This window comes from Bacillus sp. IS1 (genome assembly GCF_032461585.1).
Classification (GTDB): Bacteria; Bacillota; Bacilli; order Bacillales; family Bacillaceae; genus Bacillus; species Bacillus velezensis.
This window is the reverse complement of sequence record NZ_JAWCWR010000005.1, coordinates 110,155-167,825: the sequence shown is the minus strand read 5'-3', so window position 1 is coordinate 167,825 and position 57,671 is coordinate 110,155. Positions and strand designations below refer to the sequence as shown.

The 57,671-nt window shown below is 48.2% G+C and carries 54 protein-coding genes, 1 riboswitch and 1 other annotated feature (2 of these 56 only partly in view); of the genes, 46 read left to right on the top strand and 8 right to left on the bottom strand.

All coding sequences use genetic code 11. The features are described 5' to 3' along the window. From RUW00_RS17700 to thrS, 9 genes are all read left to right on the top strand, one after another. Positions 1-52: the end of a winged helix-turn-helix transcriptional regulator gene (locus tag RUW00_RS17700; RefSeq protein WP_003152469.1), read on the top strand. The gene continues 335 nt to the left of window position 1, outside the view; only the last 52 of its 387 coding nucleotides appear in the window; the start codon falls outside the window, past its left edge; its stop codon occupies positions 50-52. A gap of 207 nt (positions 53-259) precedes the next feature. Then, positions 260-1,282: a glyceraldehyde-3-phosphate dehydrogenase gene (locus RUW00_RS17695; protein ID WP_014418609.1), complete on the top strand. Its 1,023-nt coding sequence runs from the start codon at positions 260-262 to the stop codon at positions 1,280-1,282. A gap of 238 nt (positions 1,283-1,520) precedes the next feature. Further along, complete coding sequence (gene speD / locus RUW00_RS17690) at positions 1,521-1,901, top strand: adenosylmethionine decarboxylase (RefSeq protein ID WP_003152471.1); 381 nt, start codon at positions 1,521-1,523, stop codon at positions 1,899-1,901. A 248-nt stretch (positions 1,902-2,149) separates the two neighbouring features. Further along, positions 2,150-2,608, top strand: coding sequence for a transcriptional regulator NrdR (nrdR, locus tag RUW00_RS17685; RefSeq protein ID WP_003152473.1), 459 nt, complete (start codon positions 2,150-2,152; stop codon positions 2,606-2,608). Positions 2,609-2,719: 111 nt separating this feature from the next. Next, positions 2,720-4,129 carry a replicative helicase loading/DNA remodeling protein DnaB gene (dnaB, locus tag RUW00_RS17680; protein WP_014418608.1) on the top strand — a complete coding sequence of 470 codons (1,410 nt, stop codon included), beginning with the start codon at positions 2,720-2,722 and terminating at the stop codon, positions 4,127-4,129. A 24-nt stretch (positions 4,130-4,153) separates the two neighbouring features. Then, a complete protein-coding gene (gene dnaI, locus RUW00_RS17675) occupies positions 4,154-5,089 on the top strand; it encodes a primosomal protein DnaI (protein ID WP_012118157.1) in 936 nt (311 codons plus the stop codon). Between the two features lie 31 nt (positions 5,090-5,120). After that, positions 5,121-5,762: a TVP38/TMEM64 family protein gene (locus RUW00_RS17670; RefSeq protein WP_158185911.1), complete on the top strand. Its 642-nt coding sequence runs from the start codon at positions 5,121-5,123 to the stop codon at positions 5,760-5,762. 65 nt (positions 5,763-5,827) lie between these two features. Beyond that, positions 5,828-6,658 (top strand): putative sporulation protein YtxC, encoded by an 831-nt coding sequence (ytxC, locus tag RUW00_RS17665; protein WP_014418606.1) that lies wholly within the window; start codon positions 5,828-5,830, stop codon positions 6,656-6,658. A gap of 409 nt (positions 6,659-7,067) precedes the next feature. Continuing rightward, positions 7,068-8,999: a threonine--tRNA ligase gene (gene thrS, locus RUW00_RS17660; RefSeq protein WP_007613029.1), complete on the top strand. Its 1,932-nt coding sequence runs from the start codon at positions 7,068-7,070 to the stop codon at positions 8,997-8,999. Between the two features lie 54 nt (positions 9,000-9,053). Here thrS and RUW00_RS17655 read toward each other — a convergent pair whose 3' ends face one another. Beyond that, positions 9,054-9,848, bottom strand: a complete 795-nt coding sequence (locus tag RUW00_RS17655) for an HAD family hydrolase (RefSeq protein WP_280145375.1) — start codon at positions 9,846-9,848, stop codon at positions 9,054-9,056. A gap of 186 nt (positions 9,849-10,034) precedes the next feature. Between RUW00_RS17655 and RUW00_RS17650 the strand changes: the two genes are divergently transcribed. The 8 genes from RUW00_RS17650 to RUW00_RS17615 all read left to right on the top strand — a co-directional run bounded on the left by RUW00_RS17650 (position 10,035) and on the right by RUW00_RS17615 (position 15,610). After that, a complete protein-coding gene (locus RUW00_RS17650; RefSeq protein ID WP_017418328.1) occupies positions 10,035-11,816 on the top strand; it encodes a sensor histidine kinase in 1,782 nt (593 codons plus the stop codon). Then, entirely contained in the window at positions 11,794-12,528 is a 735-nt protein-coding gene (locus tag RUW00_RS17645; protein WP_014418602.1) for a LytR/AlgR family response regulator transcription factor, read from the top strand. The genes RUW00_RS17650 and RUW00_RS17645 overlap by 23 nt, the downstream gene beginning before the upstream one ends. A 129-nt stretch (positions 12,529-12,657) precedes the next feature. Next, positions 12,658-13,095 carry an antiholin-like murein hydrolase modulator LrgA gene (gene lrgA, locus RUW00_RS17640; RefSeq protein ID WP_280145374.1) on the top strand — a complete coding sequence of 146 codons (438 nt, stop codon included), beginning with the start codon at positions 12,658-12,660 and terminating at the stop codon, positions 13,093-13,095. Between the two features lie 12 nt (positions 13,096-13,107). Continuing rightward, a complete protein-coding gene (lrgB, locus tag RUW00_RS17635) occupies positions 13,108-13,791 on the top strand; it encodes an antiholin-like protein LrgB (RefSeq protein WP_007408093.1) in 684 nt (227 codons plus the stop codon). 180 nt (positions 13,792-13,971) lie between these two features. After that, positions 13,972-14,102 (top strand) — a sequence feature (ribosomal protein L20 leader region). Between the two features lie 58 nt (positions 14,103-14,160). Continuing rightward, positions 14,161-14,682: a translation initiation factor IF-3 gene (gene infC / locus RUW00_RS17630; protein ID WP_071543361.1), complete on the top strand. Its 522-nt coding sequence runs from the start codon at positions 14,161-14,163 to the stop codon at positions 14,680-14,682. Between the two features lie 12 nt (positions 14,683-14,694). Then, a complete protein-coding gene (gene rpmI / locus RUW00_RS17625) occupies positions 14,695-14,895 on the top strand; it encodes a 50S ribosomal protein L35 (protein ID WP_003152493.1) in 201 nt (66 codons plus the stop codon). Positions 14,896-14,926: 31 nt separating this feature from the next. Next, on the top strand, positions 14,927-15,286 hold the full coding sequence (rplT, locus tag RUW00_RS17620; RefSeq protein WP_007613019.1) for a 50S ribosomal protein L20: 360 nt from the start codon (positions 14,927-14,929) through the stop codon (positions 15,284-15,286). 57 nt (positions 15,287-15,343) lie between these two features. After that, positions 15,344-15,610, top strand: coding sequence for a DUF1294 domain-containing protein (locus tag RUW00_RS17615; RefSeq protein ID WP_007613018.1), 267 nt, complete (start codon positions 15,344-15,346; stop codon positions 15,608-15,610). Positions 15,611-15,623: 13 nt separating this feature from the next. Here RUW00_RS17615 and RUW00_RS17610 read toward each other — a convergent pair whose 3' ends face one another. Continuing rightward, positions 15,624-16,016, bottom strand: a complete 393-nt coding sequence (locus tag RUW00_RS17610) for a hypothetical protein (protein ID WP_003152498.1) — start codon at positions 16,014-16,016, stop codon at positions 15,624-15,626. Between the two features lie 183 nt (positions 16,017-16,199). Between RUW00_RS17610 and RUW00_RS17605 the strand changes: the two genes are divergently transcribed. The 12 genes from RUW00_RS17605 (at position 16,200) to cstA (ending at position 30,988) form a co-directional block, all read left to right on the top strand. After that, positions 16,200-17,285: a M42 family metallopeptidase gene (locus tag RUW00_RS17605; RefSeq protein ID WP_007408096.1), complete on the top strand. Its 1,086-nt coding sequence runs from the start codon at positions 16,200-16,202 to the stop codon at positions 17,283-17,285. A gap of 142 nt (positions 17,286-17,427) precedes the next feature. Beyond that, complete coding sequence (gene abnA, locus RUW00_RS17600; RefSeq protein ID WP_280145373.1) at positions 17,428-18,393, top strand: arabinan endo-1,5-alpha-L-arabinosidase AbnA; 966 nt, start codon at positions 17,428-17,430, stop codon at positions 18,391-18,393. Positions 18,394-18,578: 185 nt separating this feature from the next. Next, the gene (gene araA, locus RUW00_RS17595; RefSeq protein ID WP_280145372.1) at positions 18,579-20,072 is read left to right on the top strand and encodes an L-arabinose isomerase; all 1,494 of its coding nucleotides are present in this window, start codon (positions 18,579-18,581) and stop codon (positions 20,070-20,072) included. Between the two features lies 1 nt (position 20,073). Continuing rightward, positions 20,074-21,759, top strand: coding sequence for a ribulokinase (gene araB, locus RUW00_RS17590; RefSeq protein WP_280145371.1), 1,686 nt, complete (start codon positions 20,074-20,076; stop codon positions 21,757-21,759). Next, on the top strand, positions 21,752-22,441 hold the full coding sequence (araD, locus tag RUW00_RS17585; protein ID WP_017418322.1) for an L-ribulose-5-phosphate 4-epimerase: 690 nt from the start codon (positions 21,752-21,754) through the stop codon (positions 22,439-22,441). The genes araB and araD overlap by 8 nt, the downstream gene beginning before the upstream one ends. Beyond that, a complete protein-coding gene (locus RUW00_RS17580) occupies positions 22,419-23,225 on the top strand; it encodes a sugar-phosphatase AraL (protein ID WP_396334723.1) in 807 nt (268 codons plus the stop codon). Before araD ends, RUW00_RS17580 begins: the two co-directional genes overlap by 23 nt. Then, complete coding sequence (locus RUW00_RS17575; protein WP_280145369.1) at positions 23,222-24,406, top strand: sn-glycerol-1-phosphate dehydrogenase; 1,185 nt, start codon at positions 23,222-23,224, stop codon at positions 24,404-24,406. The genes RUW00_RS17580 and RUW00_RS17575 overlap by 4 nt, the downstream gene beginning before the upstream one ends. A gap of 31 nt (positions 24,407-24,437) precedes the next feature. Further along, on the top strand, positions 24,438-25,733 hold the full coding sequence (araN, locus tag RUW00_RS17570; RefSeq protein WP_280145368.1) for an arabinooligosaccharides ABC transporter substrate-binding protein AraN: 1,296 nt from the start codon (positions 24,438-24,440) through the stop codon (positions 25,731-25,733). A 41-nt stretch (positions 25,734-25,774) separates the two neighbouring features. Beyond that, entirely contained in the window at positions 25,775-26,716 is a 942-nt protein-coding gene (gene araP, locus RUW00_RS17565) for an arabinooligosaccharides ABC transporter permease AraP (protein ID WP_007408105.1), read from the top strand. Positions 26,717-26,734: 18 nt separating this feature from the next. Beyond that, positions 26,735-27,562 carry an arabinooligosaccharides ABC transporter permease AraQ gene (gene araQ / locus RUW00_RS17560; protein ID WP_007612991.1) on the top strand — a complete coding sequence of 276 codons (828 nt, stop codon included), beginning with the start codon at positions 26,735-26,737 and terminating at the stop codon, positions 27,560-27,562. Positions 27,563-27,580: 18 nt separating this feature from the next. After that, entirely contained in the window at positions 27,581-29,080 is a 1,500-nt protein-coding gene (gene arfA / locus RUW00_RS17555) for an arabinosylfuranosidase ArfA (protein ID WP_280145367.1), read from the top strand. A gap of 111 nt (positions 29,081-29,191) precedes the next feature. Next, on the top strand, positions 29,192-30,988 hold the full coding sequence (gene cstA / locus RUW00_RS17550) for a carbon starvation protein CstA (protein WP_061862453.1): 1,797 nt from the start codon (positions 29,192-29,194) through the stop codon (positions 30,986-30,988). Between the two features lie 69 nt (positions 30,989-31,057). Here the strand turns inward: cstA and RUW00_RS17545 are convergent, their stop codons facing one another. The 4 genes from RUW00_RS17545 to sspI all read right to left on the bottom strand — a co-directional run bounded on the left by RUW00_RS17545 (position 31,058) and on the right by sspI (position 35,257). Next, positions 31,058-32,386 carry a (Fe-S)-binding protein gene (locus RUW00_RS17545; protein ID WP_061890762.1) on the bottom strand — a complete coding sequence of 443 codons (1,329 nt, stop codon included), beginning with the start codon at positions 32,384-32,386 and terminating at the stop codon, positions 31,058-31,060. After that, positions 32,383-33,795: a glycolate oxidase subunit GlcD gene (glcD, locus tag RUW00_RS17540; RefSeq protein ID WP_021494418.1), complete on the bottom strand. Its 1,413-nt coding sequence runs from the start codon at positions 33,793-33,795 to the stop codon at positions 32,383-32,385. The genes RUW00_RS17545 and glcD overlap by 4 nt, the downstream gene beginning before the upstream one ends. Before the next feature lie 99 nt (positions 33,796-33,894). Then, a complete protein-coding gene (locus RUW00_RS17535; RefSeq protein ID WP_280145366.1) occupies positions 33,895-34,980 on the bottom strand; it encodes a CdaR family transcriptional regulator in 1,086 nt (361 codons plus the stop codon). Positions 34,981-35,041: 61 nt separating this feature from the next. After that, the gene (gene sspI, locus RUW00_RS17530; protein WP_003152527.1) at positions 35,042-35,257 is read right to left on the bottom strand and encodes a small acid-soluble spore protein SspI; all 216 of its coding nucleotides are present in this window, start codon (positions 35,255-35,257) and stop codon (positions 35,042-35,044) included. 120 nt (positions 35,258-35,377) lie between these two features. On the opposite strand from sspI, the gene RUW00_RS17525 reads away from it, so the two are divergent. The 3 genes from RUW00_RS17525 (at position 35,378) to pheT (ending at position 39,948) form a co-directional block, all read left to right on the top strand. Beyond that, positions 35,378-36,124: a TrmH family RNA methyltransferase gene (locus RUW00_RS17525; protein WP_280145365.1), complete on the top strand. Its 747-nt coding sequence runs from the start codon at positions 35,378-35,380 to the stop codon at positions 36,122-36,124. A gap of 361 nt (positions 36,125-36,485) precedes the next feature. Beyond that, a complete protein-coding gene (pheS, locus tag RUW00_RS17520) occupies positions 36,486-37,520 on the top strand; it encodes a phenylalanine--tRNA ligase subunit alpha (protein WP_003152530.1) in 1,035 nt (344 codons plus the stop codon). Positions 37,521-37,533: 13 nt separating this feature from the next. Next, positions 37,534-39,948, top strand: coding sequence for a phenylalanine--tRNA ligase subunit beta (pheT, locus tag RUW00_RS17515; RefSeq protein ID WP_280145364.1), 2,415 nt, complete (start codon positions 37,534-37,536; stop codon positions 39,946-39,948). Positions 39,949-39,984: 36 nt separating this feature from the next. On the opposite strand, the gene rnhC is transcribed toward pheT, so the two are convergent. After that, positions 39,985-40,926 (bottom strand): ribonuclease HIII, encoded by a 942-nt coding sequence (gene rnhC, locus RUW00_RS17510; RefSeq protein ID WP_280145363.1) that lies wholly within the window; start codon positions 40,924-40,926, stop codon positions 39,985-39,987. Between the two features lie 133 nt (positions 40,927-41,059). On the opposite strand from rnhC, the gene zapA reads away from it, so the two are divergent. From zapA to RUW00_RS17485, 5 genes are all read left to right on the top strand, one after another. Next, a complete protein-coding gene (gene zapA / locus RUW00_RS17505; RefSeq protein ID WP_007408114.1) occupies positions 41,060-41,317 on the top strand; it encodes a cell division protein ZapA in 258 nt (85 codons plus the stop codon). Positions 41,318-41,324: 7 nt separating this feature from the next. Further along, on the top strand, positions 41,325-41,858 hold the full coding sequence (locus RUW00_RS17500) for a CvpA family protein (RefSeq protein ID WP_021494414.1): 534 nt from the start codon (positions 41,325-41,327) through the stop codon (positions 41,856-41,858). A 105-nt stretch (positions 41,859-41,963) separates the two neighbouring features. Further along, positions 41,964-43,676 (top strand): DNA polymerase/3'-5' exonuclease PolX, encoded by a 1,713-nt coding sequence (gene polX, locus RUW00_RS17495; RefSeq protein ID WP_280145362.1) that lies wholly within the window; start codon positions 41,964-41,966, stop codon positions 43,674-43,676. 20 nt (positions 43,677-43,696) lie between these two features. Further along, the gene (locus RUW00_RS17490) at positions 43,697-46,054 is read left to right on the top strand and encodes an endonuclease MutS2 (protein WP_015240335.1); all 2,358 of its coding nucleotides are present in this window, start codon (positions 43,697-43,699) and stop codon (positions 46,052-46,054) included. A 16-nt stretch (positions 46,055-46,070) separates the two neighbouring features. Beyond that, complete coding sequence (locus RUW00_RS17485; protein ID WP_003152541.1) at positions 46,071-46,475, top strand: DUF350 domain-containing protein; 405 nt, start codon at positions 46,071-46,073, stop codon at positions 46,473-46,475. Between the two features lie 138 nt (positions 46,476-46,613). On the opposite strand, the gene RUW00_RS17480 is transcribed toward RUW00_RS17485, so the two are convergent. After that, on the bottom strand, positions 46,614-47,288 hold the full coding sequence (locus RUW00_RS17480) for a DUF2711 family protein (protein ID WP_315956714.1): 675 nt from the start codon (positions 47,286-47,288) through the stop codon (positions 46,614-46,616). A 105-nt stretch (positions 47,289-47,393) separates the two neighbouring features. Between RUW00_RS17480 and RUW00_RS17475 the strand changes: the two genes are divergently transcribed. The 9 genes from RUW00_RS17475 to RUW00_RS17435 form a co-directional block, all read left to right on the top strand. Next, entirely contained in the window at positions 47,394-49,082 is a 1,689-nt protein-coding gene (locus RUW00_RS17475) for an AMP-binding protein (protein ID WP_280145360.1), read from the top strand. A gap of 88 nt (positions 49,083-49,170) precedes the next feature. Beyond that, positions 49,171-49,755, top strand: a complete 585-nt coding sequence (locus tag RUW00_RS17470; RefSeq protein ID WP_007408119.1) for a fatty acid metabolism transcriptional regulator FadR — start codon at positions 49,171-49,173, stop codon at positions 49,753-49,755. A gap of 13 nt (positions 49,756-49,768) precedes the next feature. Next, positions 49,769-50,548, top strand: a complete 780-nt coding sequence (locus tag RUW00_RS17465) for an enoyl-CoA hydratase (protein WP_015417952.1) — start codon at positions 49,769-49,771, stop codon at positions 50,546-50,548. A gap of 13 nt (positions 50,549-50,561) precedes the next feature. Beyond that, positions 50,562-51,335, top strand: a complete 774-nt coding sequence (locus RUW00_RS17460) for an electron transfer flavoprotein subunit beta/FixA family protein (protein ID WP_007408121.1) — start codon at positions 50,562-50,564, stop codon at positions 51,333-51,335. A gap of 31 nt (positions 51,336-51,366) precedes the next feature. Continuing rightward, positions 51,367-52,344 carry an electron transfer flavoprotein subunit alpha/FixB family protein gene (locus tag RUW00_RS17455; protein WP_021494410.1) on the top strand — a complete coding sequence of 326 codons (978 nt, stop codon included), beginning with the start codon at positions 51,367-51,369 and terminating at the stop codon, positions 52,342-52,344. A gap of 213 nt (positions 52,345-52,557) precedes the next feature. Beyond that, on the top strand, positions 52,558-54,048 hold the full coding sequence (locus RUW00_RS17450) for an alpha-N-arabinofuranosidase (RefSeq protein ID WP_280145359.1): 1,491 nt from the start codon (positions 52,558-52,560) through the stop codon (positions 54,046-54,048). Positions 54,049-54,201: 153 nt separating this feature from the next. Next, complete coding sequence (trxA, locus tag RUW00_RS17445; protein ID WP_003152560.1) at positions 54,202-54,516, top strand: thioredoxin; 315 nt, start codon at positions 54,202-54,204, stop codon at positions 54,514-54,516. Between the two features lie 142 nt (positions 54,517-54,658). Next, on the top strand, positions 54,659-56,431 hold the full coding sequence (uvrC, locus tag RUW00_RS17440) for an excinuclease ABC subunit UvrC (protein WP_280145358.1): 1,773 nt from the start codon (positions 54,659-54,661) through the stop codon (positions 56,429-56,431). Positions 56,432-56,492: 61 nt separating this feature from the next. Further along, positions 56,493-56,672: riboswitch (Lysine riboswitch) on the top strand. Between the two features lie 125 nt (positions 56,673-56,797). Beyond that, positions 56,798-57,671, top strand: partial view of an aspartate kinase gene (locus tag RUW00_RS17435; RefSeq protein WP_032873773.1) — the 5' portion only. It continues 356 nt past the right edge of the window; the window shows 874 of its 1,230 coding nt (coding positions 1-874); the start codon lies at positions 56,798-56,800; its stop codon lies beyond the right edge, outside the window.

The window sequence follows — 57,671 nt, the reverse complement described above, 5'->3', positions numbered from 1 at the left end:
TTTAGAGGACAGCATTTTAAATGACAAATTTAAAGAACCGGGACAAATATAAGAAAAAAGCAGGCAGCCTGAGACGCTGATCCTGCTTTTTTTATGGAAGAAAGATCATTTTATACGCAAAAAAACCGATTGAACAACATATTGATCGGTATAAGGGTGGATTTTTATCAAGTTGTACTGGCGGATTTCTTTTAATGTGTTATACTATATATAAATAAAGGTAAATTAGAGTGGCATATTAAAAAGGGGTGACCTGAGCATGAAGGTAAAAGTAGCAATCAACGGGTTTGGAAGAATCGGAAGAATGGTGTTCAGAAAAGCAATGGAAGATGATCAAATTCAAATAACAGCCATTAATGCAAGCTATCCCCCGGAAACGCTTGCTCATTTGATAAAGTATGACACAATTCACGGCAAATACGATCAAGAAGTTGAGACCTCCGACGACAGTCTGATCGTCAACGGAAAACATATTATGCTGTTCAATCGCCGGGACCCGAGAGAGCTTCCGTGGAAAGAATGCGGAATAGACATCGTCGTAGAGGCAACGGGGAAATTTAATTCAAAAGAAAAAGCAATGAGCCATATTGAAGCAGGGGCGAAAAAAGTTATTTTAACGGCTCCGGGCAAAAATGAAGACGTTACCATTGTCATGGGAGTAAATGAAGAGCAATTCAATCCCGATGAACATGTCATTATTTCAAATGCATCCTGCACGACAAACTGTCTTGCGCCGGTCGTCAAAGTGCTTGATCAGGAATTCGGGATTGAAAGCGGCCTGATGACGACTGTTCACGCTTACACGAATGATCAAAAAAATATCGACAATCCGCATAAAGATCTGCGGAGGGCGAGAGCGTGCGGAGAATCCATCATTCCGACTTCTACAGGCGCCGCCAAAGCGCTGTCGCTCGTGCTGCCTCATTTGAAAGGAAAACTTCACGGTCTCGCTTTGCGTGTTCCCGTTCCGAATGTGTCATTAGTGGACCTTGTCTGCGATCTGAAAACAGATGTGTCGGCCGAGCAAGTGAACGCCGCTTTCCAAAGAGCCGCAAAAACGTCGATGTACGGAATTCTTGATTATTCGGATGAGCCGCTCGTTTCTTCGGATTATAATACGAATTCACACTCTGCGATCATCGACGGACTGACAACGATAGTGATGGAAGACCGAAAAGTAAAGGTGCTCGCCTGGTATGACAATGAATGGGGATATTCCTGCCGGGTCGTTGATCTTATCCGTCACGTCGCCGCGCGAATGAAACACCCGTCAGCTGTGTAGACTAAAGATCATGGACATTTGTTAGAAAAAAACCCTTAACGGCATATTCGCAAAAAACACACCTTGCAAAATAAACTTAAACACAGTATACTATCTTTCGTGAACTTCTTGCTCGTGACTGCTTCGGAATTACTTAAAGGGTTAGGACCTCTCCGGACTAACTTTCCCCCGTGGTAAATGGCCGGGTCAGTTCTCGGAAATTCACTTTTTTAATTCTTGTTAAGGGGGGTCCATGATTATGGAAACAATGGGGCGTCACGTCATCTCCGAGCTGTGGGGATGCGATTTTGATAAGCTCAATGACATGGATTTTATTGAAAAAACGTTTGTAAATGCTGCTTTGAAATCAGGAGCTGAGGTGCGCGAGGTCGCATTTCACAAATTTGCACCGCAAGGCGTAAGCGGAGTCGTTATTATCTCTGAGTCACATTTAACGATTCACAGTTTTCCTGAACACGGATATGCAAGCATTGATGTTTATACTTGTGGAGACCTGGATCCTAATGTGGCTGCGGATTACATTGCGGACGCATTACATGCAGATACAAGAGAAAACATTGAAATACCGAGAGGAATGGGGCCTGTACAGATTAAACAGGCACAAGCGAAAGTACTGTAATTTTCAAAACGCAAACACAAGGGAGCTAAGCTGAAAAAGCCATTACGCGCTTTGAAGCTGATGCTCCTTTTCTAATGTAAAAAAACAGCATTGCTTTTTCTTTAAGCATTTTTTTTGTAAAATAGAAAAGATAAGGCCGGTCTATCGGCTCTCCCAACAAATAGGCTCATCCTAGAAACGTTGGCGGGCATTTACCGGAAGCTTGCGAACCGCATTACAGCAACGAAACAGATGGGAGCTGATCCAATTTGAAATGTCCTTCATGCCAGCATAACGGTTCCCGCGTACTTGATTCACGGCCTGCGGACGAAGGGAAATCAATCCGCAGAAGGCGGGAATGCGAAGCCTGCCATTACCGCTTCACTACATTTGAGAAGTTTGAAGAGATGCCTCTGATCGTCGTGAAAAAAGAAGGCGTCCGGGAAGAATTCAGCCGTGAAAAAATGCTGCGCGGGTTAATTAAAGCTTGTGAAAAAAGGCCCGTTCCTTTAAAAACATTGGAAGACATGTGCTTTGACATTGAAAAAGAGCTGAGAAACCAAGGTGTATCTGAAGTCAAAAGCGAACTTGTCGGAGAAATGGTAATGGACCGTCTGGCAAAAATCGATGAGGTGTCTTATGTCCGCTTTGCCTCCGTCTACCGGCAGTTTAAGGATATAAACGTGTTTATCGATGAATTGAAAGATTTAATAAAGAAAGAACGCTGAGAGAGCTAAGAGATTGTGTCTGGCTCTTTTCTCATGAGCAAAATTGGCATTTGATAGATCGCAGAAACGGTGTAAAATGAGAGTAGAAACATATCGGAAGGTTTGAGAATCATGGCTGACTATTGGAATGACGTATTGCCTGTAGATCCTTATACGGTCAAAAGCCGTTCGCTTCTTCAGGATGTCGACAGACAGGTTTTGACACATCTGTACCAGCCGCTGATCGGTTCTTTTGCATTCTCCCTTTATATGACCTTATGGGGGGAGCTTGAGCAGAACCGCTTGTGGGGAGCGGAATCCACGCACAGGCAGCTGATGGGCATGATGCAGTCAAATTTAAAAAAGATTCATCATGAACAGGGAAAGCTTGAAGGAATCGGGCTGCTGAAAGTGTATATCCGGGAGTCCGAGCAAAAAGAGCGGATGTTTATTTATGAGCTGCTGCCCCCGCTCAGACCGAATGATTTTTTTGAAGACGGCATGCTGAATGTCTTTCTTTATAACAGAGTCGGTAAAACGAAATACCAGCAGCTGAGACAATTTTACACGCATCCTTCCGTCGGCGCGGACGCAAGGGAAATTACCCGTCCTTTTAATCACGCTTTTGCCTCTTTTCAGCCGAGTGAATGGAAAATGACGCCTGATATGGAAGAGGCGATGAAGCTACCCGAGGACTATGAGACGGCGTCTGTCGGACAAGCGCCTTCCTATACGGTGACGGAGGAAGTGTTTGATTTTGAGCTTTTCATGGCGGGACTGTCAGAAACGATGATACCGCGCAAATCAATCACGCAGGACGTGCGTGAGAGCATTAAAAAGCTTTCATATTTATACGGAATAGATCCTATCTCCATGCAGCACGTCGTCATGACCGCAATTAATGAACAGGATACGATAACGGCCGAAGCGCTGAGGAAAGCGGCCAGCGACTGGTACCAAATTGAAAGAAGCGGGAAGCTTCCGGAACTGATTGATAAAACACAGCCTGTCACCTTGAGAGAAAACCGGACGGAAAAGGACGATTCATTGAACGGCGAACTCATCGCACAGCTTGAGACCATATCACCGAGAAAGCTTCTTCAGGACATTGCGGACGGGACCGAGCCGTCAAAAGCCGACTTGCAGATTATCGCCGATATTATGTTCGAACAAAAGCTTGAGCCCGGCGTCACCAATGTGCTGATTTATTATGTCATGCTGAAAACGGATATGAAGCTGTCCAAAAACTATATCCAAAAAATCGCCGCCCACTGGGCCAGAAAGAAAGTCAAAACGGTACGGGAAGCAATGAAGCTCGCAATAGAAGAGCACAGGCAATACCTTGATTGGGCGGACGGCAAAACAAACGGCGCGGCGCGCGGCAAAAAAACCGTCCGGGAAGAAAAGCGCCCTGATTGGATGAAAGAAGAAGAAACCGGGAAGAAACAAGAACAGCCGGCTCTTTCCGCGCAGGATCTTGAAGAACAGAAGAAAAAAATGATGGAAGAAATGAAAAAACTGAAAAAATACTCTGCCTATTGAGACAGAGAAGCGGGGTGATATTGAATGGAACCGATCAGCCGATCCTTAGAAGGCGTGACGAAAAGACCTGACTTTCAAAAACGCCTGGAACGAATGCAGCAGCAAGTCATGGCCGACGAAGACGTCCAGGCTTTTTTGAAGGAACAGAAAGATGTAATCAATCAAAGCATGATTGACAGAGGGTTAAATAAACTGTACGAATTCGTTCAGCAAAGCAAACAGTGCGCCTTCTGCTCGAAAGACAGCCGGACGAACAGCCTGCTTGAAGGCTATCATCCGAAGCTTGTGATCAACGGGCGTTCCATTGATATTGAATATTACGAATGTCCGGAAAAGAGAAAGCTCGACCGCCAGAAAAGGCAAAAGTCCCTGATGAAGAGCATGTATATCCAGCAGGATCTTCTCGGCGCGACGTTTCAGCAGATCGACATTACCGATCCGAGCAGAGTCGGCATCTTCCAGCATGTGACGGATTTTCTGAAGAGCTATAATGAAACGGGAAAAGGCAAAGGGCTGTATCTGTACGGAAAATTCGGAATCGGAAAGACATTTATTTTAGCCGCCATTGCCAACGAGCTGGCCGAAAAAGAGTATTCATCAATGATCGTATATGTTCCCGAATTTGTCAGAGAGCTGAAAAACTCGCTCCAGGATCAGTCGTTGGAGGCGAAACTGAATATGGTGAAAACGACGCCCGTACTGATGCTTGATGACATCGGGGCGGAGTCAATGACAAGCTGGGTCAGGGATGAGGTCATCGGCACCGTGCTTCAGCACAGAATGAGCCAGCAGCTTCCCACTTTCTTCTCGTCTAATTTTTCACCAGACGAGCTGAAGCATCATTTTACGTATTCACAGCGGGGAGAAAAGGAAGAAGTAAAAGCGGCAAGACTGATGGAGCGGATTTTATATTTGGCTTCGCCCGTCCGTCTTGACGGGGAAAACCGCCGCCGTTCATGATGCCGGCGTCCAATGGGAAGGATTTGAGGGAATGAGGAATAAGAAGGCTGTCACTTGGGCTGCGGCTGCGGCGGGAGCGGGCCTTTTGCTGTGGGCAAACCGCAAATATCTGAATCTGTCGCCTAAGGAGATCCGGCTGTGGGTGTTATCGTTCGGTGTTTTTGCGCCGCTTGTGTTTATCGGAATTTCCATCGTCAGGCCTTTTGTGCTGTTTCCCGTATCAATCGTTTCCGTCGCCGGAGGATTGGCGTTCGGGCCGTTTTTCGGCACCGTGTATACACTGGCGGGCTCAATGGGCGCTGCCGCCGCGTCTTTTTTTGCGGCGGGGCTGTTTGCCTTTAATGAGAAAAGCCGTCATGGAAAAATGGAAGCCATTCAAAAGCAGATGAAAACCAATGGCTTCTTTTATATTTTTATCCTGCGCATTCTGCCTGTTAACTTTGATGTGATCAGCTATGCCGCGGGCCTATCGAAAGTCAGGCCGGTGACGTATTTTTTGGCGACCGCAGCGGGCATTATTCCGGGGACGATCGTCCTGAATGTGCTCGGCGCGAGCTTTATGTCCGGAAATGTGCTGACCGTACTCGGCGTGATCTGTCTTTACATCGTATTTTTATCGCTTCCCGTTATATTTAAAAAGAAGGTGCGCCATTTGTTCGGCGGTGAAAGCTAACCTTTACGTCTATTTTAAAAACATCCCCCATATACTTGTAACAGATGCCGTAAGGGGGGACAAATATGCTTGAAGTGATCTTTGAAGATGACCACGATACCGCTGCTTTTTTACATCTCATTCAGCAATCGGACGACCGGAGACATTTTATTGTCCGTGAAGGCATAAAAAAAGTCGGAATCGCAAGGTCTGAAACGGCTTTTTGCGTTCAGCGCTTTATTGAGCCGATACTTGTCAGGTTTTTTTTGGAATGCAAAGAAGACGAGCATATGCTTTCGCTTATTGAGGACGCATACTGCTTCACCGATCAGGATGAACAGCAGCAAATCCTTCAGCTTGCACACAGCATTATGGAAGGAGAGCTTGAGGATCATCCGTTCGAGCCGAAGAAAGAGCCGCGCACACAGTTTATTTCAGATGCGCTCCGGACGATTTCACTTGATGCGGGTGTTTTTTCCGTGCGTTCGTTTCAGACGTTCCGGCTCGGCAGGTATTATGAGCGGCTCAGAGAATACGCGGAGGCTGCGATAGATGAATATCGGATGGAACAGGAATATCAAAACTTTATCCAGTCTCTGAGAGATTATGTGACATCCAATCCGCCGCGGATGAAGAAAGTCCGCATCGTACATGACCGGGCTTTTACGCTGTGGGAGCTGCGCTATTTGTCAGAACGGGAACAGAAAAAATACATAGACAGACGGTTTGTGCGGGAGCACCCGATGTATATAGATTCCCATCTCCTTGCGCCGCTGATCTCCATTGCGCCTGAGACGGTAGAACTGTATACGGACAAACCGGAGCATATGATGTCCAGAACGATTCAAAACGTGTTTCAGGAGAGGGTGCGCCTTTTTCCGCTGGGCGCGTTTGCAGCCGAGAAGACGGAAGGATAGCCGCACGGACGGCCTTGTGTAAGCGGCAGGGCTGTCTGTGCGAAATCAGACGGAAAACCGAGTTGCATTTTTCTCACAGACATTTTATAATACATAAAAGATTAATGATTGCTACACGTATTGATAAGGACATGAAGCATTGATACCGGCTTTATAAGAGAGGAGAGCCCAGGCTGAAAGCTTTCCAGCTATGGATCATTGACTTTACCGCCTTTGAACTTCAGCTGTGAACGCCGGAAGAAGCGCCAGTAATAGCTGACGGGAGCTCCCGTTACAGAGTTTAGAGCCGCAGGTGCCGAAACAATCGGCCGTGCGGAAAAAAGGGTGGAACCACGATTCCGTTTATTTAACCTCGTCCCTTTCATAGGGGGCGGGGTTTTTGATTTGCATAAAAAAAGGAGTGACGAAGATGTCAGATATGATCAACATCACATTTCCGGACGGAGCGGTAAAGGAATTTCCGAAAGGAACAACAACAGAAGATATCGCGGCATCCATCAGTCCGGGATTAAAGAAAAAGTCTTTAGCCGGAAAACTGAACGGACAGGAAATTGATTTAAGAACGCCGATTCAAGAGGATGGTGCCGTAGAAATCATTACAGAAGGCACAGAAGAAGGCTTGAACATCATGCGGCACAGCACGGCGCATTTATTGGCCCAGGCGATTAAACGCATTTATAAAGATGTGAAATTCGGTGTCGGCCCCGTCATTGAAAACGGGTTCTATTATGACGTTGAAATGGAGCAGGCGCTGACGCCGGATGACCTTCCGAAGATTGAAAAAGAAATGAAACGCATCGTCGGTGAAAATCTGCCGATTATCCGAAAAGAAGTGAGCCGTGATGAAGCAAAAGCCATGTTTGCGGAAATCGGCGATAATCTGAAGCTTGAACTGCTGGATGCCATCCCAGAAGACGAAACGGTCTCCATTTATGAGCAGGGCGAATTTTTTGACCTGTGCCGCGGCGTGCACGTGCCGTCTACAGGCAAAATTAAAGAATTTAAGCTGCTGAGCCTTGCGGGCGCATACTGGCGCGGCGACAGCAAAAACCAAATGCTTCAGCGCATTTACGGCACGGCCTTCTTTAAAAAGGATGACCTGAAAGAGCATTTGCGGATGCTTGAAGAAGCGAAAGAGCGCGACCACCGAAAACTGGGCAAAGAATTAAAATTGTTCGCCAACTCTCAAAAAGTCGGACAAGGCCTGCCGCTCTGGCTGCCGAAAGGCGCAACCATCCGCCGCGTGATCGAGCGCTACATTGTGGATAAAGAGCTGAGCCTCGGTTATGAGCACGTCTATACGCCTGTTCTCGGAAGCAAAGACCTGTACGAAACATCAGGGCACTGGGAACATTATCAGGAGGGCATGTTCCCGCCGATGGAAATGGACAATGAAACACTCGTGCTCCGTCCGATGAACTGTCCTCACCATATGATGATTTACAAACAGGACATTCACAGCTACCGCGAGCTTCCGATCCGCATCGCAGAGCTCGGAACGATGCATCGATATGAAATGTCCGGGGCGCTTTCAGGTCTTCAGCGCGTACGCGGCATGACGTTAAATGACGCGCACATTTTCGTCCGCCCTGACCAGATTAAAGAAGAATTCATCCGCACGGTCCGTTTGATTCAAGACGTATACGAAGACTTCGGCCTGAGTGATTACACATTCCGCCTGTCTTACCGCGATCCTGAAGACACGGAAAAATATTTTGATGATGATGAGATGTGGAACAAAGCGCAATCCATGCTGAAGGCGGCAATGGACGAAATCGGCCATGACTATTATGAAGCGGAAGGCGAAGCGGCGTTTTACGGCCCTAAGCTTGACGTGCAGGTGAAAACGGCGATCGGCAAAGAAGAGACATTGTCAACTGTACAGCTTGACTTCCTTCTTCCGGAACGCTTTGATCTCACTTACGTCGGAGAAGACGGCAAACAGCACCGTCCTGTCGTTATTCACCGCGGCGTCGTGTCAACGATGGAGCGTTTCGTTGCTTTCTTAATCGAAGAGCACAAAGGCGCCCTTCCGACATGGCTTGCGCCTGTGCAATTCCAAGTCATTCCTGTATCACCGTCCGTGCATCTTGACTATGCGAAAAAAGTGCAGGAGCGCCTGCAGCGTGAAGGCCTGCGTGTCGAGCTTGACAGCCGGGACGAGAAAATCGGCTATAAAATCCGTGAAGCGCAAATGCAAAAAATCCCGTACATGCTTGTGGTCGGTGACCAAGAAGCGGAAAACGGCGCGGTAAACGTCCGGAAATACGGCGAGCAGAAATCAGAAACCGTCTCATTGGACGATTTTGTGAAAAAGGCTGTAGCCGAAGCGAAAAAATAACCGGAAATACAAAAAACCCCGTTCATTCAGAATGGGGTTTTTTTGCGTATAACATTATCTTTCTTTTTGTTTCTCTATAATCGCAAACAGCTCGTGAAGATCGCTGATCACGTAATCAGGGGCAATGTCCGTATCATTTTTCTTTTGCGTCCGGTTTACCCAGACTGTCGTAATGCCTGCCCGTTTCGCTCCCAATATATCAGTATTGAGGTTATCTCCGACCATAATGGCGTCTTCTTTTTTCAGGTTCAGGAGGCCGAGGCAATGTTCGAATATGGAGGCATCGGGTTTCCCTTTTCCGAAAGCGCCTGAGATGACGATTTCATTAAAATAAGGCGCGAGCTCAGGAACGCCGGCGAGTTTTTCTTTCTGCAGGCTGGGGTCGCCGTTTGTCAGCAGAAGCAATTCATAAACACCTTTCAGCTTATCAAGCACTGCAAACGTTTCATCATACACGTACGGACGCTGTCTGCGTTCCGCCGCGAAAAACCCCGCCAAATATTCGCCGTAAGCCGCATCGTCTATACCGACGCTTTTTAAGCCGTTCGTCCAGGCGTTTCGTCTGTATTCCGGCGCAATCCGATTCAGCTGTTTAAATCCTTCGCTGACCGGCTCGGAAAAATTCGCCCACAATCCTTCAAACGGATTAATGCCGATCATGACCGTATAAGGATAGGTTTCGTATGACATATACAATTCCCGTGCCGCTTTCCGAACCGCCTCTTCAAATGTATGCGGGTCAAGGCCATATTTTTTTTCCGCTTGTAAACATGTTTCCCTGAATGTTGTTCTGACGCTTTTTTCATCCCATAACAGTGTATCGTCCAAATCAAAAAATACGGCTTTCATGATCTTCTCCTCTTTGTTATATTCTGAAACTCTCTGCCGCAAGGCTCCCGTTTATTCTACAATAGATATATAGACTGTGAAAGATTTGTTTTCAGATGATTTGAAAAAAACAGGCAGGTTTGTGTCAGATTCTGTCTCAGGCTCTAAAACGTGATAAAATAAAATTTGAAAGAACAGGTGAAAAGTATGCTGCATTTGATCATCATGATGCTGGAAAGAGTCGGAATTATCGTCATATTGGGATTTGTTCTGGCTCATACCAGATTGTTCAGACAGGCGCTCCAGCAGCCTGAGAGCTATAAAGGCAAAGCGGTGCTGATTTCAATTTTCTCGCTGTTCAGTATCATCAGCAACTATACGGGAATAGAAATTCAGCGGAATACAATCATGAATAATGACTGGGTGTTTCAAATTAATCCGTCCGGTTCAATTGCCAATACAAGAATTATGGGCGTTGAAATCGGCGGACTCTTAGGCGGCCCGTATGTGGGAATCGGCGTCGGCATACTGGCCGGCCTGCATCGTTTATCACTCGGCGGCGCGACCGCAGTCAGCTGTGCCGTCTCATCCGTTTTAGCGGGCATTTTGTCCGGCTGGATCGGACGGTATTTCAGAAAACGCTATGCGATGCCGACACCGCGGGTGGCCGCGCTTGTCGGACTCGGGATGGAATCGCTGCAAATGCTGCTCATTCTCTTGATGGCCAAGCCGTTTTCTGATGCTTGGACGCTTGTGAGCATCATCGGCATCCCGATGATATTGGTAAACGGGTCAGGGACTTTTATTTTTCTTTCGATCATTCAGTCGATTATCCGGAAGGAAGAACGGGCGAGAGCCCTTGAAACCCACAGGGTGCTGATGATTGCCGATCAGACGCTTCCGTTTTTCCGCCAGGGGCTGAATGAAAGCTCATGCAAAAGCGTCGCCGCCATCATTCACAGGCAAACAGGAACGGACGCGGTATCGCTTACGGATAACGAAAAGATTTTGGCGCACGTCGGCGCGGGTGCCGACCATCATATTCCGTCTGAAAGCCTGATCACCGGGTTGTCAAAACGCGTCATTAAAACGGGTCATATTATGAAAGCGACATCAAAGGCAGAAATTGAATGCACGCACGATCCCTGTCCGCTGCATGCGGCGATCGTATTGCCGCTGACGTCAAACGGCAAAACGATCGGGACGCTGAAAATGTACTTTAAAAGCCCGTCAGGTTTAAGCCGGGTTGAAGAAGAGCTTGCAGAAGGACTAGCCATGCTGTTTTCCACCCAGCTTGAACTCGGCGAGGCGGAACTGCAGAGCAAATTGCTGAAAGACGCAGAAATAAAGGCGCTTCAAGCACAGGTCAATCCGCATTTTCTGTTTAATGCGATCAATACGATTTCTGCTCTTTGCCGTACGGATGTGGAAAAAACCCGAAAGCTTCTGCTGCAGCTCAGCGTCTATTTCCGTTCCAATCTGCAGGGGGCAAGGCAGCTGCTCATCCCGCTTTCTAAAGAACTGAACCATCTGCAGGCATATTTATCATTGGAGCAGGCCCGTTTTCCCGGGAAATATAAAATCAGCCTTGAGATCGAACGCGGTTTGGAGGACATCGAAATTCCTCCTTTTGTGCTGCAGATCCTCGTCGAAAATGCGCTCCGCCATGCATTTTCAAGAAAGCAGGACAGCTGTGCCGTCAATGTCAGCGTGGTATCCGCCGGTCAGTCGGTTTTAATGCGGGTTGGAGATAACGGGCGGGGAATTGATCCGGAATTGCTGTCCGTGCTCGGAAACCGTCCGCTCCCGTCTAAAGAAGGGACGGGAACCGCGCTTTACAATTTAAATCAGCGGCTGATCGGGCTGTTCGGCCCCAAAGCAGCCCTGCGATTGGAAAGTGAGGCCGGCAAAGGTACGGACGTATCATTTGAGCTGCCTTTGAAACTGATGACTAAAGGAGAAGAACATGCTGAAGGTGTTAATCGTTGATGATGAAATGCTGGCAAGAGATGAATTAGCTTATTTGCTGAAACGGACGAATGAAGTAAGTGACATAAACGAAGCAGAAAATATTGAATCCGCTTTTGACAGTATGATGGATCAAAAACCGGATCTGCTGTTTTTGGACGTTGATTTGTCAGGAGAAAACGGATTTGACATTGCCAAACGGCTGAAAAACATGAAAAATCCGCCGGCCGTCGTTTTTGCGACGGCGTATGACCAATTTGCTTTAAAAGCCTTTGAAGTCGACGCACTCGATTATTTAACGAAGCCTTTTGATGAAGAAAGAGTGCGCCAGACGATCAGAAAGTTTAAAAGAGTGAAGCAGGACAGGGCAGGAGCCGTCTCAGAGCAGCCGTCCGCAGCCGGAGCGCATAAACTGGCTGTATCAGCCGGTGAATCTATTGTCATTTTAGATACGAAGGACATTATTTTCGCCGGCATGGAGGACGGACACGTTTCTGTCAAAACGTTTGCCGCGTCTTATTCCGTTCATGAAACTTTGGCGGTCATTGAGAAAAAACTGCCTGATACGGGTTTCTTGAGAGTGCACCGCGCGTTCATCGTGAATACGGAGCATATTACGGAAATTCATCCGTGGTTTAATTCGACGTACAATCTTATCTTAAAAGACGGCTCTAAAATTCCCGTCAGCCGTACATACGCCAAGGACTTAAAAAAGCTGCTTCATATTATATGAGGCGGCTTTTGCATTTCAGCAGCCGTTTTTTGCATTTCAGAATGAATATTCAGCCGTTTGTTATGAAAGCGCTTTAAAAGGCGATTTCTCTTTTATAATGGACCTAACAAAGAGAAAGAGGTGAAGAAAATGAGTGCGAAAAAAGTGTACGGATTTCTGACACAAGCATTTATTTTTGCCGTAATTATGCTCATATCTAATGGGATTGCAGCGATTGTCCCCATTCCTATACCCGCTTCCGTAGTAGGTTTGGTGTTATTATTTGTCCTCTTATGCCTGAAAGTGATTAAGCTTGAACAAGTAGAAACGCTGGGAACATCATTAACGTCACTGATCGGATTTTTATTTGTCCCGTCGGGCATCTCCGTGATGAATTCACTTGGCGTCATGCAGCAGTACGGCGTGCAGATCGCACTCGTCATCTTACTCGCCACCATCATTCTGTTAGGGGCCACGGGCCTTTTTTCTCAGCTGATCTTGTCTGCCAGCCAAAAACGTCAGAAGACTGCTCCTGAAAAACAAACGGTGCGCCGTTCCAATCAGGAAAAAGAACTTGTGCATCATTAGGAGGGAAATCGGATGAGTCCATATTTCGGTATTGTCGTTTCACTTGCGGCCTTTGGCATCGGCACGTATTTATTTAAAAAAACGAGAGGCTTTTTCCTCTTCACCCCGCTGTTTGTCGCGATGGTGCTTGGAATCCTTTTTCTGAAGCTCGGCGGTTTTTCATATGAAGATTATAAAAGCGGGGGGGACATTATTAAATTCTTCCTGGAGCCCGCGACGATCGCTTTTGCCATCCCTTTATACAAACAGCGTGACAAACTGAAAAAATACTGGTGGCAGATCATGTCTTCTATCATTGTCGGCTCTATCTGCTCAGTGACGATTGTCTATTTGATCGCAAAAGGCATTCATCTTGACGCGGCCGTTATGAAAAGCATGCTTCCGCAGGCGGCGACAACGGCAATTGCCCTTCCGCTGTCAAAAGGAATCGGCGGCATCACCGATATCACCGCTTTCGCCGTCATTTTCAACGCCGTTATCGTCTATGCTCTGGGCGCTCTATTCTTAAAACTGTTTAAAGTAAAGCACCCAATCTCAAAAGGACTGGCTCTGGGCACATCAGGACACGCACTCGGTGTTGCGGTCGGTATTGAGATGGGGGAAGTAGAAGCGGCAATGGCAAGTATCGCGGTTGTCGTCGTGGGAGTGGTGACGGTGCTGGTCATTCCGGTATTCGTTCAGCTCATCGGAGGATAAACCCGGTTCATAGACCCGGGTTTTTTATTGTGTGGCGCGTCCGCGGGCGGCAAAGAACGAAATTTCACATTTTTCCTTGCGCTCGCCCCGGCATCGTGTTAAAATGAAAAAGTTGATCCGGAGAAGTCATTCTTGACTAATGATCCGGTATTGTGTAGAATAGTTATTGAATTGAATATAAATCACAAGCAGAGGCACCCGCTTCTCACCTGATTGACACATTCATGTAGTTGGCAGGTTGACCGTACATTTTTATTTATGCAGATGTTCGTAGTGTGGGTGTGTTGTCATGCCCGCACTTTTTGTTTGCCTGCAGAATGCAGTCAAAAAGCGTTGTGAATCAATTCGAAGAAACTATGGAGGTGGCTCATTATTAGCAAAGATCAATTGGTTAATGAGGGTATCCGTGCACGTGAAGTTCGTCTGATCGGACAAAATGGCGATCAGCTCGGCATCAAGTCCCGTCAGGAAGCACTTGAAATCGCCGGCCGCGCAAATCTTGACCTTGTGTTAGTTGCAGCAAATGCAAAACCGCCTGTCTGCCGCATCATGGACTACGGTAAGTTCAGATTCGAGCAGCAGAAAAAGGACAAAGAAGCACGCAAAAATCAAAAAATCATTAACTTAAAAGAAGTTAGATTAAGTCCGACGATCGATGAGCATGACTTTAACACGAAATTGCGCAATGCGATTAAATTCCTTGAAAAAGGCGATAAAGTGAAAGCTTCTATCCGCTTTAAAGGGCGCGCAATCACTCATAAAGAAATCGGCCAGCGCGTATTGGACCGTTTCTCTGAAGCATGTGCGGAAGTTGCGACAGTCGAAACAAAACCAAAAATGGACGGCCGCAGCATGTTCTTAATGCTCGCGCCGAAAAACGAAAAGCAATAAGGAGGAAATCCCATGCCAAAAATGAAAACTCACCGCGGATCTGCTAAACGTTTTAAAAAGACAGGTTCTGGGAAGTTAAAACGTTCTCATGCATACACAAGTCACTTATTCGCCAACAAATCCCAAAAGCAAAAGCGTAAGCTTCGCAAGGGTGCTATTGTAAGCGCAGGAGACTTCAAACGCATCAAACAACAGCTTGCTAACATCAAGTAATCGGACAAGGAACAATTAGGAGGGAAATATAATGCCAAGAGTAAAAGGCGGAACTGTGTCGCGTCAGCGTCGTAAAAAGGTTCTTAAATTAGCAAAAGGTTATTTCGGTTCAAAACATAGATTATACAAAGTAGCAAACCAGCAGGTCATGAAATCAGGAAACTATGCATTCCGTGACCGCCGTCAGAAAAAACGTGATTTCCGTAAGCTTTGGATCACTCGTATCAACGCTGCTGCACGTATGAACGGTCTTTCTTACAGCCGTTTAATGCACGGTCTTAAGCTTTCAGGCATCGAAGTAAACCGCAAAATGCTTGCTGATCTTGCTGTAAACGATCTTACTGCTTTCAATCAGCTTGCTGATGCTGCTAAAGCTCAGTTAGACAAGTAAGTTGAAAAAGCCGCTCTCTTTCCGGGAGCGGTTTTTTTACGTAAAGGGTGACAATCAATGGCTCTCTTCATTTACGCCGTATTGATAAACGGATACGGCTTTTGGATCATGGGCGCTGATAAAAGAAGAGCAAAGGCACACCGGTGGAGAATATCAGAGAAACGAATATGGCTCACAGCCGCCATGTTCGGCTCACTCGGCGTATGGATCGGCATGCGCACCTTCAGGCATAAGACGAAACACAAATCCTTTTTATACGGGGTGCCGCTGCTTTTTCTCACTGAAGCCGCCCTTGTGCTGATGTATTTGATGTATAAAACATAAAAAGCAGGAGAGCTTATCGCTCGCCTGCTTTTTTCGCTTTTTTGATGGGCTGGTCCCAATCAATCTTGCAATTCGGGTACCGCTCCAATACCTTTTTTTCGACTTCTTCAAAATCACCTGCAGAAAAGCGGTTCAGCTTTTCCGGATTTTCGGTCCATACAAATATCGTATGAATAAACAGCGGATGATCTTTGGAAGGGATATGCTTTTCTCCTTCAAAGAGCACTCCTTTATAAGTAAGCTGGAGATTTTTTCGCGTGTTTTTCTGTTCGTCAATAAAATAAAAATTCTCTTTTGATTGCGCCAGTCTGAGCCTTCTTTTCGGGTTTGCGTAAAATTTGACGCACATGTAAATAAAATAAATAAGAAGTGCAAGCAAGACAATCCTCAATACTGTAATGGCCATATGTGTGAAGGCACCTCCTCACCTTTGTCATGATCTGATGTAATACGAAAAACAAAACAAAAGGTTTCATTTTTTTAAAAGAAATAGATAAAAACATTTACCCGTTTTTCAGGCGAATTAATCGTATGCTTCAGCATTGGTTTTGTATAATAAGAAGGGTAGTGAAAAAAAGGAGGTTTATTGATGACAAAATTAGATGAAACGCTCACCATGCTGAAAGCGTTAACGGATGCAAAAGGGATACCGGGAAATGAGAGAGAAGTAAGACAAGTGATGAAATCATACATAGAACCATTTGCCGATGACGTCACAACAGACCGGCTGGGAAGCTTAATCGCCAAAAAAACCGGCAAAGAAAACGGTCCGAAAATCATGATCTCAGGGCATTTAGACGAAGTCGGTTTTATGGTGACGCAAATCACTGATAAAGGCTTTCTCCGCTTTCAAACCGTCGGCGGCTGGTGGTCTCAGGTCATGCTGGCCCAGCGCGTCACCGTCGTGACAAAAAAAGGGGACATCACGGGGATCATCGGTTCGAAACCGCCTCACATTCTGCCTCCTGACGCAAGAAAAAAAGCCGCCGATATTAAAGAGATGTTCATCGATATCGGGGCGTCCAGCCGTGAAGAAGCAATGGAATGGGGCGTTCTTCCGGGTGACCAGATTGTGCCGTATTTTGAATTTACAGTGATGAACAATGAAAAGCATTTATTGGCGAAAGCATGGGACAACCGTATCGGCTGTGCGATTGCCATCGATGTATTAAAAAATCTGAAAAACAGTGATCACCCCAATGAAGTATACGGGGTCGGAACGGTTCAAGAAGAAGTCGGGCTGCGCGGGGCGAAAACAGCGGCACATACGATCCAGCCTGATATCGCGTTCGGTGTGGATGTCGGAATTGCCGGAGATACACCGGGAATTTCTGAAAAAGAGGCGCAAAGCAAAATCGGCGAAGGGCCGCAAATTATTCTGTATGACGCGTCAATGGTATCTCACAAAGGGCTGCGCGACCTTGTCGTGAACACGGCGGAAGAAGCGGGAATTCCTTATCAATTCGATTCCATTGCCGGAGGGGGCACGGATTCAGGTTCCATTCATTTAACCGCAAACGGAGTGCCGGCGCTGTCCATTACGATCGCGACGCGCTACATTCACACTCATGCCGCTATTTTGCATCGGGATGATTATGAGAATACGGTAAAATTGATCACAGAAGTGATTAAAAAATTAGACCGGGAAACAGTTGACCGTATTACTTACCAATAAAGATACGGAAGAATCTGCTTTTTTAAGCAGATTCTTTTTTTTGTCTGTACAAATATGAGCCTTGCGTCTACAATAAGAGAAGACATAGAAAAATCTGACAACATGTTTTTGAAAGCGCTTTAAAAAAGGGGAGGGTTTACAAATGAAAAACAGATTCAGACGCATGATCCGCTTCTCGTGCGCAGCCGTTACAGCCGGGCTGCTGCTGATGTCTTCATCTCCGGCATCTGCCGCGTTTTGGGGGGCATCAAATGAATTGCTTCACGATCCGACAATGGCGAAGGAAGGAAACACGTGGTACGCTTTCGGAACCGGTTTGGAAGGGGAGAGGGGGCTTCGCGTCTTAAAGGCGGGCAGCGGCGGCGTATGGACCGTTCAGAAATCAATCTTTACTTCCCCGCTGTCATGGTGGGGCAATTATGTGCCGAATTACGGGCTGAATCAATGGGCCCCCGATGTTCAATATTATAACGGAAAGTATTGGCTGTATTATGCCGTTTCTTCATTCGGCAAAAATACCTCCGCGATCGGTCTTGCATCATCTACAAGCCTCAGTTCGGGAAACTGGAAGGACGAAGGGCTCGTCATCCGTTCAACAAGCGCCAATAACTACAATGCAATTGATCCGGAGCTGACAATTGATAAAGACGGAAACCCTTGGCTTGCCTTCGGTTCTTTTTGGAGCGGCATTAAGCTGACAAAGCTTGATAAAAATACAATGAAACCGACGGGATCACTTTATTCCATCGCTGCCAGACCGAATAACGGCGGAGCTTTGGAAGCGCCGGCCATCACCTACCAGAACGGCTACTATTACTTAATGGTGTCGTTTGATAAATGCTGTTCAGGCGTGAATAGTACGTACAAAATCGCTTATGGAAGATCCAAAAGCATCACCGGCCCATATCTCGATAAAAGCGGGAAAAGCATGTCAGAAGGCGGAGGGACGATTCTTGACTCCGGCAATGACCGCTGGAAAGGCCCGGGCGGTCAAGACATTGTGAACGGGAATATTTTAGTGCGTCATGCGTATGATGCCGAAAACAGCGGAATTCCGAAGATGCTCATCAATGATATCGATTGGAGTTCAGGCTGGCCTTCCTATTAATTGATCAGCCGGGCATGTGTGTCCGGCTTTTTTACTTGCAATAAAAGATTGACAGTTTGATTCCTCCTTAACTATAATAAAATTGTTCGTACAAATAAAAGGATGAAAGTTTTGTAGTTTATATTCGTACGTATATTTTTTTAAAAAATGCAAGCGCTTTATTTTGATGGGAAGGGGAAATGAATGTGCTTCAGAACAAAGAATATGAATTTTGGTTTGTAACGGGAAGCCAGCACTTATACGGAGAGGAAACGCTGCAGCTTGTCGATAAACACGCAAAGGGGATATGTGACGGCCTCAGCGGGGTGTCATCAAGATACAAGATCAGGCATAAACCGGTTGTCACGTCATCTGAAACGATCAGAGAGGTTTTGCGGGAAGCGCAGTATCAAGAAAACTGTGCCGGGGTCGTGACGTGGATGCATACATTTTCCCCTGCGAAAATGTGGATTGAAGGTCTTTCCGCTTTTCAAAAGCCGATGCTTCATCTGCATACCCAGTATCATCGCGACATCCCGTGGGAAACGATTGATATGGACTTTATGAACAGCAACCAATCCGCTCACGGAGACCGGGAATACGGATATATCCAGTCAAGAATGGGGCAGACGAGAAAAGTCATCGCAGGCTATTGGAATGATGAGGAAGTCAAACATGACATTTCGCAATGGATGAACACGGCTGCCGCTTGGAATGAAAGCAGGAATATTAAAGTAGCCCGGTTCGGCGACAATATGCGGAATGTGGCGGTTACTGACGGAGACAAAGTCGGCGCCCACATCCAATTCGGCTGGCAGGTTGACGGGTACGGAATCGGCGATCTTACCGAGGTGATGAACAACGTCACCGACGCAGAAATTGAGGCACTTTATGAGGAATACGACAAATTGTATGTCATCAGCGACGAAACAAAACGGGATGAAGCAAAAGTTTCTTCCATTAAAGAACAGGCGAAAATTGAACTTGGATTAACGGCCTTTCTCGAACGGGGCGGATATACAGCGTTTTCGACCTCCTTTGAAGTTTTGCACGGAATGAAGCAGCTTCCGGGTCTTGCCGTTCAGCGTCTCATGGAAAAAGGGTACGGATTTGCCGGCGAAGGCGATTGGAAAACGGCTGCCCTTGTGCGAATGATGAAAATAATGGCGGACGGAGAACAAACCTCCTTCATGGAAGATTATACGTACCATTTTGAACCGGGGCGTGCGATGATTCTCGGATCACATATGCTTGAAGTATGTCCGACGATCGCCCTTGATCAGCCGAAAATCGAAGTTCATCCTCTCTCAATCGGAGGGAAGGAAGATCCGGCCCGGTTGGTCTTTAACGGAATCGGCGGTTCAGCCATCATCGCCAGCATCATTGATATCGGCGGGCGATTCCGTCTCATTCTGAATGAAGCGGAAGGCAGGGAAATTGATCATGATATGCCGAATCTCCCTGTGGCGCGGGTGCTGTGGAAGCCGGAGCCATCGCTGAAAACAGCTGCGGAAGCATGGATTTTGGCGGGAGGCGCCCACCATACCTGTATGTCCTTCCGGCTTACGGCTGAACAGATGCTTGACTGGGCTGAGATGGCAGGCATTGAAAGCATCTATATTTCCCGCAATACCGAAATACATGAGCTGAAAAAAGAGCTGAAATGGAATGACGTATTATACCGGCTGGGAGGGAATTGATATGGCGTATACGATTGGTGTTGATTTCGGCACATTGTCCGGCCGGGCGGTGCTTGTCAATGTCCGCACGGGCGAAGAAATCGCGTCTGCGGTAAAAGAATACACTCATGCCGTCATCGACCGCACGCTGCCGAAGACGGGTGAAAAACTCCCTCGGGACTGGGCGCTTCAGCATCCTGCCGATTATATCGAAGTTCTGGAAACGGCGATTCCGAACCTGCTTGAGCAGGCGGGCGCTGATCCAAAAGACGTGATCGGCATAGGAATTGATTTTACCGCCTGCACGATTTTGCCGATAGACGGCGCGGGGCAGCCGCTTTGTATGCTGCCGGAATTTGAACGGGAGCCCCACAGTTATGTGAAGCTGTGGAAGCATCATGCGGCTCAAAAACATGCAGACCGTTTGAACACGATTGCCGAAGACACAAAAGAAACATTCCTTAAAAGATACGGCGGTAAAATTTCTTCTGAATGGATGATCCCGAAAATCATGCAAATCGCGGAAGAAGCGCCGCATATATACGAGGCGGCAGATCGGATTGTGGAAGCGGCAGACTGGATCGTCTATCAATTATGCGGTTCATTGAAGCGAAGCAACTGCACGGCCGGCTACAAAGCAATCTGGAATGAGGAGACGGGGTATCCGCCGGATCATTTTTTCGAAAAGCTCAACCCGTTAATGAAAACGATTACAAAGGATAAATTAAGCGGCACCATTTATTCAGTCGGGGAAAAAGCAGGAGGTTTGACCGAAAAAATGGCGGAGCTGACCGGGCTTCTGCCGGGGACGGCCGTTGCCGTCGCCAATGTCGACGCTCACGTGTCAGTGCCCGCGGTCGGTATTACAGAGCCGGGGAAAATGCTGATGATCATGGGAACGTCTACCTGCCATGTGCTGCTCGGCGAGGAAGAACATATCGTTCCCGGTATGTGCGGGGTCGTCAATAACGGCATCTTGCCCGGATATGCGGGATATGAAGCGGGGCAGTCCTGTGTCGGCGACCACTTTGAATGGTTCGTCAAAACGTGTGTTCCGAGAGACTATGAGAAGGAAGCTGAGGATAAACACATAGACATTCACGAGCTGCTCAGCAAAAAAGCAGCTGAACTTGTTCCGGGGGAAAGCGGCCTTCTCGCGCTTGACTGGTGGAACGGAAACCGGTCAACCTTGGTGGACGCCGATTTGACGGGCATGATGCTTGGCATGACGCTGCACACGAAGCCGGAAGAAATCTACAGGGCATTGATTGAAGCGACGGCGTTCGGAACGAGGATGATTATCGAAACGTTCCGGGAAAACGGCGTTCCGGTCGAAGAGCTTTACGCAGCCGGAGGAATCGCCGAAAAAAATCCGTTTGTCATGCAGATTTATGCAGACGTCACAAATATGGATATTAAATTATCCGGGTCTCCGCAGGCGCCTGCACTGGGCTCCGCGATTTTCGGAGCGCTCGCCGCGGGACGGGAAAACGGGGGATTCTCCAATATTGCTGAAGCATGCGCGCATATGGGGAAATTAAAAGACGGCTTTTATGCCCCGAACCGGGAAAGAGCTGAGATTTATGACAATTTATATGCGGAATATAAAGAGCTCGTACACTACTTCGGCAAAGAAAACAATGTCATGAAACGCCTGAAAGCCATTAAAAACCGTGATTTTGCGAAAGGAGGGAGCCGCCATGCTTGAATCGTTAAAAGAAGAAGTGCTCGCCGCCAACCTGAAGCTTGAGGAACATAACCTTGTCACGTTTACATGGGGGAATGTCAGCGGCATTGACAGAGAGAGCGGGAGAATCGTCATTAAACCGAGCGGTGTCGATTACAGTGAGCTGACCGCTGACAAACTGGTCGTCCTGAATGAGGACGGAGACATTCTCGAAGGCTCGCTGAAACCGTCTTCTGACACGCCGACCCATCTTTATCTGTATAAAGCGTTTCCGGCTATCGGCGGAATCGTTCATACTCATTCCCGCTGGGCGACGAGCTGGGCACAGTCCGGAAGAGACATACCCGCTCTCGGAACGACTCACGCGGATTACTTTGAAAGCGCTATACCCTGTACGAGGGAAATGTATGAAGAAGAAATTGTGAAAGATTACGAATATCATACAGGCAAAGTCATAGCCGAAACCTTTCAAAACGAACCGTATGAACAAAATCCGGGTGTTCTCGTCCACAGCCACGGCCCGTTCTGCTGGGGAACGGACGCGCTGAATGCCCTGCATAACGCCGTTGTGCTCGAAACGGTAGCGGAAATGGCCTACCATTCGCTTATGCTGAACAAACAGCTCAGTCCGATCGACAGAGTGCTGCATGATAAGCATTTTTACAGAAAACACGGGGCGAATGCTTATTATGGCCAAACTTGACGCAGCCGGGTTTCTGATTGATTTAGACGGAACCGTATTCAGGGGGCGGGAGCTGATTGACGGCGCAAAAGAAGCCGTTCATACCCTTCAGTCACTTGGCAAAGCCGTTGTCTTTTTAAGCAACCGCGGCAATCTATCAAGAGCAATGTGCCGAAAGAAACTGCTGGGTGCCGGTATCCGCACGGATGAACGGAGCATCGTGCTGTCCTCCAGTGTGACGGCATCATTTTTAAAGAAGCATTATCCTTTGTCAAAGGTGTGGGTGTTAGGAGAGAAAGGGCTGACTGATGAACTCGCTTTAGCGGGTGTCGCCTTGGCGCAAAACCCGCAGGCGGCAGACTGGCTTGTCATCTCCCTGCATGAAACCGTCACCTATGAGGATCTGAATCTCGCTTTTAAGACGGCTTCCTCCGGTGCGCGCATCATCGCCACGAACCGGGACCGCTCATTTCCGAATGAAGGCGGCCATGCCATGGACGTCGCGGGAATGATCGGGGCCATTGAAGCATCCGCCGGAGCAAAAACGGAGCTTGTCATCGGCAAACCGTCTTGGCTGATGGCTGAGGCGGCATGTGAAGCGCTCGGACTTCCCCCTGAGGAATGCGCCATTATCGGAGACAGCCTCGAATCTGATATCGCAATGGGCAGGCTGTACGGAATGAAAAGCGTATTGGTTCTGACGGGGTCGGCCAAACTTGGGGAGCCCCGTCTATATGAACCTGACATCGTCCTTGATTCTATTAAAGACCTGACAGAATTAGCGAAGGAGGGAATCCTTTTATGAAACGTTCTCCTGAGGACATTCAATCCGAGTTTGACAAGGAAGGGGCCAGCCGCTCACCGATTCAAATAGAAGATATCGTGATCGGGGCGAATGCAAGAGAAGAGCTTCTCAGATTTCTGCAAAAAAAATGCTGGAATCATCCGGTCATCGTCTGTGACCGGAACACGTACGAGGCGGCGGGGCGTCTGCTTGCGGAAGAATTGAGGGCAGGCGGGATCAAAGCGTCAAAAGTCATCATTCCGGAGCATGAAGCCGGGGCCGCCGCGGCTGATGAGAGGACATTGGTCTATACGCTGATCAATCTCGCGGAAGAGACGGAAGTCATCATTGCGGCCGGTGCAGGAACGATTCACGACATTACACGGTTTGCCGCCTGCCAGCGCGGATTGCCGTTTATCTCATTCCCCACCGCTCCGTCAGTCGACGGTTTTACATCGGCGGGAGCGCCGCTCATATTAAACGGAATCAAAACGACGATTCAAACGAAAGCGCCGATCGCCTTATTTGCGGATACGAATGTATTAAAAGAAGCGCCCCGTTCAATGACAGCCGCGGGCTTCGGAGACATGCTCGGAAAAATAACATCGCTGGCAGATTGGGAGATTTCCCGCAGGCTAGCGGGTGAGCCGTACTCAGAAGCCGGGGCGAAGCTTGTGAAAGACGCGCTTTGGCAGTGCATTGATCACCGCGCTGACATTGCCATGGGAACGGAGGCCGGCATTCAGATACTGATGGAAGCGCTGATCGTTTCGGGTCTTGTCATGCTTGCGCTTGACCACTCCCGCCCCGCCTCAGGAGGAGAACATCACATCTCGCATTGGATTGAGATGGAAATGCTGAAGGCAAAACAGCCTCCGATTCTCCACGGTGCGAAGGTCGGCTGTGCGTGCGCGGTGCTGAGTGATATTTACAAAGAACTGGCTTGTCACGAAAAGCTTGCTGAACTGCCGCCGCACTTTCGCGAGGCGATTCAATCTGCATATGAAGGGCTTCCCGACGGCAAAACAATTGCCGGGTGGCTCGCATCTGCGGGAGGTCCCGCCTGTTTCGATGAGATCGGTGTAAAACAGGACCTTGTCAGCGATGCGCTTAAGCATGCGCACACACTGAGAGACCGTTATACCGGTTTAACCATCATAAATGAAAATGCAGCGCTCTTTGCACATCATTTGCATCAATAGCCGCACGGCCTAAAGTGGAAGGGGTAATGACATGAAAAAAACGACCGCTGTATGTTTGGTGCTGATGATGCTCTTCTTGTTTACCGCCGGCTGTTCACAAGAACGGACTGCCGGCCGGACGGGAGAAACGGAGCTGACGTTTTGGACGTTTAACGGTCTGCACGAACAGTTTTATCAGGAAATGGTCAAAGAATGGAATCAGAAATATCCGGAGCGCAAAATCAAGCTGAATACCGTTGTTTATCCTTATGGACAAATGCATGATAATTTATCGGTTTCGCTGATCGCGGGTGAGGGGCTTCCCGATATAGCCGACGTGGAATTAAGCCGGTTCTCGAACTTTCTGAAGGGGAAGGATATCCCGCTTGCCGATCTGACGCCGCTGATTGAAAAAGACCGCGATAAGTTTGTGGAAGCGCGTCTGGCCTTATACAGCAAAAACGGAAAATTGTACGGCCTTGATACACATGTGGGGACGACCGTCATGTTTTACAACATGGATATTATGCAAAAAGCGGGCGTTGATCCCGCCTCCATTAAGACATGGGAAGATTATCGGCGGGCAGGGAAAAAAGTGCGTGAAGCATCTGGGAAACCGATGGGAACGGTTGAAACAAACGACTCCGCCACATTCCTATCCATGATTTCGCAGCAAGGGTCAGGCTACTACAGCAAAAACGGAAAATTGATTCTGAACAGCAAGACGAATACAGACACACTGAATTATGTAAAGGACATGGTAAATGATAAAACCCTTCTGCCGGCTCCCGGCGGCGGCCATCACAGCGAAGAATACTACGGTTTTATGAATCAGGGCGGGGCAGCCTCAGTGCTGATGCCCATTTGGTACATGGGACGGTTTATCGATTATATGCCTGATTTAAAAGGGAAAATGGCGATTTACCCTATGCCGGCCTGGAAAGAAGGCGGTGACAGATCAGCGGGTTTAGGCGGAACAGCCACCGTCGTGCCGAAGCAGGCTGAACATCTGAAGCTCGCGAAAGAATTTCTCGGTTTTGCGAAAGGTTCGAAGGAAGGGAACATAAAGCTTTGGACGGTGCTCGGCTTTGACCCGCTCCGCTGGGACGTGTGGGATTCAAAAGAATTGAAGGAGAAAAACAAGTACACGGATTTCTTCCGGAACGGTACGTCAATTTTTTCCTCGCTCCTTGAAATAAAAGATGAGATCAATCCGATTTATCTGCATGAAGACTTCTCTAAAGCGGCTGATCTCGTTGTCAGACAAGTGCTGTTCGATGCGCTGAAGACGCAGGAAAAAACACCTAAGGAAGCCTTGGACGAGGCGGCAGAGCAATTAGAGAAATAGGAGAAGCCGTCCTATTTAACAGTGAAAGCGGGGGAGCTTTTATGAGACCTGTAAAGACAGAGACAGCGCAAACCGTTTCTGCAGTCCGGAAGAAGCCGCGCCGGCGCAATGTGCTGTATTCAAAAAAAGCGGCGCCTTATCTTTTTACGGCGCCATTTATCATTTCGTTTCTCGTTTTCTTTTTGTATCCGATCATCAGCGTGTTTATCATGAGCTTTCAGCGGATACTGCCGGGAGAAATTACATTTGTCGGGTTTTCCAATTATACCGCTCTTCTTAATCCAACCTTTTATACGGCATTATTTAACACATTGGAATATACCTTCTGGACGCTGATCGTGCTGATTCCGGTGCCGCTTCTTTTGGCGGTGATTCTGAATTCGAAGCTCGTCAGGTTCAGAAATGTGTTTAAATCGGCTCTGTTTGTACCGGCTTTAACATCGACGATCGTAGCGGGGATTATTTTCCGTCTGATGTTCGGAGAAATGAATACGTCGCTTGCAAACGAGCTGATGATGAAGCTTGGCGCATCACCCCAAAACTGGCTCAACAACAAAGGTACCGGCATGTTTTTAATGGTGCTGCTTGCGTCATGGAGGTGGATGGGCATTAACATTCTTTACTTTCTGGCCGGATTGCAAAACGTGCCGAAAGAATTGTATGAAGCGGCTGAAATTGACGGGGCGAGTACGTGGAAAAAGTTCCGGCATATTACCCTTCCATTTTTAAAGCCGGTGTCCGTTTATGTGTTAACGATCAGTATTATCGGCGGTTTCAGAATGTTTGAGGAAAGCTATGTGCTTTGGCAGAATAATTCCCCGGGCAATATCGGCCTCACACTTGTCGGTTATTTATATCAGCAGGGGCTTGCATACAACGAAATGGGGTACGGGGCCGCAATCGGAATTGTCCTTTTGCTTGTCATCTTACTAGTCAGCCTTGTTTCACTGAAACTGTCCGGTTCGTTTAAAGGGGAGGGATAAGCGTTGCGTAACAATTACATGTTTTCCGTGTACAGAGTCGCGTTTACCTTGTTTTTTATCATGCTGAGCCTGTTGTATATCTTTCCGATGATCTGCCTATTGCTCGGTTCATTAAAGCCGTCATCTGAGCTGATGCGCATCGGGCTGAATCTGCGTCTTGATCCGGATGTAATGAGCCTTGATAACTACACCTATTTGTTCAACGGGGGGAGCATTTATTTCAAATGGTTTTTTAACAGCCTGCTGCTCGGCGTTCTCACCACGGTTCTCACGCTGTTTTTTTCCTCTTTGATCGGCTACGGACTCGGTGTCTACGAATTTAAAGGCAGAAATATTATTTTCGTTCTTGTGCTGATCATTATGATGGTGCCTCTTGAAGTGATGATGCTTCCGTTGTTCAAATTGACGGTGGGTCTTCATTTGATCGATTCTTATACGGGGGTGATTCTGCCGTTTATTGTGTCGCCTGTCGCCGTGTTCTTTTTCCGGCAATATGCGCTCGGACTTCCGAAGGATCTGCTTGATTCAGCGAGAATGGACGGCTGCACCGAATTCGGCATTTTTTTCAGAATTATGGCGCCGCTCATGAAACCGGCATTCGGGGCAATGATCATTCTTCAATCTTTAAACAGCTGGAATAACTTTTTATGGCCGCTGATCGTGCTTCGGTCGAAAGAAATGTTTACGCTTCCAATCGGACTTTCAGGGCTGCTGAGTCCGTACGGCAACAACTATGACATGCTGATTTCCGGGTCCGTTTTTGCGATACTGCCGGTGATCATCATATTCTTGTTTTTCCAAAAATACTTCATTTCCGGCCTCACAGTAGGCGGAGTGAAGGGATAGAGAGAGGGAGGAAATATAATGAAAAAAGCGGGGATTACAGCAGATAAAGAATATATCATCGGTGAAGTGGACAAACGGATGTACGGATCATTTATAGAACATATGGGCCGGGCGGTGTATGAAGGCATTTATGAGCCCGGACACCCGAAAGCCGACAAGGACGGCTTCAGAACAGACGTGCAGGAGTTAATCAAGGAATTGCAAGTGCCGTTCATCCGCTATCCGGGAGGGAATTTTCTCTCGGGCTACAATTGGGAAGACGGCGTCGGGCCGGTGAAGGACCGCCCGCGGAGGCTTGATTTGGCATGGCAGACGACAGAAACGAACGAAGTGGGGACGAATGAATTTTTAACGTGGGCGAAAAAAGTGAACGCCGAAGTGAATATGGCGGTCAATCTCGGGACGAGAGGGATCGATGCCGCCCGGAATCTCGTCGAATACTGCAACCATCCTGAAGGGTCATACTGGAGCGACTTACGAAAATCGCACGGATATGAAAAACCTTACGGCATCAAAACATGGTGCTTAGGAAATGAGATGGACGGCCCTTGGCAGATCGGTCATAAAACGGCGCATGAATACGGACGGCTCGCCGCTGAAACGGCAAAGGTGATGAAATGGACGGACCCGGCGATCGAATTGGTGGCTTGCGGAAGCTCAAACAGCGGCATGCCGTCCTTCATTGAGTGGGAGGCCGAGGTGCTTGAGCATACGTACGAGCATGTGGATTACATCTCACTGCATACGTATTACGGCAACCATGAAAATGATCTTGAGAACTATTTGGCGAAGTCGATGGATTTAGACCATTTTATTAAATCCGTCACAGCCGTATGTGATTATATGAAAGCGAAAAAACGCAGCAAAAAAACGATTCACCTTTCTTTAGATGAATGGAATGTGTGGTATCACTCAAATGAAGCGGATAAAAAAGTGGAGCCATGGATTACGGCCCGGCCGATTCTTGAAGACATCTACAATTTTGAAGATGCGCTGTTGATCGGTTCACTGCTGATTACGATGCTGCAGCATGCGGACAGACTGAAGATCGCCTGTCTCGCCCAGCTTGTCAACGTAATTGCGCCTATCATGAGTGAAAAGGGCGGAGAAGCATGGAGACAGCCGATCTTTTATCCTTACATGCACGCCTCTGTCTACGGGAGAGGGACTTCAATGAAGCTGCTGATCACCTCCCCGAAATACGACTCAGCGGATTTTACGGATGTACCGTATGTTGATGCCGCGGCCGTTTACCATGAAGAGGATGAAGCACTGACCATTTTTGCCGTCAACAAAAGCAAGGAACTGATGGAAACGGAGATAAGGCTGAGGGGGTTTGAAGATTACCGCATCATTGAGCATATCGTGCTGGAGCATCAGGATATGAAAGCGACCAATCAAAAAAACAGAAAAGAAGTCATTCCGCACTCCAACGGAACGTCTTCGGCACATGCTGAAGGGATAACGGCTCATTTTACTCCGCTGTCCTGGAATGTCATCCGTTTATCAGGAAAATAATGTTCCGAAAAGCCGGGCTGCGCTGCCGGCTTTTTTTTTACGCAAAAATCATCTTCTGTTATCTGATAATTGTGATAATATTTAGAAAAAGAGAAAAGGGGCTGGGATTAAATGAATGCGATTACAATCGTCATAGCGTCTATATGTATTCTGGCGATCGCCTATCGGCTTTACGGTACCTTTATGATGGTCAAAGTATTAAAAATCAATGATCAGACACCGACTCCGGCCCATGTGCTTGAGGATGGGAAAGATTATGTGCCGACGAATAAGTGGGTGTCATTCGGCCACCACTTCGCGGCAATCGCCGCTGCCGGCCCGCTTGTCGGACCGATTCTGGCAGCTCAGTTCGGCTATCTGCCCGGGCTGTTATGGCTGTTAATCGGGGCGGTGATCGGAGGAGCCGTGCACGATATTGTCGTATTGTTTGCATCAATGCGGAAAAATGGGAAAACGCTTTCTGAAGTTGCCAAAGAAGAGCTCGGCCCGGTGGCGGGTTTTTGCACGGGTCTCTCGATGCTGTTTATCATTACGATCACGATGGCGGGGCTGTCCATGGTTGTGCTGCACGCGCTTGAAAAAAACCCGTGGGGAACGTTTGCGGTGGGGATTACGATTCCGATCGCGATGGGGGTCGGCCTCTACTATAAAAAAACAGGCAATCTCAAACTCGCATCAACTGTCGGGTTTCTTTTGTTAATGGCCGGTGTTGTCATCGGGCCGCGGCTGCAGACAACGGCTCTCGGGGACATGCTGACACTGGATGCGAAAACGCTTGCAGTGGCGCTTCCCGTCTATGCGTTTTTCGCCGCGGCGCTTCCGGTTTGGCTTTTGCTGGCTCCGCGTGACTATTTAAGCAGTTTTATGAAAATCGGGGTTTTTGCCGCTTTGATCGCGGGCGTCTTTTTCGTCAATCCCGCCATTAAATTCCCGGCCGTAACGGAGTTTATTCACGGCGGAGGGCCGGTGATCGCGGGTCCTGTCTGGCCGTTTATTTCAATAACGATTGCCTGCGGCGCCATTTCAGGCTTTCATGCATTTGTCGGTTCCGGCACAACGCCGAAAATGCTGGATAAATGGAGTGATATAAAGCCGGTTGCTTTCGGAGCGATGCTTGTGGAATGTCTCGTCGGAATTATGGCGCTCATTGCAGCTGCCGCTCTTGAGCCCGCCGACTATTTTGCCATTAACAGCACGCCTGAAATATTCCGCACCCTCGGGATGAATGTCGTCCATCTGCCTGAATTGAGCAAAGAAATCGGGCTCAGTCTGGAAGGAAGAACGGGCGGAGCTGTTACGCTTGCCGTCGGAATGACGTATATCTTTACGGAGATGCCGTTTTTCAGTCATTTGGCTTCATACTTTTTTCAATTCGTCATTATGTTTGAAGCGGTGTTTATTTTAACGGCGATTGATGCGGGAACCCGTGTTGCCCGGTACTTGATTCAAGAGTTTTTCGGGGAGGTCTATAAGCCGCTGAAAAAAACAGACTGGCTGCCGGGCTCGATTTTCTCAAGCGCGCTCGCCTGCCTGCTGTGGGGCTATCTTCTGTATTCGGGCGATATCAGCTCCATTTGGGCGCTGTTCGGCGTATCCAATCAGCTTATGGCGTCTGTCGGCTTAATTATCGGTGCGACCGTCGTATTAAAAATAGCGGATAAGCGGCGCTATATGCTGACATGCCTGATTCCTCTCGCTTATTTGTACGTGACCGTCAACTATGCGGGTTATTGGATGGTGCGGTATGTGTATTTGAACCCCGAAGCGGCGGGATACAACGTGCTGAATGGCGTTTTATCCATTATCATGCTCATTCTCGGGCTTGTGATTATCATTGCGGCTGTGAAAAAATGGGCGAATGCATGGCGTGATCCGAGTGCCAGACTGGAAGCTTCAATACCCGGATAAATCCGCGGCCGTCCGAACATTGCAGCATCATAAAAAAGCAGAGAGCCGATCGGTCTCTCTGCTTTCATCTTATGACAAATCCGCCGCTTCCAAAAGGTAATCCGCCAAATGAACCGCGCGGACACGGCCTGTTAATCCTTCGCGCAAAATGCCGAGCTGCATTTGCAAAAGGCATCCGGGATTGGCTGTCACGATGACGGCCGCCTCCGTTTTTCCGGCGGCTTTCATCTTGCTGTCTAATATTTTCATAGACATTTCTGACTCTGTTATATTATAAATTCCCGCCGACCCGCAGCAGCTGTCGGCCTTTTCCATTTCTCTGTACTCAGCCCCTTTAATGCTTTTCAAAAGCGTGCGCGGTTCCTCTGACGTATGCATCACATTGCGGAGATGGCAGGAGTCCTGATATGTGACGATATGAGGAGACTGTGCCCGCAGGTTTTTTTGATGGAACTTCAGATCAACCAGTACGGATGAAAAGTCTTTGAGCTTCCGGACGAATTGTTCGGCACGTTCCGCCCATCCAGGTTCATCTTTCAGTAAATGCGGATATTCCTGAAGAAAGGCGCCGCATCCGCCGGCGTTTGTAATGATATAATCAGCGTCAAGCGCTTCAAAAGCCGCGATATTCCGCTTGGCCAGTTCTTTTCCCATCTCTTTTTCTCCGCTGTGCCCGTGAAGCGCGCCGCAGCACGCCTGGCCGTCCGGAACCGCGATTTCACACCCGGCCGCCTGTAAAAGCGCCGTTGTCGCATGATTTGTCGCTAAAAACATCGTATCCATTAAGCAGCCCGAGAAAAAAGCGGCCCGTTTTTGGACGGGACCCGCGGCAGGAAGAAAACGCGGCCTTTCCTTCATGTCTTTCCGTTTCGGGGCGGGCGGGAGCACTTGTTCCATTGTGCGCAGATGTTCAGGCAAAACGCGCAGCATACCGGTTTTTCTGACGGCGGTCTGCAGTCCCGATCTTTGGTATATTCCGAGAAGATTCACGGCTGTCTGCATGCGGTTTTGATGAGGGAAAAGCCCGGTGAAGGCGGCTTTCCGCAAGAGGCGCACGCCCGGCTTATGTTTTTTATTTTGATGAATGATATCCCTCGCTTCTTCAAGCAGCTGTCCGTAATTGACCCCTGCCGGACAAACGGGCTCGCATGCCCGGCACCCGAGACACAGCGAAAGTGAGCGCTCGACATCTTCATCCGGCTCGATCAGTCCGTCAGTGACGGCTTTCATCAGGGCGATCCGGCCGCGCGGCGAATGGGATTCTTGAAATCCCGATTCGATATAGGTCGGACAGGAAGGAAGGCAGAAGCCGCAGCGCATACAGTTCAGCAATTCACCTTCATCCATGCGGTTTTTGAATTCTGTTTGAATTTGTTGCTGCTCTTTAGCCGTTGTCATTTCATCACCACCACGCGTTTCCTTGATGAATTGGCGAATATTTTTCCCGGATTCAGCAGATTTTGGGGATCAAGCGCTTGTTTGATCGCTTTCATGGCGGTGATGCCTTCTGTTTTCAGTTTCATTTCTAAATACGGCGCTTTTACGATGCCGACCCCGTGTTCACCCGTTATCGTCCCGCCCAGCTCAATCGCTTTTTCAAAAATGGCGGCAAAAGCTTTTTCGACACGTTCCATCTCCTCTGTATTTCGGATATCGGTGGTGCACGTCGGATGGAGGTTGCCGTCTCCGGCATGGCCGAATGTGCAGATGGACAGGCCGTATGTTTCTGCAATCTCGTTAATGGCTTTGACCATGCTGGCAATTTGTGATCTCGGCACGGTCGCATCTTCCAGAATCGTTGTCGGTTTCAGCCGGGCAAGGGCTGATAATGCGGACCGTCTGGCCTCTGTAAGCGCGAATGCCTCTTCCTCGGTTTCAGCCGTTTGGACGGATACGGCTGCTCCGTTTTTACAGATGGCTTCGATTTTTTCCATATCTCGTCTGACCGTTTCGATGTCACCGTCCTGTTCGATCAGCAGCACCGCTTTTGCGTCGGTCGGAAGCCCGATCTTGGCGTAATCTTCAATGACCTGCAGTGTCGGCTGATCCAGAAATTCGAGTGTCGCCGGAATGATTTTTTCAGCGATGATGGCAGAAACCGATTCCGCAGCCGCTTCAATATGTTCATAGAGTGCAAGCAGCGTTTTTTTCGTTTCCGGCTTCGGAACCAGCTTTAAAGTCGCTTCCGTCACAACGCCGAGCGTCCCTTCTGATCCGACGAAAAGCCGGGTCAGATCATAACCGGCGACATCCTTTGTCAGCTTTCCTCCTGTGCGGATGATATCGCCTGAAGCCAAGACGGCTTCAAGGCCGAGGACATAATCCCGGGTGACGCCGTACTTCAGTCCGCGCAGCCCGCCGGAATTTTCATTAATATTCCCGCCGATCGTCGATATTTTCATGCTGCTCGGATCCGGCGGATAAAATAAACCTTTTTGCTCAACCGCACGGATCATATCTTGCGTAATCACGCCCGGCTGGACGGTTGCCGTCAAATTTTCTTCATCGATTTCAAGAATGCGGTTCATATGTTTGAATAAAAGCACAAGCCCGCCTTCAGACGGACATGTGCCGCCGCATAAGTTTGTGCCTGAACCCCTCGGCACGATCGGAATGTCATGCCTGCTGCAAATCGTTAGTATACGCGACACGTCATCCGCGCTGCGGGGGGCGATTACCGCATCCGGCATGGCTTGCAGCTGAGGAGCCGCATCATAAGAATACACAAGACGGCCCGCCGCCGAATCATCATAATTCTCCTTCCCGACCGTCCGGATGAACGCTTCTTTTGCCTCTCGTGAAATCATGTTCTCCCAACCTCCCTGATAAGAAAAGCGTTTTCATTTAATTGTAAAGAAAAACGATTCCGCACACTATGGAGAAACATATGAAAAATGATGATATGATTACGTGATTTTTGTATGTTGATCTAAAAAGCGCAGCGCCAAATAAAAAGCCGTTATGTCTTTGGGGCGGTCAAGTTTCATATTTGTCAGTGATTCCAGTTTGGAAAGACGGTAGCGCAATGTATTGATATGAATATGCATGTCGTCGGCGGTGCGCTTTAACGATAATTGCCGGTCGAAAAAGGCGCGCAGCGTATCCAGAAGTTCTTCCCGGCCGAGTACATGCTCGAAAACCCGCCGTGAAAATTCCGACCTCGTGCCGGGTGCGATATCGGCAAGACACATATCCAGTTTTAAATCTTCTTCAAAGACGGCCTGCTTGTCACCGATACCGGCTGAAAGTGCTTTATCCGCCTGTTCGTATGATTCCGTGAGGCGCTCTCCCGGAACGATCCGTCCGATGCCGGCGGTGACAGGCTGCCCGAAAACGGCGCCGATCTTTTTAATGAGCTGTGTTTTGGAAGCCGAATTTGCTTCATGATTAATGAGAATGCGTTCATTTCCCCAGCGGACAAACAGGTCTTCAGGGCATTCGTACTGCCAGAGCCGCCCGAGCTCCTCCGCTTTATATTGCTCATAACGGCCTTGAATGAGTATGATCCGGCGGTATGCGTGAAGGTCTGCGCCGATGAGCTTTGCTTTTTCTAAAAAGCCCGGAGACCATTCTTTCAGCTGCAGCCAATCAACCATAAAGGATTCAAGCATTCTCGCACGCCACTGCGCTTCTTCCATATGGCGCGTTTCTTTAATAAACAGCTCCGTCATTTTTCTGAGCAATTCTCCGAAAGGCAGGATATCGTCAGGGTCTCCTGTCAGACCGAATACTCCGATCACTTCATGGCCTGAAAAAACGGGGAGGTTCAGTCCTGCTTTTACGCCCTCGAGCCGTTTTTCATCTTCTTTCGTAATGATGACATTCCGTTTTTCGCGCGCGCAGATCAGTGCGCCTTCATGAAACCATCCGGCGCGCGCCTCGTTGGTGCCCGCGATGATCATTCCTTTTGTATCGGCAATAATCACTTCGCGGCTGTACATATGTTTGACTTCGGCAATCAATTTCTTTGCCAGTTCCGGCTGTAACTGCATGGCGATCCCCCTCGCCATTATTATACAAAAAAAACCGGGTGTCTCATCACCCGGTTCAAGCTTATTGCGCAGGTTTTAATCCGCCTTCAAGTGTTTTGAGCATTTCATTTTTTTCTGAGTCCGACGCATGCTGCCAAAGAACTTCGAATAAGACGCCGAGGCCCGGAAGCATTTTTTCTTCACCGCTTTGGATGGCGTCAACGATAGTATGCTCCAGCTGATCCTGGTTATTGCCGGTTACATTGGCAATAACGGCGTTGCGTAAATTAAGATCCATTACAACCGCTCCTTTTTCCTGAATGTGATACGCATATTCTTACCGCGCACGCGGTTTATTATGTGCTGTTCTTAAGATATAATAACAACATGCATGAAAAAAGGAGAGCACAGACATAAAGTGAAACGAATCGACTCTGCAAAAAACCAAAAAGTGAAGGACTGGAAAAAACTTCACACAAAAAAAGAGAGACTCAAAACGAATACATTTCTGATAGAAGGAGAGCATCTGGCAGAAGAAGCGCTCAAATCAAAGGGAACGGTAAAAGAAATTCTCGTAAACGATGAGAGCGCCATCCCGGCCGATCTGGACATGAGCATCCCGTGCTACGTGCTGAGCGAAGACGCGTTTTCAGCCGTGACGGAAACAGAAACGCCGCAGCGGATCGCCGCGGTCTGCCATATGCCGGATAAGCAGCCTGATCAGCTGAAGCGGCTGCTTCTGATTGATGCCGTGCAGGACCCGGGGAATTTAGGAACAATGATCAGAACGGCAGATGCGGCGGGGATCGACGCCGTTGTCCTTGGTGAGGGAACAGCAGACCCGTACAACGGAAAAACGCTGCGTTCAGCACAAGGATCTCATTTTCATATTCCCATTTTGAAACGTCCGCTTGATGAGTTTACCGCTGAGCTGAAATCACAAGGCGTCGCGATCTACGGCACGGCGCTTGAAAACGGTGTAGCTTATCAAAGCGTGAAGCCTGAAGAATCGTTCGCGTTAATCGTCGGGAACGAGGGGGCGGGAGTGGACGCCGGCCTTCTGCAAAAAACGGATCTCAACTTGTACGTTCCGCTGTACGGACAGGCGGAATCGCTGAATGTGGCGGTAGCGGCCGCCATCCTCGTTTATCATCTCAGAGGATAGGTTGCGAAAAGCCTTGGATTTCACTATAATAGATAGCAATAATGTAAAAACCGTGACAGAGGACGTCAATTTTTGCACACACTGCCTTCCAGGGAGAAAATGCCGCTGACTGAGAGCATTTTTATCGCAGCACAAAAATTGATTTTCACCTCTCGAGTTGTCACCGGGACCGCGCCAAACGCGCGTAAAGGTGAACCGGAACGATCGTTTCCGTTATGTCAATGAAGCTGTCGGCAGATGAAGTCTGCCTTAAAAAGGGTGGTACCGCGGCCACAACTCGTCCCTTCTCTCAAGGGGCGGGTTTTTTTGTTTTCTGAAAAAGGCATAGAACGGTTTGGTTTACATAAAAGGAGGATGCATGATGGAAGAGAAGCTTAAACAGCTCGAACTGGAAGCTGCAGAAAAAGTAGAAGCGGCGGGTTCATTAAAAGAAGTTAACGACATTCGGGTGCAATATCTCGGAAAAAAAGGGCCGATTACAGAAGTTCTCCGCGGCATGGGCAAACTGTCCGCCGAAGAGCGCCCGAAAATGGGAGCGCTCGCCAATGAAGTGAGAGAGCGCATTGCAGCAGCCATTACGGCGAAAAATGAACAGCTTGAACAAGAAGAGATGAATAAAAAACTCAGCAGCCAGACGATTGACGTCACATTGCCGGGCAGTCAGGTAAACATCGGCGGACGCCATCCGCTGACGGTCGTTATTGAAGAAATTGAAGATTTATTTATCGGAATGGGATATACCGTCGAAGAAGGCCCTGAAGTGGAAACGGATTATTACAACTTTGAGGCGCTGAACCTGCCGAAGGAACATCCGGCCCGCGACATGCAGGACAGCTTTTACATTACAGAAGAAATGCTGATGAGAACGCAGACGTCACCGGTGCAGACGCGCACGATGGAAAAGCATAAAGGAAAAGGCCCCGTCAAAATCATTTGTCCCGGTAAAGTGTATCGCCGCGACAACGATGACGCGACACATTCCCATCAGTTCATGCAGATTGAGGGTCTCGTCGTCGACCGCAAAATCAGCATGAGCGACCTGAAAGGCACGCTTGAATTGGTCGCCAAAAAAATGTTCGGCCAAGATCGTGAAATCAGGCTCCGTCCGAGCTTTTTCCCATTCACAGAGCCTTCTGTCGAGGTGGATGTGACCTGCTTTAAGTGCGGCGGACAAGGCTGCTCCGTCTGCAAAAAAACAGGCTGGATTGAAATTCTCGGCGCCGGCATGGTTCACCCGAACGTGCTGAAGATGGCCGGATTCAATCCTGAGGAATACCAGGGTTTTGCTTTCGGAATGGGTGTGGAACGTATCGCGATGCTGAAATACGGCATTGAAGATATCCGCCATTTCTATACCAATGATGTCAGATTCATTTCGCAGTTTAAACAGGCGTAAGAGGAGGATACACATGTTTGTTTCTTATAAATGGTTAGAAGATTACGTTGACTTGCAGGGAATCGACCCGGCCGTGCTTGCAGAAAAAATTACGAGAGCCGGTATTGAAGTTGAGGGTATCGAGTATAAAGGGGAGGGCGTAAAAGGCGTTGTCATCGGACACGTGCTTGAGCGCGAACAGCACCCGAATGCCGACAAACTCAACAAATGCCTTGTTGATATCGGTGCGGAGGAACCCGTGCAGATTATCTGCGGCGCCCCGAATGTTGATAAAGGACAGAAGGTTGCCGTTGCAACGGTCGGAGCCGTACTTCCCGGCAATTTCAAAATTAAAAAAGCCAAGCTGCGCGGCGAAGCGTCTCACGGCATGATCTGTTCCCTTCAGGAGCTCGGCATTGAAAGCAAGCTCGTGGCGAAAGAATATGCGGAAGGCATTTTCGTTTTTCCGAATGATGCTGAAACGGGAGCTGACGCAATGGCGGCCCTTCAGCTTGATGATGCGATTTTAGAATTGGGCTTAACGCCGAACCGCGCCGACGCGATGAACATGCTTGGCGTGGCTTATGAAGTTGCGGCTATCCTCGGCGCAGAGGTAAAACTTCCGGAGGCTTCATATGAAAAAGCGGCAGAAAAAGCGGCGGATGCTGTTTCCGTTAAGGTTGAAGATACGCAGGCCAATCCGCATTATGCCGCAAAAATCATTAAAAACGTCAAAATCGGCCCGTCACCGCTTTGGATGCAGACGAAGCTGATGAATGCAGGCATCCGCCCGCATAATAACGTCGTGGACATTACAAACTTCGTCCTCCTTGAGTACGGACAGCCGCTTCACGCTTTCGATTACGACCGGTTCGGTTCAAAAGAGGTCGTCGTCAGAAAAGCGGCGGAAAATGAAACCATCGTGACGCTGGATGAACAAGAGCGCAAGCTGTTAAGCAGCCATTTGGTCATCACAAACGGAAAAAAAGCGCAAGCCGTTGCGGGAGTCATGGGCGGAGCTGAGTCTGAAGTCCGTGAAGACACCACTGCGATTTTACTGGAAGCCGCTTATTTCGACGGACAGACCGTCCGCAAAGCGTCGAGAGACCTCGGGCTGAGAAGCGAAGCGAGCGCCAGATATGAAAAAGGCATTGATCCGGCACGCGTTCTGCTGGCGGCTGAACGGGCCTGCAGTCTCATTCAGGCATATGCCGGCGGAGAAGTGCTCTCAGGCACGGTTGAAGAAAACCATCTGACAATCGAAGCAAACAATATTCACGTGTCTGTTGAAAAAGTGAACGCCGTGCTCGGCATGACAATCGCTAAAGAAGAAATCATCAGCATTTACAAGCGCCTCGGGTTTGCAGTCGGTGAAGCTGAAGGCGTTCTCGTCGTAACGGTGCCGTCGCGCCGCGGAGATATTAGAATAGAAGAAGACCTGATTGAAGAAGCGGCGAGATTGTACGGGTATGACAATATTCCGTCCACGCTTCCGGAAACGGCCGGCACGACAGGCGGCTTGACACCGTATCAGGCAAAACGCCGGAAAGTGAGACGTTTCCTTGAAGGAGCGGGTCTTTCACAAGCGACCACTTATTCATTAACGAATGATAAAAAAGCGGCCGCTTTTGCGATCGAAAAATCATTCAACACGATGCTTGCTCTGCCGATGAGCGAAGAAAGGAGCATTCTCAGACACAGCCTTGTGCCGAATCTTCTTGAAGCCGTTTCATACAATCTGGCCAGACAGACTGATTCCGTTGCTTTATATGAAACGGGTTCTGTATTTCTGACGAAAGAAGAAAACACAAAACCGGTTGAAAAAGAACGGGTTGCCGGAGCTGTAACCGGATTGTGGCGCAAAAATTTATGGCAGGGTGAGAAAAAGCCGGTTGATTTCTTCGTCGCCAAAGGAATCGTTGAAGGCCTGCTGCATCAATTGAATGTGTCAGACCGGGTTGAATTTGTCCAGTCAGAACGCAAAAACATGCATCCCGGCCGGACGGCAAACATTCTATTGAACGGTTCGCTTGCCGGATTTATCGGCCAGGTGCATCCGGCAATGGAAAAAGAGCTGGATATCAAAGAAACGTATGTGTTCGAGCTTGATCTGCACGCGCTTCTGACCGAGGAAACAGAACCTGTCGTGTATACGCCGATTCCGAAGTACCCGTCCGTCACGCGCGACATTGCGCTTGTGGCAGATAAAACCGTTACAAGCGGACAGCTCGAAGCCGTGATCAAAGAAGCCGGCGGCGCGCTGCTGAAAGAAGTCACCGTATTTGATGTGTACGAAGGTGAGCATATGGAAGAAGGCAAAAAATCCGTCGCCTTCTCGCTCCAATATGTTAACCCTGAACAAACATTGACAGAAGAAGAAGTGACAAAAGTACATGAAAACGTGCTGAAAGCGCTGGAAGAAACGTATCAGGCCGTATTAAGAGGATAAAGAAAAAGCTTGCAGATCACTCTGCAAGCTTTTTTACTATGACCGCTTCCGTTCAACAAGGCGTTTCGCTTTTTGCGTATTGGCAAAATGAAGTTTAGTGAACGTTCTGAGCGCACCTTCTCCCTTATTGATGATCAGCTTGGCGGCAGCTTCATCGACGTGCGGCCCCGCGCCTTTTGGAATCGTCATCCCAGCCTCACGCGAAAGCTTATCCATTTCAATTAAGAAAGAATATCGCGCAATGATAGAGGCTGCGGCGACGGAAAGATGTATGCTTTCCGCTTTCGTGCTGAAAAACGTTTTTTCTTTTACGATATCCCGTCCGGAAAGATGCTTAAAATAAATGCCGGGCTCTGCGAATTGGTCAATCAAAATCGCTTCCGGTTTAACGCCGTTCATTTTTCTCAGCAGATTGGAAATCGCCTGATTATGAAGGAGCGCCTTCATTTTTCCTTGGCTCATGCCTTTTTCCTGCATCTGATTGTATTTTTCGTTTTTTAACACAAGCAGGCTGTAAGGAATGGTTTTAATTAACAGTTTGGCGATTTCAATAATCTGCGGATCTTTTAAATCCTTCGAATCCTTCACACCGAGTTCTCTCATTAAAGAGAGCTTTGTTTTGTCGGCGTAGGCGCAGGCAACCGTTATCGGCCCGAAGTAATCGCCTGTTCCGACTTCATCAGAGCCGATCACTGACATGGAGGCAATGCCCGCCGGGGGAGCGTAGAGCGGGTCGGCCGCTTTTTTGACGGTTTTCTTTGCTTTCAAAGCCTCAGCCGTTCCCCAGCGGGCCGCTTCTGTGCCGGCGTTTTTTCCTTGAAAGAGAACCTTGCCCGAGCGGTAGGCTGTAATGGTACAGCCCGGAGGCTTAGCCTGGAAGACGGCGCCCTGCGGAACGGCGGGAGTAAGGGAGCCGGCATAGGATTGTTTCATTTGTTCCATAGCGGAAGCGGATACTTTTATAACAGAATGGGACACGATATAATCTCCTTTTTTGGCACTTTTCACTGTATATACCAGTGTATCATAACAGCCCGAGGCTCGTCTTTCCATTCAAACGATAATCGTGGTATGATAGGAACTAGGATTCTCGCGGAATGGAGGAGAAACGTTGTCTGACGGCAAAAAAACCAAAACGACAGTAAACATTTACGGCCAGCACTTCACCATTATCGGGGAAGAAAGCAAAGCGCACATGCGTCATGTGGCCGGAGTGGTTGATGATAAAATGAGAGAAATCAACGAGAAAAATCCATATCTTGATATAAATAAGCTCGCTGTATTGACTGCGGTCAATGTTGTGCATGATTATATGAAACTGCAAGAAAAATATGAAATACTGGAGCGGCAGCTTAAAGAAAAGGAATGAACACCATATGATAGATATCATCATCTTAGTTCTGCTCTTAATGGGCACATTGCTTGGATTAAAAAGAGGATTTATCCTCCAATTTATATATTTAACGAGTTTCATCCTCTCAATTGCGTTTGCGGCGCTTTTTTACAAAAGCCTGGCCCCGCATCTGAGCTTTATACCCGCGCCTGATTTTTCCGGCGGGCAGGCGGCTCTGTCTTTTATTAAAGGAAACGTAGAGACGGCTTATTACAACGCGATCGCGTTTGTCATTTTGTTTATCATCGCAAAGATTCTGCTCCGGATTATCGGAGCGGCGCTTAATATCATCGCCAGCATTCCGGTCATTAAACAGATCAACAAACTGCTGGGCGGGGTGCTTGGGTTTCTGGAAGTCTATTTATTTGCGTTTATCCTGTTATACGTCGCATCCGTACTGCCGGTAAGCGCACTTCAGGATATGCTCGCACAATCGACGCTTGCAAATATCATCACACATCATACGCCGTATCTGTCAGGGCTCCTGCAAGAACTGTGGGCCCAGTACGGGGCATAAAAAACTTCTCTTGACCGGAGAAGTTTTTTTCAAGCTCTGCGTCAGTTGTGCCGGAGGAGAAAAATTTGTATGATGAAAAGCAGGAAACGACTGGGGGTTAACAGTATGCATAAAAAAGATATCATCAGGCTGCTTGAAACGATTGCGGTCTATATGGAACTGAAAGGGGACAACCCGTTTAAAATATCAGCCTTCCGAAAAGCGGCAGCGGCGCTTGAGCAGGATGACCGCAGCCTGTCGGAAATCGACGACATGATGTCTTTATCCGGAATCGGAAAAGGCACCTACGGCGTCATTCGTGAATATATGCAGGAAGGTGTGTCCGGCACGCTTCTCCAATTGCAGAAAGAAGTTCCGGAAGGCTTGGTTCCTCTTTTGAAGCTTCCGGGCCTCGGCGGCAAAAAAATTGCCAAGCTGTATCAGGAACTGGGCGTTCATGACGCGGAATCGCTGAAAGAAGCATGCGAGCAGCAAAAAGTACAGGGGCTCGCCGGTTTCGGCAAAAAAACGGAGGAGAAAATCCTCCAGGCTCTCGGAGAAGCCGGAAAACAGCCGGAACGGTTTCCGATCGGTTATGCGCTCGGCATTGCTTCAGTAATTGAAGAACATTTGGCCCGGCTGACGGATATTCAGAAATATTCCCGGGCCGGCAGTCTCAGAAGAGCGCGGGAAACCGTAAAAGATCTGGATTACATTATCGCTACAGATCATCCGGAGGCTGTCAGAGAACAGCTTCTTTCTCTCCCGAACGTAAAAGACGTGATAGCGAGCGGGGATACAAAAGTATCAGTCATCCTGACCTTTGAATATGAGACAAGTGTGGATTTCCGGCTTGTGACAGAGGAACAGTTTGCCACCACACTGCATCATTTTACCGGTTCTAAAGATCACAACATTAAAATGCGCCAGCTGGCAAAAGAGCACGGTGAACGGATCAGTGAATACGGAGTAGAAACTATAGAAACGTTAGACGTCAAAACATTCCCGAGCGAAGAAGCGTTTTACGCCCACTTCGGTCTGCCGTTTATTCCTCCTGAGCTCAGAGAAAGCGGGCAGGAGGTCGACACGTACCGGGAAGAAACGGACCTTGTGGAGCATAAAGCGATAAAAGGCGATCTCCACATGCACTCAGCCTGGAGTGACGGCGCTTTTTCCATCAGAGAAATGGCAGAAGCTTGTATGGCAAAAGGCTATCAGTACATGGCGATTACCGACCATTCCCAATATTTAAAGGTAGCCAACGGGTTAACGGCCGAACGGCTCAAAAAACAGGCGGAAGAAATTGACGCGTTAAATGCTGAATTTGAAAATTTTCATATTTTTAAAGGCGTAGAAATGGACATTCTCCCCGACGGTTCGCTTGATTATGATGACAGTGTTCTGTCTGAAATGGATCTTGTCATCGCATCTATTCATTCAAGCTTCAGCCAGCCGGAGCATGTCATTATGAAACGGCTTGAACAGGCGCTGACGAATAAGCACGTGGACATTATCGCCCACCCGACGGGCCGCCTGATCGGCAGACGGGCCGGCTATGAAGTCGACATCGACATGCTGATTGAACTCGCCGCCAAAACAAATACGGCGCTTGAACTGAATGCAAACCCCGCGCGCCTCGATTTACGGACTGAGCATCTGATCAAAGCAAATGAAAAAGGTGTGACTTTGGTCATTAATACCGATGCCCATAATATCGAGATGCTCGATGATATGAAAACGGGCGTGACCGCTGCGCGCAAAGGGTGGACGGAGACAAAACATGTGTTAAACGCCCGGCCGCTACACGAGGTCAAAGCATTTCTGACGCGCAATGATTAAGTAAGGAGGATCACAAAACCGTGCAGCAAAAAGTGTTATCATCACTTGAATTTCATAAAGTAAAAGAACAGATTACCGCACATGCCGCCTCATCGCTCGGCCGGGAGAAGCTTCTGCAGCTGAAACCTTTGACGGATCTCTCAGACATCCAAAAACAGCTGGATGAAGTCGAAGAAGCATCCGCGGTCATGCGTTTGAGAGGCCATGCTCCGTTCGGCGGCCTGACCGACATAAGATCCGCTTTACGGCGGGCGGAAATCGGCAGTGTGCTGACGCCGGCGGAATTCACCGAATTGTCAGGGCTGCTGTATGCCGTTAAACAAATGAAGCATTTTATCAGCCAAATGACAGAAGACGGCGTCGGCATTCCGCTGATACAGGCCCATGCAGAAGAGCTGATTACATTAGGCGATTTGGAAAGGGAGATTAACTCCTGCATTGATGACCATGGTGAAGTGCTTGATCATGCGTCTCCCGCTTTAAGGGGAATCCGCACGCAGCTCAGGACGCTTGAATCAAGAGTCAGAGACCGGCTTGAATCGATGCTGCGTTCATCTTCCGCTTCTAAAATGCTGTCTGACACCATCGTTACGATTCGGAATGACCGCTTTGTCATCCCGGTCAAACAGGAATACAGATCAAGCTACGGCGGAATTGTCCACGATACATCTTCATCCGGTGCGACACTGTTTATTGAACCGCAGGCGATCGTAGATATGAACAACTCGCTTCAGCAGGCGAAAGTAAAAGAAAAACAGGAAATCGAACGGATTCTTCGAATGCTGACGGAGCATACGGCTGAACACACACAAGAAATCGCTCAAAATGTGGAAGTGCTGCAGACACTGGATTTCATTTTCGCCAAAGCGAGATACGCAAAAGCGATGAAGGCGACAAAACCACTCATGAACGGAGACGGCTTTATCCGGCTGAAAAAAGCGCGCCATCCGCTGCTGCCCCAAGATCAAGTCGTGGCCAACGATATTGAACTGGGCGGAGATTATTCAACGATCGTTATCACGGGGCCGAATACGGGCGGTAAAACCGTTACGTTAAAAACACTCGGGCTGCTGACGATTATGGCGCAGGCAGGATTACACATACCGGCTGATGAGGGATCGGAAGCAGCCGTATTTGACAATGTGTTTGCCGATATCGGCGATGAACAGTCGATCGAACAAAGTCTGAGTACGTTCTCATCCCACATGGTCAATATCGTCAATATTTTAAAAGACGTATCTGAAAACAGTCTTGTGCTGTTTGATGAACTCGGTGCCGGAACAGATCCGCAGGAAGGGGCGGCGCTTGCCATGAGCATCCTTGACGAAGTTCACCGGACAAACGCCAGAGTGCTTGCGACAACCCATTATCCGGAACTGAAAGCATACGGATATAACAGACAAGGCGTCATGAATGCCAGCGTTGAATTTGACATTGAAACGCTTTCGCCTACCTATAAGCTTCTGATCGGAGTGCCGGGCCGAAGCAACGCATTTGAAATCTCAAGACGCCTTGGGCTTCCGGAGCATATCATCGGCCAGGCGAAGTCAGAAATGACCGCCGAACATAACGAAGTCGATCTGATGATCGCATCGCTTGAAAAAAGCAAAAAAAGAGCGGATGAAGAGCTTTCTGAAACCGAATCAATCAGAAAAGAAGCAGAAAAACTGCACAAAGAGCTTCAGCAGCAAATCATTGAGCTGAACGCCCAAAAAGATAAAATGATGGAAGAAGCCGAGCAGAAAGCTGCGGAAAAACTGGAAGCCGCCGCAAATGAAGCCGAACAGATTATCCGCGAACTCCGGTCCATCAAGCAAGAACACAGATCCTTTAAGGAACACGAGCTGATTGACGCCAAAAAACGCCTCGGAGACGCGATGCCGGCTTTTGAAAAATCAAAGCAGCCGGAAAGAAAAACAGAGAAAAAACGCGAGCTGAAGCCGGGCGACGAAGTAAAGGTGCTCACATTCGGACAAAAAGGGGCGCTGCTTGAAAAAACCGGCGAGAAAGAATGGAACGTTCAAATCGGCATCCTCAAAATGAAGGTGAAGGAAAAAGATCTTGAGTTTCTCAAATCGGCTCCTGAACCGAAAAAAGAAAAAGCAATCACCGCCGTAAAAGGGAAGGATTATCACGTATCCCTTGAACTTGACCTCAGGGGAGAGCGTTACGAAAACGCCCTCAGCCGCGTCGAAAAATATTTAGATGACGCGGTGCTTGCCGGCTATCCGAGAGTGTCCATCATTCACGGAAAAGGCACGGGCGCCCTCCGAAAAGGGGTGCAGGATCTTCTGAAAAACCACCGCAGCGTGAAAAGCTCGCGGTTCGGGGAAGCGGGAGAAGGAGGATCAGGCGTAACGATTGTCGAACTAAAATAAAAAGGGAGTAAACGTCATGAATGCTTTTTGGGAAAATGAGCTTGTTGAAATCGCGGCTTATTACAGTGTAGCCGTCTTGTGTCTCGTCATTTTTCTGACCGTGTTTGAATTGGTGACATCCTATAAAAACTGGGTGGAAATCCAAAAAGGCAATCTTGCGGTGGCAATGGCGACCGGAGGGAAAATTCTCGGTATCGCAAATGTCTTTCAGCACAGCATCGCCCAGCATAATTCGCTTTTGCAAATGATCGGCTGGGGCGTATACGGATTTATTATGCTTTTAATCAGCTATTTTATCTTTGAATTTCTGACGCCCCGGTTTAAAATTGATAAAGAAATTGAAAAAGATAACAGAGCTGTCGGCTTTATTTCATTTGTCATCTCAGTCGGCCTGTCATTTGTGGTGGCCGCCGGGATTTAAGGGGACGGGGAAAAATGGAGAAGCTTGCGAAAGTGCTGCTGTCGGCAGCGGGAATTTTTCTGTTCATCGGACTTATTTATCTGGTCATGACATCTTAATACTGAAAAAAGGCTGCCGAACTAAAATCGGCGGCCTTTTTTATTGAGAATACCAGTTTATGCAGGCCGTATCGGAGCAAATGACGGCTTCCCAACTCATGGCGCGGATGACAGATGGCATGTCTTGTTCTTCCATGAGAAAGAGTGTCGTAAAAGAATCATATATGCTCATAAAAGCGGCGCGCCGTTTTTCGTCGGCAATGATCATGTCAGCCCGCAGCAGTCCGCATACATCCGAAGCCGCCGTTTGATTGAGTGAAAATATGCCTTTCTCTTCGACCGGCTCATAATAAGTGCAGCGCTTTATGCCTTTTGAACGGAACACATCCAAAAGTCCCGGAATTAAAAATGGTGAAGTGACATCATCGCTCGGCAAGTATAGATCGGGATGAAGCCGATTAAACAGCCTGGCGGATTCAGGAAGTGCATATTCCTCCCGCAGTGCCGTGACAGCGGTCATAAGCGCAAGCGCTGTCTCTTTTTCAGAGCGCAATCCGCAAACGGTCATGACGGTTTGCCAGGAAACGGGGCTGCCCATCGCGATGATCTCCTCATCACTCGGATACATATGTTCATAAGGCCGTTTGCGCTTTTGCTCTTCCCACCCATCCGGCATCCGGACAAAGGGATGAAGCAAAAAGGCGGCCGACGTAAACGGCTTCGGCAGCTGGCGCAGGATAGGAACTCCCTCTTCAAAATGCAGCGTTTCCAGCAAACTCAACACCTCCTGAGACTCGAAATTTCACATGAAACGCTTTCCAATTCCAATCACCCTTCTGCTATAATAATAGCGTATAGGAAAACAGAAGGGAGAGGTATTATGCAGTCTGAAAAGCCATGGCTTTCTCAATATCCCGAAGAGATTCCGCATGAGCTTGAATTTACCGATCAAACCCTGCCATCCAATCTGACAAACTCCGCAGCTCAATTCCCGAACCACACCGCCATTTATTTTCTCGGAAAAAAACTCACATTCCAAGACGTTCTCACAGATTCGTTAAAGCTGGCCGCTTTTTTACGTAAAACAGGCCTGAAAAAAGGTGACAGAGCCGCCATTATGCTGCCCAATTGCCCGCAGTCGGTCATCGCTTTTTACGGCGTATTGTTTGCCGGCGGCATTGTCGTTCAAACCAATCCTCTCTACACGGAACACGAGCTTGAGTATCAGCTGAAAGACAGTGCGCCGCGCGTGATCATCACCCTCGATATGCTGTTTCCGAAGGTGATAAAAATGAAAACGTTATCACTCGTCGAACGCATTATTACAACAAGTATAAAAGACTTTTTGCCGTTTCCGAAAAATATGCTGTATACGCTCATGCAAAAACAACAGGTGCATATTGATTATGACGGCTGCGAACAAATTCACAAATTAGCGGATATTTTAAAAAACGAAAGAGCGGAGGAAGCGGAGCGATTTGATATTGACCCTGCGCATGACATCGCCGTGCTTCAATACACGGGCGGAACAACCGGCTATCCGAAAGGCGTCATGCTCACACACCGGAACATTCAGGCCAATACAGAAATGTGCGCCGCCTGGATGTACAAAATGAAAAAGGGAGCCGAAAAGGTGCTCGGCATCGTGCCTTTTTTTCATGTGTACGGATTGACCGCCGTGCTCAATTTTTCCATTATGCAGGGATGTGAAATGATCCTTCTTCCTAAATTTAATCCTTTGGATACCCTGAAAACAATCGACAGGCTGAAGCCGACGGTTTTTCCCGGGGCACCGACGATTTACATCGGGCTGTTGCATCACCCGGAGCTGAATAAGTATGATTTGTCCTCCATTGAAAGCTGTCCGAGCGGTTCAGCGGCGCTTCCGGTTGAGGTCAAACAGAAATTTGAAAAAGTGACCGGAGGAAAGCTTGTGGAAGGCTACGGATTATCCGAAGCATCACCGGTTACCCATTCAAACTTCATTTGGGGAAAAAATAAACCAGGCAGCATCGGCTGTCCCTGGCCCAATACCGACGCCGGAATCTATTCAGAAGAAAAAGGCGGGCTTGCGGGGCCGTATGAACACGGCGAGCTGATCGTAAAAGGTCCTCAGGTCATGAAAGGATACTGGAATAAGCAGGAGGAGACGGCGCGTGTCATCAGAGACGGCTGGCTGTTTACCGGTGATATGGGGTATATGGATGAGGAAGGATTTTTCTACATCGCCGACAGGAAAAAAGACATCATCATTGCCGGCGGATACAACATTTACCCCCGGGAGGTGGAAGAGGCGCTTTATGAGCATGAAGCCGTTCAGGAAATCGTCGTAGCGGGCGTCCCTGATTCCTACAGGGGGGAAACGGTGAAAGCATTTATCGTTTTGAAAAAAGGCGCCGAGGCAGATGCCGATGAGCTTGATGCGTTTGCAAGAGAGCGGCTTGCGCCGTACAAAGTCCCGAAGCTTTACGAATTCAGAAAAGAGCTTCCGAAAACGGCCGTCGGAAAAATATTAAGAAGGCGTTTAGTCGAAGAGGAAGATGCTTCCCGTGAAAACAAGGTGCCTTAAAAGAAAAACTTGACAAAATCCGGATTCCTTTTTATCATGAAGTTATGAATGAATAGTCATTCATTTATCGAAGGAAGGAACGATGACATTGAACCAAAAACGGCCAAAGTATATGCAGATTATTGATGCAGCAGTAGAAGTCATAGCGGAAAACGGCTATCACCAATCACAGGTGTCCAAAATCGCCAAGCAGGCCGGCGTTGCGGACGGCACCATCTATTTATATTTCAAAAACAAAGAGGATATACTCATTTCTCTTTTTAAAGAAAAGATGGGCCAGTTCATTGAACGCATGGAAGAAGAAGTGAAAGAAAAAACGACGGCAAAAGAAAAACTCGCCCTCGTTATTAAGCAGCATTTCACACTGCTCGGCAATGACCGCCACCTCGCGATTGTGACCCAGCTTGAGCTCAGACAGTCGAATATCAAGCTGCGCCTGAAAATCAATGATATTTTAAAAGGTTATTTAAACATGCTGGACACCATTTTGACCGAAGGAATCAAGTCGGGGGAATGGAAAGACAATCTCGACGTCCGCCTCGCCCGGCAGATGATATTCGGGACGATAGATGAAACAGTGACAACATGGGTGATGAACGATCAGAAATATGATCTTCCGGATTTGTCAGACAAGGTATTGGAGCTGTTGGTGTCAGGGATTCATCAAAACTAAAGGGGGTTGACGGATGAACAGCCTTTCGATGGCGGTAGAACAATCTGTTGCGGTGATCACCATTAATCATCAGCCGGCCAACGCGCTGTCCGGTGCGGTTTTAGATGAGTTGTCCGGTCTGTTCGACCGGTGTGAAACGGATGACAGCGTCAGAAGTATCATTATTCGCGGTGAGGGAAAATTTTTCTCGGCGGGCGCCGATATAAAGGAATTTACGTCGCTTGAAAATCTTGAGCAATCTTCTGCCATGGCGGATAAAGGCCAGCAGCTGATGGAAAGAATTGAAGGGTTTCCGAAGCCCGTTATCGCAGCGATTCACGGCGCTGCGCTCGGAGGCGGTCTTGAGCTAGCCATGGCCTGCCATATCAGAATCGCTACATTGGATGCAAAGCTCGGCCTGCCCGAGCTGAATCTCGGCATTATTCCGGGCTTTGCCGGGACGCAGCGGCTTCCCCGGTACGTCGGTACGGCGAAAGCGCTTGAAATGATCGGCACTTCAGAACCTGTGACCGGAGAAGAAGCACTCAGCCTCGGCCTTGTCACGATAGGCGCCGAACATGAGGAAGAGCTGCTGAAAAAGGCGAAAACGCTCGCGGGCAAGTTTGCGGAAAAAAGCCCGCAGTCAATGGCTTATCTGCTTGAGCTCCTTTATTCAAACAAGATCTATTCTTATGACGGCGGCTTAAAGCTTGAAGCAAAGCGCTTTGGGGAAGCATTTGCATCAGATGACGCAAAAGAAGGCATTCAGGCATTTCTCGAAAAAAGAAAGCCTCAATTCGGTGGGCGAAGATAAAGGGGATAAGATTATGAATCTATTTGTACTGATGAAACGGACGTTTGACACAGAAGAGAAAATCGTCATTGAAGCAGGAAAGATTCAGGAGGACGGAGCCGAATTTATCATTAATCCGTATGATGAATACGCCATTGAAGAAGCCATTCAGCTGAAAGAAGAGCACGGCGGAACCGTTACCGCTGTAACCGTCGGCGGAGAAGATGCGGAGAAAGAACTGAGAACCGCCCTTGCGATGGGCTGTGACCAGGCGGTGTTAATCAATATTGAAGATGATCTGAGCGATCCTGACCAATACTCCATTTCAACTATCTTATATCATTATTTCAAGGATCGGGAATATGATCTGATTCTCGGAGGAAATGTCGCGATTGACGGCGGTTCCGGCCAAGTGGCTCCAAGGCTTGCCGAACTGCTGAACATTCCTTGCGTCACAACGATTACAAAACTGACAATCAGCGGCGATGAAGCTGTGGCAGAGAAAGACAACGAAGGGGATACCGAAATCATTAAAACCTCACTTCCTTTAGTCATCACGGCACAGCAAGGCTTAAACGAGCCGCGCTATCCGTCGCTTCCGGGCATTATGAAGGCGAAGAAAAAACCGCTGGAAGAACTTGAGCTCGATGATCTCGATATTGATGAAGATGATGCCGCACCGAAGCTCAAAACGATCGAACGTTTTCTGCCGCCGCAAAAAGAAGCGGGCAGACTGATCGAAGGAGAAGCCGCTGAGCAGGCGAAAGAGCTTGTGTCACTGCTGAGAAAAGAAGCCAAAGTCGTATAAACCGATATTAAAGAAACTGGGGGATGTCAGAATGGGAAAAAAAGTGATCGTACTCGGAGAAATTCGTGACGGCGCCTTACGGAACGTCACCTTTGAAGCCATAGCCGCAGGCAAAACCATTTCCGGCGGAGGAGATGTCATCGGCGTGCTGATGGGAAAAGGCGCGGCTGATGCAGCATCAGAACTCATTCAGTACGGCGCCGACAAAGTATTTACGGCCGATGCGCCGGGGCTTTCTCAGTATACGGCGGACGGATATGCCGCGGTTCTCGGGGATTTGATCGAAAATGAAAAGCCTGATGCGGTCATTTTCGGCCACACTTCTATGGGAAAAGATTTGTCACCTAAGCTTGCGGCCCGGTTTGAAACGGGGCTGATTTCAGACAGCACGGATGTAAGCGTTACCGGAGACAACATCGTTTTTACAAGACCGATTTATTCCGGAAAAGCCTTTGAACAGGTGATTTCAACCGATCCTTTCATTTTGGCGACAATTCGGCCGAATAATATTCAGGCATTAGAAAAAGACGCGAACCGGACGGGTGATATTGAAGAGCTTGCGGCGCCTCCGGCAGATTTGCGGACAGTCATTGAAGAAGTAGTCAAAAAAACGGCGGACGGCGTGGATTTATCAGAAGCGAAAATTATCGTAGCAGGCGGCCGCGGTGTAAAAAGCAAAGATGGGTTTGAACCGTTAAAAGAACTTGCCGAGGTGCTCGGAGCAGCGGTGGGCGCTTCACGCGGCGCGTGTGACGCGGACTATTGCGATTATTCTCTTCAAATCGGCCAGACGGGAAAAGTCGTCACGCCGGATTTGTATATCGCCTGCGGCATTTCCGGAGCGATTCAGCACTTGGCGGGCATGTCAAACAGTAAGGTCATTGTTGCCATTAACAAAGACCCAGAAGCGGAAATATTTAAAATAGCGGACTACGGAATTGTCGGCGATTTGTTCGAAGTGGTTCCGCTTCTGACCCAGGAATTTAAAAATGCCAATATTCATTCATAATCAAAACCCTCTGGCTTAATTTGTCAGAGGGTTTTGATTTGTGTTAATTGGTTCGTACAAATTATATATTAATAAAACAATAGATTGACATGTACGAACCAATGTAATAAGCTTTTGTAAAGCGCTTACAAACTTATCCATTCAGCATACATTCCAGATACATAGATCGGCTGTAGTGCTTTCATTCTTATTAAGGGAAAGGAGTGATCAAGTTTGTCTCACAATACGGCAGTCATTCAAACCGACATCACACGGGGAACCATTAATAAAAACATATACGGACATTTCGCGGAACACCTGGGAAGAGGCATATATGAGGGCATCTGGGTCGGAAAAGATTCCGATATTCCGAATACCGGCGGGGTCAGGACGGATGTTGCCACCGCCCTCAAACAGCTTCAGATTCCCGTCCTCAGATGGCCGGGCGGCTGTTTTGCTGATGAATACCATTGGGCAAACGGCGTAGGGAAACGCAAAACCATGCTGAATACCCATTGGGGCGGGACGATTGATTCCAATGAATTCGGCACGCACGAGTTTATGATGCTTTGTGAACTGCTCGGCTGCGAACCGTACATCGCCGGAAACGTCGGCAGCGGAACGGTTAAAGAAATGGCTGATTGGATTGAATACATGACGTTTGAAGCGGGCACGCCGATGTCCGACTGGAGGAAAGAAAGCGGGCGGGAAAAACCGTGGAAGCTGAAATATTTCGGAATAGGAAATGAGAACTGGGGCTGCGGCGGAAACATGCATCCTGACTATTATGCCGACCTTTACAGAAACTTTCAAACCTATGTCCGTAATTACAGCGGCAATGAAATCTATAAAATTGCCGGCGGCGCGAATGTCGACGATTACCGCTGGACTGAAACTTTAATGAAAAAAGCCGCTGATCTCATGGACGGGCTGAGCCTTCATTATTACACAATACCGGGCGACTTCTGGAAGGGGAAAGGATCAGCGACGGAGTTTACGGAAGATGAATGGTTCATCACGATGAAAAAAGCGGCGCATATGGATGAATTGATCACAAGGCACAGTGCCATCATGGATCAGTACGATCCCGAAAAAAGAGTCGGGCTGATCATTGATGAATGGGGCACGTGGCTTGATCCTGAGCCAGGCACGAATCCGGGTTTTCTGTATCAGCAGAATACGATCCGCGACGCCCTTGTCGCCGCCACGCATTTTCATATTTTTCATCAGCACGCAGACCGCGTACAGATGGCCAATATCGCGCAAACCGTCAACGTACTTCAGGCAATGATCCTGACAAAAGGGAAAGAAATGCTGTTGACGCCGACGTATCATGTGTTTGATATGTTTAAGGTGCATCAGGACGCTTCTCTTTTAGCCTCAGAAACAAAAGCAGCCGGGTACGAAAGGAATGACGGCCGGCTCCCGCAAGTCAGCATTTCAGCGTCCAAACAGCAAAACGGAGACATACATATCAGCATTTGCAATATCGATCATCTGCACAAAGCTGATGTGAAGATTGAACTGCGGGGCATGAAAAAGACAGGGAAGCCTTCGGGAACGATTCTGCACGCGGAAAAAATGAATGCCCATAATACATTCAGCAGTCCGGAAAACGTCAAACCGAAGCCGTTTTCCGGGTTTACTCAAAAGGGCGGAAAACTTGAGGCGGAGCTTCCTCCGATGGCGATTGTATTAATCACGCTGCCTGCGGGTCCATCTTAAGTTTTGAACGCCCGCCGCCCGGTTATAATACACTGTATAAAAAAGATTATTTCCGGCGGATTCGGGAGAAAATAATATAAGCATTAAATTAGCATGAACGAATGGGAGATGCTATACTAAAAATCATCATTTGACAATTGGAGGAATAACAAAATGGCTATCGTAAAAGCAACTGATCAATCGTTCTCAGCTGAAACAAGTGAAGGTGTCGTATTGGCTGATTTCTGGGCTCCTTGGTGCGGACCTTGTAAAATGATCGCGCCCGTTCTTGAAGAGCTTGATCAAGAAATGGGAGACAAACTGAAAATCGTCAAAATCGACGTAGATGAAAACCAAGAAACTGCCGGTAAATACGGCGTCATGAGCATCCCGACACTTCTCGTATTGAAAGACGGAGAAGTCGTTGAAACATCTGTCGGTTTCAAACCGAAAGAAGCTCTTGAAGAGCTTGTAAACAAACATCTGTAAGCCGAAAGCTTCCGTTACGGCAGGGCGATTCCTTTGAAAGGGAATCGCCTTTTTTGATCTTCCAAAAGCTGAGAATGGAGAAAAACAAATGTTCGTGATACACTGAATGGACACGAGAAATGAATGTAAGGAAGGGTAACGTATGAATAAACAACTGAAAGAAAAGCTGGCCCTCCTTCCCGATCAGCCGGGCTGTTATTTAATGAAAGACCGTCAAAAAACAGTCATCTACGTGGGGAAAGCGAAAGTCTTGAAAAACAGGGTGCGATCTTATTTCACCGGTTCTCACGACGCAAAAACCCAACGGCTTGTGACGGAGATTGAGGACTTTGAATATATCGTGACTTCCTCCAATCTTGAAGCGCTTATTTTGGAAATGAATCTGATTAAAAAATACGATCCGAAATACAATGTCATGCTGAAAGATGATAAAACCTATCCCTTTATTAAAATCACCCATGAACGCCATCCGCGGCTGATTGTCACCCGGAATGTCAAAAAAGACAAAGGACGCTATTTCGGCCCGTATCCGAATGTGCAGGCGGCGCGGGAAACGAAAAAACTGCTGGACCGCCTTTACCCGCTCAGGAAATGCTCAAAGCTTCCGGACCGCGTCTGTCTTTATTATCATCTCGGACAATGCCTCGCCCCATGTGTAAAGGATATATCTGAGGAGACAAACCGCGAGATTGTTGAAGACATCACCCGTTTTTTAAAGGGAGGGCATAACGAAATCAAAAAAGAGCTCGAAGCGAAAATGGCAGAGGCGGCGGAAAAGCTTGAATTTGAACGGGCTAAAGAATTCCGCGACCAGCTTGTTCACATCGAATCGACGATGGAGAAGCAAAAAATGACCATGAATGACCTTCTGGACCGCGATGTGTTTGCATATGCCTACGATAAAGGCTGGATGTGCGTCCAAGTCTTTTTCATTCGCCAAGGAAAACTGATCGAACGCGACGTCAGCATGTTTCCGATGTATCAGGAAGCGGATGAAGAATTCCTGACCTTCATCGGCCAGTTCTATTCCAAAAACAATCACTTTCTGCCTAAGGAAATTCTGGTGCCTGACAGCGTTGACAGGGACATGATCAGCGAGCTGTTGGAAACCGCCGTGCATCAGCCGAAAAAAGGCCCGAAAAAAGAGCTGCTTTTGCTTGCGCACAAAAATGCGAAAATCGCCCTGCGGGAAAAATTCTCGTTAATCGAGCGGGATGAGGAACGGTCAATCGGTGCAGCCGAACGGCTCGGCGAAGCGCTGAATATTTACACGCCGCACCGGATTGAAGCGTTTGACAACTCTAATATTCAAGGCACAAACCCCGTATCGGCCATGATTGTCTTTATTGACGGAAAACCGAATAAAAAGGAATACCGCAAATATAAAATTAAAACCGTAACAGGGCCGGATGATTACGGCTCAATGAGGGAAGTCGTCAGAAGAAGATACACGAGGGTGCTCCGCGAAAACCTTCCGCTGCCGGATTTAATCATCATTGACGGCGGAAAAGGGCAGATTAACGCGGCGCGCGATGTGCTCGAGAATGAGCTCGGCCTTGATGTCCCGGTAGCGGGATTGGCGAAAGATGATAAACACCGAACATCGAACCTTTTAATCGGCGACCCGCTTGAACCGGTGTTTCTGGAGCGGAACAGCCAAGAGTTTTACCTGCTTCAGCGCATTCAGGACGAAGTTCACCGTTTTGCGATCAGCTTTCACAGACAGATCCGGGGAAAAAGCGTCTTTCAATCGGTTCTGGATGATATCCCCGGAATCGGCGAAAAACGCAAAAAAATGCTCTTAAAACATTTCGGATCTGTCAAAAAGATGAAGGAAGCAAGCCTTGACGATATCAAAAAAGCCGGTGTGCCGGCCGCGGCGGCCCAGCTGCTGTTTGAACAATTAAAAAAATAGTATTGTGCTTTTCTGAAAAATCTGCTAGAATGTGAACTAATTTCATAAGATCGTGTTATATGGTGAAGATAGAGGTGCGAACTTCAATAGTAAGCCTTTGGAGAATGATGGATTCTGCGAAAAAGGCTGAAAGGGGAGCGTCGCCGAAGTGTATCACATCCCATCGGTGTGATTCGCTGGCCTTGCATTAAATAAATGTAAGGCTGTCAAGAATTCATTTTCTTGGAGGGCTATCTCGTTGTTCATAATCAATCGTAATGATATGAAAAAGCAATGAGAGCTATTCCTCTCATTGCTTTTTTTATTGTGGACAAAACGCTCTTTTCTCCTCACCCGCACGAACCAAAATGTAAAGGGTGGTCTAGTATGGGTCTTATCGTACAAAAATTCGGAGGCACTTCCGTCGGCTCTGCCGAAAAAATTCAAAATGCTGCAAATCGCGCCATTGCTGAAAAGCAAAAAGGCCATGATGTCGTAGTCGTCGTTTCGGCAATGGGAAAATCAACCGACGCGCTCGTTAACCTCGCGGCTGAAATCACATCTGAACCAAGCAGACGCGAGATGGATATGCTTTTGTCAACGGGAGAGCAGGTCACGATTTCGCTTTTGGCCATGGCGCTTCAGGAAAAAGGATATGACGCCGTCTCTTATACGGGCTGGCAGGCGGGTGTCCGCACGGAAGCCGTTCACGGCAATGCGAGAATTACGGATATTGATATCACGGCGATTCGTTCGCAGCTTGCAGAAGGCAAAATCACAGTCGTTGCCGGTTTTCAGGGCGTAACGGAAGACGGCGGCATCACGACGCTCGGACGGGGCGGTTCCGATACGACGGCGGTCGCTCTTGCCGCAGCGCTGGAAGCGGATAAATGCGACATTTATACAGATGTTCCGGGCGTATTTACGACAGATCCGCGGTATGTCCGGTCAGCGAGAAAACTGGCGGGAATTTCTTATGATGAAATGCTGGAGCTTGCAAATCTAGGAGCGGGTGTTCTTCACCCGCGGGCGGTTGAGTTCGCGAAAAACTACCAAGTGCCTTTGGAAGTGCGGTCAAGCACGGAACATGAAGCTGGAACATTAATTGAGGAGGAATCATCAATGGAGCAGAATTTAATCGTCAGAGGAATTGCATTTGAAGACCAGATCACAAGGGTGTCCGTTACAGGCCTTGCAAGCGGACTGACAACACTTTCAACAATCTTCACCGCGCTGGCAAAACGAAACATCAACGTTGACA

Excerpts from the sequence above, each read along its gene's own strand:
- RUW00_RS17695 (WP_014418609.1), top strand. The coding sequence starts at position 260 with ATGAAGGTAAAAGTAGCAATCAACGGGTTTGGAAGAATCGGAAGAATG.
- speD (WP_003152471.1), top strand. The coding sequence starts at position 1,521 with ATGGAAACAATGGGGCGTCACGTCATCTCCGAGCTGTGGGGATGCGAT.
- dnaB (WP_014418608.1), top strand. The coding sequence starts at position 2,720 with ATGGCTGACTATTGGAATGACGTATTGCCTGTAGATCCTTATACGGTC.
- dnaI (WP_012118157.1), top strand. The coding sequence starts at position 4,154 with ATGGAACCGATCAGCCGATCCTTAGAAGGCGTGACGAAAAGACCTGAC.
- RUW00_RS17670 (WP_158185911.1), top strand. The coding sequence starts at position 5,121 with ATGAGGAATAAGAAGGCTGTCACTTGGGCTGCGGCTGCGGCGGGAGCG.
- ytxC (WP_014418606.1), top strand. The coding sequence starts at position 5,828 with ATGCTTGAAGTGATCTTTGAAGATGACCACGATACCGCTGCTTTTTTA.
- thrS (WP_007613029.1), top strand. The coding sequence starts at position 7,068 with ATGTCAGATATGATCAACATCACATTTCCGGACGGAGCGGTAAAGGAA.
- RUW00_RS17655 (WP_280145375.1), bottom strand. The coding sequence starts at position 9,848 with ATGAAAGCCGTATTTTTTGATTTGGACGATACACTGTTATGGGATGAA.
- RUW00_RS17650 (WP_017418328.1), top strand. The coding sequence starts at position 10,035 with ATGCTGCATTTGATCATCATGATGCTGGAAAGAGTCGGAATTATCGTC.
- RUW00_RS17645 (WP_014418602.1), top strand. The coding sequence starts at position 11,794 with ATGCTGAAGGTGTTAATCGTTGATGATGAAATGCTGGCAAGAGATGAA.
- lrgA (WP_280145374.1), top strand. The coding sequence starts at position 12,658 with ATGAGTGCGAAAAAAGTGTACGGATTTCTGACACAAGCATTTATTTTT.
- lrgB (WP_007408093.1), top strand. The coding sequence starts at position 13,108 with ATGAGTCCATATTTCGGTATTGTCGTTTCACTTGCGGCCTTTGGCATC.
- rpmI (WP_003152493.1), top strand. The coding sequence starts at position 14,695 with ATGCCAAAAATGAAAACTCACCGCGGATCTGCTAAACGTTTTAAAAAG.
- rplT (WP_007613019.1), top strand. The coding sequence starts at position 14,927 with ATGCCAAGAGTAAAAGGCGGAACTGTGTCGCGTCAGCGTCGTAAAAAG.
- RUW00_RS17615 (WP_007613018.1), top strand. The coding sequence starts at position 15,344 with ATGGCTCTCTTCATTTACGCCGTATTGATAAACGGATACGGCTTTTGG.
- RUW00_RS17610 (WP_003152498.1), bottom strand. The coding sequence starts at position 16,016 with ATGGCCATTACAGTATTGAGGATTGTCTTGCTTGCACTTCTTATTTAT.
- RUW00_RS17605 (WP_007408096.1), top strand. The coding sequence starts at position 16,200 with ATGACAAAATTAGATGAAACGCTCACCATGCTGAAAGCGTTAACGGAT.
- abnA (WP_280145373.1), top strand. The coding sequence starts at position 17,428 with ATGAAAAACAGATTCAGACGCATGATCCGCTTCTCGTGCGCAGCCGTT.
- araB (WP_280145371.1), top strand. The coding sequence starts at position 20,074 with ATGGCGTATACGATTGGTGTTGATTTCGGCACATTGTCCGGCCGGGCG.
- araD (WP_017418322.1), top strand. The coding sequence starts at position 21,752 with ATGCTTGAATCGTTAAAAGAAGAAGTGCTCGCCGCCAACCTGAAGCTT.
- RUW00_RS17580 (WP_396334723.1), top strand. The coding sequence starts at position 22,419 with ATGCTTATTATGGCCAAACTTGACGCAGCCGGGTTTCTGATTGATTTA.
- RUW00_RS17575 (WP_280145369.1), top strand. The coding sequence starts at position 23,222 with ATGAAACGTTCTCCTGAGGACATTCAATCCGAGTTTGACAAGGAAGGG.
- araN (WP_280145368.1), top strand. The coding sequence starts at position 24,438 with ATGAAAAAAACGACCGCTGTATGTTTGGTGCTGATGATGCTCTTCTTG.
- araP (WP_007408105.1), top strand. The coding sequence starts at position 25,775 with ATGAGACCTGTAAAGACAGAGACAGCGCAAACCGTTTCTGCAGTCCGG.
- araQ (WP_007612991.1), top strand. The coding sequence starts at position 26,735 with ATGTTTTCCGTGTACAGAGTCGCGTTTACCTTGTTTTTTATCATGCTG.
- arfA (WP_280145367.1), top strand. The coding sequence starts at position 27,581 with ATGAAAAAAGCGGGGATTACAGCAGATAAAGAATATATCATCGGTGAA.
- cstA (WP_061862453.1), top strand. The coding sequence starts at position 29,192 with ATGAATGCGATTACAATCGTCATAGCGTCTATATGTATTCTGGCGATC.
- RUW00_RS17545 (WP_061890762.1), bottom strand. The coding sequence starts at position 32,386 with ATGACAACGGCTAAAGAGCAGCAACAAATTCAAACAGAATTCAAAAAC.
- glcD (WP_021494418.1), bottom strand. The coding sequence starts at position 33,795 with ATGATTTCACGAGAGGCAAAAGAAGCGTTCATCCGGACGGTCGGGAAG.
- RUW00_RS17535 (WP_280145366.1), bottom strand. The coding sequence starts at position 34,980 with ATGCAGTTACAGCCGGAACTGGCAAAGAAATTGATTGCCGAAGTCAAA.
- sspI (WP_003152527.1), bottom strand. The coding sequence starts at position 35,257 with ATGGATCTTAATTTACGCAACGCCGTTATTGCCAATGTAACCGGCAAT.
- pheS (WP_003152530.1), top strand. The coding sequence starts at position 36,486 with ATGGAAGAGAAGCTTAAACAGCTCGAACTGGAAGCTGCAGAAAAAGTA.
- pheT (WP_280145364.1), top strand. The coding sequence starts at position 37,534 with ATGTTTGTTTCTTATAAATGGTTAGAAGATTACGTTGACTTGCAGGGA.
- RUW00_RS17500 (WP_021494414.1), top strand. The coding sequence starts at position 41,325 with ATGATAGATATCATCATCTTAGTTCTGCTCTTAATGGGCACATTGCTT.
- polX (WP_280145362.1), top strand. The coding sequence starts at position 41,964 with ATGCATAAAAAAGATATCATCAGGCTGCTTGAAACGATTGCGGTCTAT.
- RUW00_RS17485 (WP_003152541.1), top strand. The coding sequence starts at position 46,071 with ATGAATGCTTTTTGGGAAAATGAGCTTGTTGAAATCGCGGCTTATTAC.
- RUW00_RS17475 (WP_280145360.1), top strand. The coding sequence starts at position 47,394 with ATGCAGTCTGAAAAGCCATGGCTTTCTCAATATCCCGAAGAGATTCCG.
- RUW00_RS17465 (WP_015417952.1), top strand. The coding sequence starts at position 49,769 with ATGAACAGCCTTTCGATGGCGGTAGAACAATCTGTTGCGGTGATCACC.
- RUW00_RS17460 (WP_007408121.1), top strand. The coding sequence starts at position 50,562 with ATGAATCTATTTGTACTGATGAAACGGACGTTTGACACAGAAGAGAAA.
- RUW00_RS17455 (WP_021494410.1), top strand. The coding sequence starts at position 51,367 with ATGGGAAAAAAAGTGATCGTACTCGGAGAAATTCGTGACGGCGCCTTA.
- trxA (WP_003152560.1), top strand. The coding sequence starts at position 54,202 with ATGGCTATCGTAAAAGCAACTGATCAATCGTTCTCAGCTGAAACAAGT.
- uvrC (WP_280145358.1), top strand. The coding sequence starts at position 54,659 with ATGAATAAACAACTGAAAGAAAAGCTGGCCCTCCTTCCCGATCAGCCG.